Annotated in this window: 38 protein-coding genes (2 of these 38 cut by a window edge); 5 read left to right on the top strand and 33 right to left on the bottom strand. The window is 45.6% G+C overall.

Annotation, left to right across the window (positions count from 1 at the left end; genetic code table 11):
* From ASL11_RS21980 to ASL11_RS21910, 15 genes are all read right to left on the bottom strand, one after another.
* Positions 1-46 carry the start of an ABC transporter substrate-binding protein gene (locus tag ASL11_RS21980; protein ID WP_056619691.1) on the bottom strand. Its footprint begins 1,607 nt before the window's first position, so only the first 46 of its 1,653 coding nucleotides appear in the window; it begins with the start codon at positions 44-46; the stop codon falls past the left edge of the window.
* 32 nt (positions 47-78) lie between these two features.
* Positions 79-1,413 carry an LLM class flavin-dependent oxidoreductase gene (locus ASL11_RS21975; RefSeq protein WP_056619690.1) on the bottom strand — a complete coding sequence of 445 codons (1,335 nt, stop codon included), beginning with the start codon at positions 1,411-1,413 and terminating at the stop codon, positions 79-81.
* Positions 1,414-1,547: 134 nt separating this feature from the next.
* Positions 1,548-2,441: a LysR family transcriptional regulator gene (locus ASL11_RS21970; protein ID WP_056619688.1), complete on the bottom strand. Its 894-nt coding sequence runs from the start codon at positions 2,439-2,441 to the stop codon at positions 1,548-1,550.
* Between the two features lie 33 nt (positions 2,442-2,474).
* Complete coding sequence (locus tag ASL11_RS21965) at positions 2,475-2,768, bottom strand: HPr family phosphocarrier protein (protein ID WP_056619685.1); 294 nt, start codon at positions 2,766-2,768, stop codon at positions 2,475-2,477.
* A gap of 195 nt (positions 2,769-2,963) precedes the next feature.
* Positions 2,964-4,163 (bottom strand): MFS transporter, encoded by a 1,200-nt coding sequence (locus ASL11_RS21960; RefSeq protein WP_056619681.1) that lies wholly within the window; start codon positions 4,161-4,163, stop codon positions 2,964-2,966.
* 85 nt (positions 4,164-4,248) lie between these two features.
* Complete coding sequence (locus tag ASL11_RS21955) at positions 4,249-4,869, bottom strand: thioredoxin family protein (protein WP_056619677.1); 621 nt, start codon at positions 4,867-4,869, stop codon at positions 4,249-4,251.
* 25 nt (positions 4,870-4,894) lie between these two features.
* Positions 4,895-5,953: an LLM class flavin-dependent oxidoreductase gene (locus ASL11_RS21950; protein WP_056619674.1), complete on the bottom strand. Its 1,059-nt coding sequence runs from the start codon at positions 5,951-5,953 to the stop codon at positions 4,895-4,897.
* A gap of 28 nt (positions 5,954-5,981) precedes the next feature.
* On the bottom strand, positions 5,982-6,260 hold the full coding sequence (locus ASL11_RS21945) for a hypothetical protein (protein ID WP_235550537.1): 279 nt from the start codon (positions 6,258-6,260) through the stop codon (positions 5,982-5,984).
* Positions 6,261-6,472: 212 nt separating this feature from the next.
* Entirely contained in the window at positions 6,473-7,903 is a 1,431-nt protein-coding gene (locus ASL11_RS21940; protein ID WP_056619671.1) for a PAS domain-containing sensor histidine kinase, read from the bottom strand.
* 210 nt (positions 7,904-8,113) lie between these two features.
* Entirely contained in the window at positions 8,114-13,114 is a 5,001-nt protein-coding gene (locus tag ASL11_RS21935; RefSeq protein ID WP_056619663.1) for a polysaccharide lyase family 8 super-sandwich domain-containing protein, read from the bottom strand.
* 149 nt (positions 13,115-13,263) lie between these two features.
* Positions 13,264-14,394 carry a glycoside hydrolase family 88 protein gene (locus ASL11_RS21930; RefSeq protein ID WP_056619661.1) on the bottom strand — a complete coding sequence of 377 codons (1,131 nt, stop codon included), beginning with the start codon at positions 14,392-14,394 and terminating at the stop codon, positions 13,264-13,266.
* Positions 14,395-14,442: 48 nt separating this feature from the next.
* The gene (locus tag ASL11_RS21925) at positions 14,443-15,852 is read right to left on the bottom strand and encodes a sulfatase family protein (protein WP_056619658.1); all 1,410 of its coding nucleotides are present in this window, start codon (positions 15,850-15,852) and stop codon (positions 14,443-14,445) included.
* Positions 15,853-15,859: 7 nt separating this feature from the next.
* Positions 15,860-16,738, bottom strand: coding sequence for a carbohydrate ABC transporter permease (locus ASL11_RS21920; protein ID WP_082595679.1), 879 nt, complete (start codon positions 16,736-16,738; stop codon positions 15,860-15,862).
* Between the two features lie 34 nt (positions 16,739-16,772).
* On the bottom strand, positions 16,773-17,663 hold the full coding sequence (locus tag ASL11_RS21915) for a carbohydrate ABC transporter permease (RefSeq protein ID WP_056619655.1): 891 nt from the start codon (positions 17,661-17,663) through the stop codon (positions 16,773-16,775).
* A gap of 72 nt (positions 17,664-17,735) precedes the next feature.
* Positions 17,736-19,055 (bottom strand): ABC transporter substrate-binding protein, encoded by a 1,320-nt coding sequence (locus ASL11_RS21910; protein ID WP_235550536.1) that lies wholly within the window; start codon positions 19,053-19,055, stop codon positions 17,736-17,738.
* Between the two features lie 128 nt (positions 19,056-19,183).
* Here ASL11_RS21910 and ASL11_RS21905 point away from each other — a divergent pair, with 128 nt between their 5' ends.
* Both ASL11_RS21905 and ASL11_RS21900 read left to right on the top strand, forming a co-directional pair.
* The gene (locus ASL11_RS21905) at positions 19,184-20,659 is read left to right on the top strand and encodes a sensor histidine kinase (protein ID WP_056619652.1); all 1,476 of its coding nucleotides are present in this window, start codon (positions 19,184-19,186) and stop codon (positions 20,657-20,659) included.
* 36 nt (positions 20,660-20,695) lie between these two features.
* A complete protein-coding gene (locus tag ASL11_RS21900) occupies positions 20,696-21,382 on the top strand; it encodes a response regulator transcription factor (RefSeq protein WP_063795652.1) in 687 nt (228 codons plus the stop codon).
* Positions 21,383-21,699: 317 nt separating this feature from the next.
* Here ASL11_RS21900 and ASL11_RS21895 read toward each other — a convergent pair whose 3' ends face one another.
* Both ASL11_RS21895 and ASL11_RS21890 read right to left on the bottom strand, forming a co-directional pair.
* Positions 21,700-22,863 (bottom strand): serine hydrolase domain-containing protein, encoded by a 1,164-nt coding sequence (locus tag ASL11_RS21895; protein ID WP_056619647.1) that lies wholly within the window; start codon positions 22,861-22,863, stop codon positions 21,700-21,702.
* A 158-nt stretch (positions 22,864-23,021) separates the two neighbouring features.
* Positions 23,022-23,846: a phytanoyl-CoA dioxygenase family protein gene (locus tag ASL11_RS21890; RefSeq protein WP_056619645.1), complete on the bottom strand. Its 825-nt coding sequence runs from the start codon at positions 23,844-23,846 to the stop codon at positions 23,022-23,024.
* A 136-nt stretch (positions 23,847-23,982) separates the two neighbouring features.
* Between ASL11_RS21890 and ASL11_RS21885 the strand changes: the two genes are divergently transcribed.
* Positions 23,983-24,807 carry an AraC family transcriptional regulator gene (locus ASL11_RS21885; protein WP_056619642.1) on the top strand — a complete coding sequence of 275 codons (825 nt, stop codon included), beginning with the start codon at positions 23,983-23,985 and terminating at the stop codon, positions 24,805-24,807.
* 5 nt (positions 24,808-24,812) lie between these two features.
* Here ASL11_RS21885 and ASL11_RS21880 read toward each other — a convergent pair whose 3' ends face one another.
* From ASL11_RS21880 to ASL11_RS21840, 9 genes are all read right to left on the bottom strand, one after another.
* Positions 24,813-31,049 carry an endo-alpha-N-acetylgalactosaminidase family protein gene (locus ASL11_RS21880; RefSeq protein ID WP_056619639.1) on the bottom strand — a complete coding sequence of 2,079 codons (6,237 nt, stop codon included), beginning with the start codon at positions 31,047-31,049 and terminating at the stop codon, positions 24,813-24,815.
* A gap of 89 nt (positions 31,050-31,138) precedes the next feature.
* A complete protein-coding gene (locus ASL11_RS21875) occupies positions 31,139-35,884 on the bottom strand; it encodes a DUF4073 domain-containing protein (RefSeq protein WP_162261663.1) in 4,746 nt (1,581 codons plus the stop codon).
* A 137-nt stretch (positions 35,885-36,021) separates the two neighbouring features.
* The gene (locus ASL11_RS21870; RefSeq protein ID WP_235550552.1) at positions 36,022-37,683 is read right to left on the bottom strand and encodes a helix-turn-helix domain-containing protein; all 1,662 of its coding nucleotides are present in this window, start codon (positions 37,681-37,683) and stop codon (positions 36,022-36,024) included.
* 47 nt (positions 37,684-37,730) lie between these two features.
* The gene (locus tag ASL11_RS21865; RefSeq protein WP_235550534.1) at positions 37,731-38,627 is read right to left on the bottom strand and encodes a carbohydrate ABC transporter permease; all 897 of its coding nucleotides are present in this window, start codon (positions 38,625-38,627) and stop codon (positions 37,731-37,733) included.
* 1 nt (position 38,628) lies between these two features.
* Entirely contained in the window at positions 38,629-39,510 is an 882-nt protein-coding gene (locus tag ASL11_RS21860; RefSeq protein WP_056619631.1) for a carbohydrate ABC transporter permease, read from the bottom strand.
* Between the two features lie 68 nt (positions 39,511-39,578).
* Positions 39,579-40,895, bottom strand: a complete 1,317-nt coding sequence (locus tag ASL11_RS21855) for an ABC transporter substrate-binding protein (RefSeq protein ID WP_056619628.1) — start codon at positions 40,893-40,895, stop codon at positions 39,579-39,581.
* Positions 40,896-41,022: 127 nt separating this feature from the next.
* Positions 41,023-42,816: a sensor histidine kinase gene (locus ASL11_RS21850; protein WP_056619625.1), complete on the bottom strand. Its 1,794-nt coding sequence runs from the start codon at positions 42,814-42,816 to the stop codon at positions 41,023-41,025.
* A gap of 75 nt (positions 42,817-42,891) precedes the next feature.
* A complete protein-coding gene (locus ASL11_RS21845; protein ID WP_056619623.1) occupies positions 42,892-43,905 on the bottom strand; it encodes an S-layer homology domain-containing protein in 1,014 nt (337 codons plus the stop codon).
* A 335-nt stretch (positions 43,906-44,240) separates the two neighbouring features.
* Entirely contained in the window at positions 44,241-44,450 is a 210-nt protein-coding gene (locus tag ASL11_RS21840) for a hypothetical protein (RefSeq protein ID WP_056619620.1), read from the bottom strand.
* Between the two features lie 224 nt (positions 44,451-44,674).
* Between ASL11_RS21840 and katG the strand changes: the two genes are divergently transcribed.
* Positions 44,675-46,864, top strand: a complete 2,190-nt coding sequence (katG, locus tag ASL11_RS21835) for a catalase/peroxidase HPI (protein ID WP_056619617.1) — start codon at positions 44,675-44,677, stop codon at positions 46,862-46,864.
* Between the two features lie 227 nt (positions 46,865-47,091).
* Here katG and ASL11_RS21830 read toward each other — a convergent pair whose 3' ends face one another.
* The 5 genes from ASL11_RS21830 to ASL11_RS21810 all read right to left on the bottom strand — a co-directional run bounded on the left by ASL11_RS21830 (position 47,092) and on the right by ASL11_RS21810 (position 52,885).
* Positions 47,092-48,048 carry an NAD-dependent epimerase/dehydratase family protein gene (locus ASL11_RS21830; RefSeq protein WP_200962472.1) on the bottom strand — a complete coding sequence of 319 codons (957 nt, stop codon included), beginning with the start codon at positions 48,046-48,048 and terminating at the stop codon, positions 47,092-47,094.
* A 121-nt stretch (positions 48,049-48,169) separates the two neighbouring features.
* Entirely contained in the window at positions 48,170-49,654 is a 1,485-nt protein-coding gene (locus ASL11_RS21825; RefSeq protein ID WP_056619611.1) for a multicopper oxidase family protein, read from the bottom strand.
* 65 nt (positions 49,655-49,719) lie between these two features.
* Entirely contained in the window at positions 49,720-50,601 is an 882-nt protein-coding gene (locus tag ASL11_RS21820; protein WP_056619608.1) for an NAD-dependent epimerase/dehydratase family protein, read from the bottom strand.
* 90 nt (positions 50,602-50,691) lie between these two features.
* Positions 50,692-52,137 (bottom strand): MFS transporter, encoded by a 1,446-nt coding sequence (locus ASL11_RS21815; RefSeq protein WP_056619606.1) that lies wholly within the window; start codon positions 52,135-52,137, stop codon positions 50,692-50,694.
* 226 nt (positions 52,138-52,363) lie between these two features.
* On the bottom strand, positions 52,364-52,885 hold the full coding sequence (locus ASL11_RS21810; RefSeq protein WP_056619603.1) for a TetR/AcrR family transcriptional regulator: 522 nt from the start codon (positions 52,883-52,885) through the stop codon (positions 52,364-52,366).
* Positions 52,886-53,090: 205 nt separating this feature from the next.
* Between ASL11_RS21810 and ASL11_RS21805 the strand changes: the two genes are divergently transcribed.
* Positions 53,091-53,735, top strand: coding sequence for a 50S ribosomal protein L25 (locus ASL11_RS21805; protein ID WP_056619601.1), 645 nt, complete (start codon positions 53,091-53,093; stop codon positions 53,733-53,735).
* Between the two features lie 310 nt (positions 53,736-54,045).
* Here the strand turns inward: ASL11_RS21805 and ASL11_RS21800 are convergent, their stop codons facing one another.
* Together ASL11_RS21800 and ASL11_RS21795 are read right to left on the bottom strand one after the other, a co-directional pair.
* A complete protein-coding gene (locus tag ASL11_RS21800; RefSeq protein ID WP_056619598.1) occupies positions 54,046-57,291 on the bottom strand; it encodes a PQQ-binding-like beta-propeller repeat protein in 3,246 nt (1,081 codons plus the stop codon).
* A gap of 123 nt (positions 57,292-57,414) precedes the next feature.
* Positions 57,415-57,671 carry the 3' end of a zinc-dependent alcohol dehydrogenase gene (locus tag ASL11_RS21795; protein WP_056619595.1) on the bottom strand. 745 nt of this gene lie beyond the right edge of the window, so 257 of the gene's 1,002 nt are visible here — the last part of the coding sequence; its start codon lies off the right edge, out of view; it ends in the stop codon at positions 57,415-57,417.

Genomic DNA, 57,671 nt, shown 5'->3' with positions numbered 1-57,671 from the left:
CTAACGACAGCGCACTAAACTTAATCCAACCTTTAGTTCTATTCATATTCTACTCTCCCCCTTAATTTATATATCAGATTAGTTACTTACAGTCTCTTTCACATAGCGATTAGTTGGAAAAGGTAGACCCAAATTCCCTCTGAGCGTATCCGACTCATATTCGGTTCGATAAATGCCACGTTCCTGTAGAATAGGAATGACCAGATCTACAAAATCGCTCAAACCATTCGGAACGCCCAATCCAACTATAAATCCGTCTGCTGCGCCGCTCTCGTACCATTCTTGTATGCGATCTGCTACTTGTATCGGAGTACCAATAAAAAGTGGTCTTGGAGTTGCGGATTGCAAGGCAACTTGGCGAAGGGTTAACCCTTGTTCTTGCGCATTTTGTTTGATGCGATCCGTCGTACTTTGGAAGCTATTTTTACCCAACTCGCCCAATTCTGGGAAAGGAGCATCCAGATCATATTGCGTGAAATCGTGATGTTCAAAGAAACGACCTAGATACGCAAGTGCTTCGCCAATCGTCACCAAGTTGGCGACTTCCTGGTATTTACGCTCTGCCTCTTCTTCTGTAACGCCAATGATCGGACCAATACCAGGCATAACGACAATCTCATCGGGATTTCTACCGAAGTTAGCGGCTCTGCCTTTCACATCTTCATAAAAGCGTTTCGCATCCTCCACAGTCGGTTGACCCGTAAAGATCGCATCCGCCTCTTTGGCCGCTAAATTCTTACCATCCTCCGATGAGCCTGCTTGGAAAATAACAGGTCTGCCTTGCTTTGATCTACCGATATTAAGCGGTCCCTGTACGGAGAAAAATTCGCCTTTATGATCTAAACGGTGCAGCTTCTCTGGATCGAAGAATACCCCCGATTGTTTATCCCTTGTAAAAGCATCATCCTCCCATGAATCCCATAATCCTTTGGATACCTGTAGATATTCAGATGCAATTCGATAGCGCTTAGGATGATCTGGATGTTCCTCCAGCTTCTTATTGTAGTTCAGCGCTGAGCCCTCCAGCGGGGAAGTGACCACATTCCAACCTGCTCTGCCATCGCTGATATGATCAAGTGAGGAGAATTGTCTCGACACTGTGAAGGGTTCACTATAAGACGTAGATAGCGTACCTACCAGACCGATCTTAGAAGTTACGGAAGCCAGTGCGGATAAGATCGTAATCGGCTCAAACCGATTTAAGAAATGGGGAATCGACTTCTCATTGATGAACAATCCGTCAGCGATAAACAGTAAATCAAATTTGCCAGCTTCCGCTTTCTGTGCTTGTTCTTTGTAATACTTGAAATTCACACTGGCATCCACAATCGCTTCCGGATGTTTCCATGACGACATATTGCCACCAACTCCATGAATAATAGCCCCAAGTTTTAGTTGTTTTTGTTTCGGCATCCTAATTCCTCCCTTTTTCAATTAACAATAATTCCTATTGGTTTAATTGGTTTTAAACTTTGTACTTACTGTATCACTGCCAAATACGACGGTCAATCTTAGATAAAGATGTTCTATTGATGAATAGAATTGTTCTATGTAGCGGTTATTTTCCAATCGAATTCTTTCAATACGTCCAGAAACAAGTGGGAAACATCGAGGCTGGATTCTTTCAATGTAATGAGGATTGTACGCAAAGAGAGACCTCCCAACGCCTGAATATCAATAGGTACAAGCAGCCCTTCTTTCACTTCTTGACGTACACACAGTTCCGGCAGAAAGGAAATCCCCAAGCCTTTGGCCACAAGCTTCTTGGCTGTTTCCAGGTTATCGATTTGGTACTCAATTTGTGGAGGATGATCCAGTGTTGCAAAAAGCCGATGGATCTTCACCCAATCGAGTGATCCACACTCAAAGAAGACCAGCGATTCGCGACCTACATCATTAATCGTCAAAGGTTTCTTTTTCACAAAAGGATGGCTAGGATGAACGAAAAGACGGATAGGATCCTCGTAAAAACCCAGAATGTCTACATGGGGATGAGTCACATTTCGAACAAAACCAATATCAATTTCTTTATTGAGAAGCATCTCCAGAATAGCCTCTGTTGGTGCTGTCGTTACCTTAATCTGAAGATGAGCATGTTTGTTTTTAATCCATGGAAGAATTTCGGGGATCATATAATTGGAAACAGAAACGGTACAGCCGACTCTGAGTTCATTGTAATCCTTACTGACATGTTGGAGCAGTTGCTTCCCCTTCTTATAGGATTGGAGGATTTGCCCCGCAAAGGGAAGAAACTGCTTTCCTTTATCTGTCAGTGTGAAGTTTCTTCCTTCTCTCTCGAAGAGTAACGTGTTCAAATCACGTTCCAATGATTGAATTCGGGCTGTTACGGAAGGCTGCGATAAGAACAACGCATCCGCTGCCTTGTTGAAACTGTTATAATGAATGACATAGACGAATGCTTCGATATTTTCAATATTCATTTACCCATGACTTCCTCTCCGACTTACCCATCATCAAGAACTACGAGAGTACGTTGTATGTAAAACATCATCCTGATTTTGTAGATAGGTAGATACACCCTCGAACGCTTCCTGTGCATCGATTCCTTCAAGTTGAAGAGCAATGGTAGATTGTTCACGAAGTGACATACTCCAGGATACGATGCCTAGTAAGCCTTTCGCATTCACCTTTTCTCCGTGCGCACCTAAATAAATCTGACTCGTATATTGATTAGCCATGGTCACAAAATTCAACACGCGATCCAGCGTCCAAGGTTGATCCAACGTAAATGTCCAATCTATTTTCATAAGAACTCCTCCTCTAAGCTATTATCGAAAAAAAAGAGACACAAACATCCTAACAAGGATGAAGCATCTCCAGTTATCTGGTCGATTCCGATAATTCCGATTAATTTACTTGTATTTAAATTATAGTAAGTCAGACAACCTTTTGTCAACGATCGTTTTCATAAATTTCCATTTTTTCTTAAATGTAAATGCCCCTCATCCAAGCAGCTTCTGGTCCGTACGCTTAGTATTGACCACCTTCCTCTTCCATGCAGCTCCAAGAAGAGTTAAACCTGTCAGGAGAAATACATATTGAATGCTCAGCCAGCTCCCCATGAACCCACCTAGTAAGGGGCCAACCACAATGCCGAATTGACTGGATGATTGGTTCAAGCTCACGGCTCTACCGCGGAAATCAGCTTCTGTATATTTGACGATAAGCGCATTCAGCGCTGGAAACACAGCAGCAAAAAACAAACCATAACTAAATCGAAGAATGCCAAAGCCAATAAGATGATGAACGCCGAGCTGCAGCAGATTGCCAATACCACCGCCTAGCAACCCAATAAACAAAACCTTCTCATAACCGATTCGCCCTCCGATGATTCCCCACCGAGGACCCATAATAACAGTGGCTACGCCCACTGCTGAGAATACAATCCCCGAGCTCAGAGTCGCTTTATCAACACTTCCGCCGATTTGCACGACATAGAGTGTCAGCAGCGGCTCCATAATCATAACTGAAGTAGAGACGAGTAAAGTTAACCCAAATATCCCCATTAGTTTGGAGTTACTAGCCGCATGTTTAAGATCCTTGAAGACACTTATACGAGCTTCATCTTGTCGCTTATGAACTTCTTTCACACCAACAAGTACGATAAGAGCAGAAATTAGCGTAATTAGGCCCGAGGCAACGAAGCACACTCGCAGTCCCATCCAATGACTCAGTACACCCCCAACAAGAGGTCCAATAATTCCTCCAGCTGCTGTTGATGTTGAAATTACACCCAGTGCGTATCCGACGTGTTTCTCCGGTGTATTCGTGCCAACCAAAGCGATGGAAGCAGGGCCAAAGCCTGCCATTAATCCTTGAAATATCCGAACAAGAATGAAACTGAACAAATCATACACAAAATAATTGGCGAAATGAGCCAAGGCTAAGCCAATACCTGAACGAATTAACATGGGTTTCTTCCCAAACTTATCGGCTAGCGACCCCCAAAAGGGCGCACACAACCCACTTATCAGGAAACTAATGGAAATGGAAATCCCTGACCACATTTCAAGCCTATGCTGAATACCTAGATCATTTTGCAAGAAAATTGGAAAGAACGGTACAGATAGGGTATATGCGATATGGCTAATAAATAAACCCAGCCATAATATATGCAGATTGCGTTTCCAATAGCGTTCCATTTGTCACTCCTTTTGTAACCTCCAAGCATGAAAAGAACCTCACAGGCGATGCTGTAAGGCGCATAACGGGGCTATGGTTCTCTCACTAGCCTAGAATGGAGCGGATGATTTGGATGATGGCCGTCTTTTCCAGCTCACGCGCTTGTGGGCGCTGTTCCTTTAAATAATCAAATAACGCTTTCCTTACATCTTCATCGACCTCGGAAAGTGCTTTGCCTTCGCCCTCCCATTCGGGGTGGGATTCCCAAAACTCATCGATCCAATCTCGGTTTAAATACGTAATCTGGTCGGGGCGTTCTGAGAAAAATCCTAATTCCTCGCCCGCTCCATTGAAAAATACATAGGTTGGAATATGATTACGCCCATCTGCTTGCAGATAAGCGGCAGCAATATCTTGATTGTCTGGGTCACGTGGTAAAATATGCAATTTCAATTTATCCGTCACTTGTTCGATTTTGCCAAATAGCGGTAAATTCGCAACCACATCTCCACACCAGTCATGCGCAAGTACCAGTACATCTATGTGCTCGGTAAGCCCTTCAAAGTAAGCCAATTCCTGCTCGGTCAATTCATAACGTTCGAAATTCTCATGCAACCTCTCCACATTTACTTTGGCGCCGCTAACAAATTGCTCATACGTTAAGGCTTCTTGGAAGGCCTTCGCCCTTCTCTCCTTCGAAATCCCTTCTGCTTTCTGAATGCTCATCGTGACATCCCTCCAGAAATGGTTTTCAAACCGTTATACCCACCGGTGAATGATTCCATATTGTACTTGGAATCTCTCGTCGCAAAACAGGTGCAACCTCGGTGGCAAATCGCTCAATCTGTTCGCGCTGCTCCGTTTCGGTCAAGCCATCTACACTGATACTGACTACTTGGTGACCATAGGCATCATAATAGTTCAGAATCTTCTCGATCACTTGATCTGGACTTCCAATTAAGACAGGCCCATTCCTCACGTTGTCCTCAAGGTCTTTGAAAGGTGAATTGTTGACCTGTGATGCCGCCGTTGCATGGAAAGCTTCATAATAAGGACGAAAGCGCCCAATAGCTTCTTCTGTGGTGTTAGCCAAATACAAACTTCCAAATCCTGAGCCTACAACAGCCTGTTGCGGATCATGGCCATAATGAGCCAATCGTTCACGATAGTGATCAATTAACGCTTTGTATTTGGCCTGAGGATGGAACGTATTCGAAGAGAAAATCGGTTCACCATATTTCGCAGCCAACTCCGTTGACAGTGTACTTGATGCGCTGCCATGCCATACAGGGATAGCAGGCTGAAAAGGTCTCGGCTGTGTCGTCACATTATCCAAAGGTGAACGATACCTGCCCTGCCAAGTAACGTTCTCTTCCTTCCACAAGCGTTTCAGAAGTGCATACCTCTCCGCAAGGGATTCCCACTGTTCCTCTTCCGTAATGCCGAAAAGCGGATAGTGGCGAGGGTCATTGCCTTTACCAATAATCATCTCAATTCTCCCGCCTGAGAGATGATCGAGCGTAGCATAATCCTCAGCAACACGGATCGGATCAAGCACACTTAGTACAGTAACCGTTGTTAACAATCGTATACGGGAAGTTCTAGCAGCAATTGCGGTTAGAACGACGGGTGGCGAAGATGAGATAAATGGTGCGCCATGCCGCTCCCCCACACCATAAGCATCAAAGCCCAGTTCTTCAGCAAGGACGGCCTGTTTCAGCACGTTCTCGAATTTCTGATTAGTTGTCAGGGTTTCTCCGCTTACCGCATTCGGTATATTCATCATTAGGCTAAATAAGGCAAACTTCAAGGTCTACATTCTCCTCTCTACCGCAGGATCAAAACAACGGTACTCTGTATTTATCCCCTTTTTCTGAATAGAGAATAGCTTCTGTGTTGTACAAATCAACTTCCTTAAGAGGAGTTTGAATGTTTCCTAGCGTTAGTTTATTCGTCTTCAGTGCATGTAGCAACGAAGGGATTTGTTTATGATCCGTACCGATTAAATTTACGTTTACCGTATCTTGATTGAATAGGATATTGGTTTTATTAAAATCAACCCAACGATCCTCTTTATTTAAGCTTGTAAGTTTTAAAGAATCCAATAATACGCCCATTTCATATCCACTCCTCTTTTTAAAATAAAAAAATAGCATGGATTCAATGATCCATGCTTCCGGGTGACCAGTCAGCTTTCAATTCCGATTAATTCAATGTGTTTTATAAGTTTTAAATTATCATTGTTTTACTGGAATGTCAACCCACGCATAATGATTCCCACACAAAATCTAATTTCAAATTATACCTAGTGAGTTTTAAAAATATTTGTTCATATACGATATCTTGAATTAATTATAGGTAGGGCAATTTCAACGGTAGTCCCTTGACTAATTTGGCTCTGAATGGACAATTTACCACCATGACCTTCCACAATCCGCTTGCAAACCATGAGCCCTAAACCAGTTCCATTCGCCTTTGTTGTGAAAAATGGCTCACCTATCTGGGCTAACATTTCTTCAGAAATACCTACGCCTTGATCTTTAACACAAATAATTAAGTCTTGATTCATTCGATTTCTACAGGATATTTGTATTAATCCCCCACTGTCCATCGACTCTATCGCATTCTTCAACACATTAATTAATACTTGTTTGATTTGGTCAGGTATGCAAGTTATGACAGGTATGTCTGGGTCCATTTCCAATTGTATTTGAACATTATACAGAAGTGCATGCGGTTGTAAGAAACTAATGACACTTTGAACTAGCTCTATAGCCCTACTCTCTATGTAATGACTTAGATGTGGCTTTGCTAGCATCATAAATTCATTGACAACATAATTGATATGTTCAAGTTCTTCCATCATAACGTCAACATAGTCTGTATTTTTATATTTAAGTAATTGTACAAACCCTTTTAAAGAAGTCAATGGGTTACGTATATCATGTGCGATACCAGCGGCCAGTTGACCAATTAAAGCTAATTTTTCAGACCTAATCATCGTTTCTTCGGACTTTTTACGTTCAGTGAGATCACGAATCACACTCTGTACAACAGGAAATCCCAAATTTTTATAAACATAAATAGAAGAAATTTCTACATCAAATAAAGTGCCATCTAACTTTCGCATCTTTCGCTCAATAAATTCACTGTAGTTATCCATATCCGAATGCATGACCTGCTGTAGTCGCGCTACAATGAAGTTCCTATCATTTGGGCAAAAAAATTCATAGATGGATTTTCCTTTGAACTCGTCTGAAGAAGCACCGCCAAAAAGTTTACAACAAGCATCATTGACAAACTGAATGATTCCATCCATATGTAGCGCGATGGGTTCAGGGTTGAGTTTGAGTAACTTTCTAAACTGTTTTTCTCTTTCTAAAAGCTCTTCTTCCGCTTTTTTCTTTTCGCTAATATCCCTTTCCACACCAACAAATCCAATAACCAACCCTTCTGTATTTTTCACAGGAGACACTGTTACATTTGCGTAAAATGAAGACCCATCTTTTCTAAGTTTCATCGTTTCGAAATTCTTGATTGGCTCGCCGTTTATTAATGATTGATATAGTCTAAGCGCATCTTCTTTGTACTCGTCAGGAGTCATCGGCAATACTTGCCCAATAACCTCTTCCCTCGTCCACCCATGTAACTCTTCAAATTTCGTATTTACCTCCAACACTACGCCATTTAAATCAACGATTACTATCCCATCCGAAGTTGCGTTCATTAAGGAATTGATTACATATTCTTTTAGACTCACAAGTAATCGTCCCCCATTTATTCAATCGATTTTGGTTGTATTCTTCTTAAATTGATAAAATCCTCTATTAATCGCCCTTAAATTTAAGAGTTTCTACGAATCGACAAAAACAGACAGCCAATCTACATCACTTGACTGTTCAAAGATACAAATACATTCTGCGAACAAAGAAAAAGGCAGCCGCTCTCACGGCTACCTCTTACTTGGTTTCTATTTTTTCCTGAGGAAATTGTACAATGCTTCAGCCGTTTCCATTCGTAAAGCTGCGGAAGAAGGAGAGAATCGTTCGTTCGAGATGCCTGAAAGAATGCCGAGTTCGACCGCCTTATTCACATCTTCTAATGCCCAGGTAGAAATTTCGCTTTGATCTGCATAGTCATCAAGTTTACTCTTGATAGACGTATAGCTGCCATTCAAATACTCATAAGCTCTGACTAATAGGATCGCCATCTGTTCACGTGTCATTACTGCATTCGGATCGAATGTCTGTTCCGTTACACCTGAGACCAATCCGGCTCGTCTTGCTGCAGCAACATCTTGGGCATACCAGTCATCTGCCTGAACATCTTCAAATTCCGAAGTCCATGTTGCCTGCTTCTTCAAATGTAAAGAGCGAACCAACAACGTAGTAAATTGTGCCCTCGTCGTTTTCCCATTAGGATTAAATTCACCCGAAGTAATACCTTCAACGATATGTTTCGCAGACAATACCTGCACAGCTCGTGAGGCCCAATGTGATTCAGGCATATCATCAAACTTCTTATCATACGCCAGTGCAGCGTAAATGCCCGGTTGGTCCGGCGTGAATATGGCTGCTTTAGCCGATAGATCGATTGTTCCACGTACGTATTGCCATTTCCCGCTCGCTTTATCATATCTATATACACCAAGCAACGCTGAATCCTTACCTGCAGGATCAAATGGTAGAACAATTTCAACTCCAGATTGGAGCTCAGTTGCTGACCACGTTTCACCATCCTCAGAACGTATGCGTAGTGCAAATTCAATAGCTTGACTTGCTAGATTTACACGAACGGTAGGATCAGTTGCACCTGCCTGCAAAATGGAAGGCTCTGAGATGGAGCGTACCGTAATATCTAGTGTTGTTTGACTACCATCGCCAACTACTTTCTCCTTCAGTGCTTTGACTACTTCAGGCTGAACAGTAATCTGAGCTGTCTCTCCGTTAATTTCAAGAGGAACATTCGGAATCTGTGCTGTTGGCACGGAGATCGTTTCCTTGTCATGTCCCATTTCTACAGTAGCTTTATCATCTTTCACGATGATAATATCTGGCTTTTCCATTAGTTCAGGTTTTGTTTCTTCAGGCTCTGTCGCGTCAGGAGCTGTTGGATCAGGATCGGTTGTGCCAGGTCCCGTTTCTTCTTCAGGTTCAGGTTCAAATTGCAATGAGATATGCTGCGATTTCCCCATCGTATTCTGTACATTTACTTTGAATTTCAACTTAGGGCTTAGCGTTTGAATCTCTATTCGATCATCCTTGTTAATCACGCGTTGAGCAGGCTTATCTAACTCAATTTCGATGAACCCATTATTCTCCAGCGTTGGATCAGCAACAGCAATCTCATATACCCCTGTATGTGTACTCCCTTTCATCATGACGGATGCTTGGCTATTTGACGTTAAGCCGTCGACGGAAGTTACTTTATCCTTCCAGAAATTGAAGCCCGTCATGCCCAGCTTATTCTCACGGACCGCTTGAACGTCCTGTGAATTGGCCAGAACCGTATAATCGGGAGATAAGGCATACGCAGAGGTTTCGGTTTTGCTAGCATTAGGCAGGATCGCATATTCATAGCTGTCATTGGTTGGATTTGAACCATGATCAAACCACATGGTCAAATAATTATTTTTTAACAACTCCGTAGGTACCGTTGCTTCAGGCGGATTGCTCAGGCTTGTATCCGAATATCGGCCTTCTTGCTCTGCACGCATCAATTTAAGTGATTGTGTACCCGGGAAGACGTAGCCAATATCGGCACCAGCCACATTTCCTTGCAAATGAACCCATTCAGGATGCTCCAGAGTTTCCTCTCCAAAGAATCCGTTCTTTCGCTCCCCATTCACATAAAGGTCATTCGTATTAGTTCCTGTAAGCTTGCGCTGTTCTACGATCGTCTCTACGATCTTATTATCTGTACTTGTAATATCCGAACCTAAGGCAATAATTTCATTGTCAAAAGTAAACCACGACTTATTCGCTTTCAGCTGTGTGCCATTCTGCATTAAATTCATGCCCGTAACACCATATTTACCTAAAACCGCGCCACCAGCCCAGGCGTTCGCAGGAGATGATTCCCCATCGCCATATTGGTACTGGTCTGACGTCCTAGGTCTCACAACGACAGTTGTACCTGGCAAGCGATACCAATTAAGGGTAGCCCAATAATGATTCGTATACTGTGATAAATCGTTATTGTACAGATAGGTCATGCCATCACCGGTGTACCAGCCTTTCGCATTTTCACCATTCGTTAACTCGTAGGTTGCGATTCGCTTAGAACTCTTACTTACGCCAAAAAGATAGCCATCACCTACATGTATGCTGCGAGCCATCGCGTTCATTTCAACATGTTCTGGTACTTCAGCTATAGGTTGTATAGCTGAGTCTTCCATCCATTCTTTCATCGTATCCGCCAAATCAAAAGGTAGTTGACTGTAGGTCAATCCTCTAGCCAAAAGAAACTGGAAGTGATATTTTATGAAGCTTTTTAAATACGCAGCCCTCTCATCTGAAGCCGTTTGCGCGATACGGGACATTCCGATTAAAATATTTAGGCCTGATCCATAGGCATCTAAACCTTTCCTAACGATTGCACGGCCACGTGTCATATCTAGGATCTGCCCTTTGTACATGACCGGAGCATATCCTTCTCTGATCCATCGATACACATGCTCTACTTCAGGAACGACAGGCTGCCAAGTGCTCCCATTCAATAACAGCAGCAAGTTGCCCATCCCGCTAATTAGCACTTCACCATAACTACCTGTATAAGCAATCTTACTATGCTGAATAAATGAACCATCCTCATAGAAGCCATCGCCGGTTGTCACATAATCAAAAAGAGGCGTCAATCCATCACGTGCATGAATAAGACGATCATAGTTTTTCTCAACAAGACCCATTCGCGTTTCAATCAACATAATATCCGAACGATTGGCCCCTACCTGGGTAAACGTAGGTAAACTAATATCTCCAATATAATGATCGATGCTTGCTGTATTTCTTGCAATTTGCTCTGGTGTCAAATCATCATACATAAGGATGAGAATATCCGCTAAGCGAGTTGGGGTACCGATATCCCAGTTCCACCAATTACCATATTCCACCCCAGTGTTCTTGTATAGATGATCTAACATCCAATCCATAGCCCCAAGAATGTCTGTTTTTAACGCAGGGTTGTTGTAGAGAATTGTCCCCTTTGTTGCGTATGACAATGCCATAACTTTCAAGCGTGTATAGTGATCAAGTACAAAGGTTGAATCCGAAGCGGAAGGTACTAAATCTGACCATAGCGTCGTACTGGCACCATTTATTTGCAGGCTATCCCAATACAATTGCGCTTTCGCTGCATTATCTTCAATTCTGCTTTTTATCTCACTATTCGTAATGTCCAAATAGTCTCTGCCCGTTAGTGTTTCTTTCCAACGAATTCTAAGTTTATCGTATTCTTGCGGATCTTTAAGCACAGGAGCCTTAACTTCAATCGTAGCCGATGCTTGCTTACCATTGGACGAAGTTGCTGTTATGATTGCCGTGCCTACTTTCAATGCCCTTACAAGTCCATTCTCATCAACACGAATAATACTTGGATGACTCGATTGCCATGTCAGCAATTTATCGGTTGCGTTGGCTGGCTCAACGACAGTTTCCAATTGAAAAGTATCATAGTTGGTCATTTGTAATGGCGCATTCGTAAAACTTACACTTGTAAGGGGAATAAACGGTGTTACGGTCACCGCTGTATGGCTTGTAATCGCATTGTTTGATTCAGATGTAGCCGTAATTGTTGCATGGCCTTCACCAATTCCGGTTACGATCCCATTCGTATCTACGTTTGCAACACTCGGATCGGATGATTGCCAAATCAACTTTTTGTTCGTTGCGTTATCAGGTTGGAATGTGACCTGTAACGGAAGGGATTTCCCTTCTACCAAGGAAGCCTGGTTGGGTAAGGTAACGTTGGTCAATTGGACTGGTTTGATGACGGTTATCGGAATCGATTTCGTGAATACACCTCCATATGTGCTTACCGTAACGGTCGTGTTGCCCTCCTTTACTGCGCTAACTAAGCCATACGTGACGGTAGCAACTGTTGGATCGTCCACGTGCCATAAGAAGCGTTGATCGGATGCATCTACTGGTAGAGTAATTGCCGTGATGGTGGAGCTGGTTGTCTCAGCTAATTCGAGTGCATCAAGCGAGGTAGTTAGACCTGTCACGGGTACATAATCCGAGAGTTTTAAATCGTCCACATACCACTCACCCAGAACGCCACTTTTAAAATATTGATACAAATAGATATGTCGGATATTCAACCATGCCACTGGAAGGGGGGCTTCTCCTAGAAATTGACCATTGGCAAAGTAACTAATTTTTCTGGAAGCGTTATCAACAAATAGTTTTAAATGATACCAAGTATTTGCTGCATAGTTGGCCAACGCTAGATTATTCGCATCCCTTATTTTCCCTGTGTTATCAAATGAAAGGACAGAGACATTCGTTGTTGCCGAGGCAGGAACTGGCGCGTTTAAGCTTCTGAATTGAATATCCCTGCGATGCTGGGTACTATTCATATAAACGGAAGCTTCGAACACAAGATTACCCGAAATCCCGGTATTTCCTGCTACGGAACCGCCTAAGTTGTTTCTTCCCGTATTGATGTTTGTTGTATTGGAAACCATCTTGAGGCTGTAATCATCACGCAAAGGAGCTTGTGTCATCATGACATAATCTGTATTAGCAGCAGAATTATAAGTCCCCCAGGCGCCTCCAATCGTACCATTGTAGGTTGTCCCATTGTAAATCTTCGTGTTTTTAGCCGTTGCACTTTCATCATAATTCACACTAACATGCACGGTAGCAGCAGCCTTAGACCTTGGCAACCCACCGCCCCCTGGAAACCCAATTGAGAAACATATCGCAAAAACCATGACACCAGCTAACCATTTCTTAAACGATAGGCTCATACCTTACCTCCAGCATCCATCAATTTTTTTAATCATTCTTATGACAGTTCGCCTATGAATTGGAACGCTCTACACAACCTCCTTGATCAAAAAGAAGAACGTACATTGTAAACTGTGCGCTCTTCTTCTGCCTAGTTACCTTCGTAAAATTACTTTGTCTTCCGTTCATACCAATAACCCGGAATTCCGCGTTCCATACGCATTAACGCTTCCAAATAGTAATAATCGCCCCAAATCATATAGTCATCCAAGCCGCTATTGCCTCTTACATGGTAGGAACCGTGCTTTAGCAAGCCTTCCGCTTCTTCGCCAATGGTTGCATACTGGTTCACAAGGGAATTCATGGTTTGATTCAGTCCCTGCTGGATCCAACTGCGATCTGCATCTTCTTCCGGAATAAGGTCTAGCAGCTCCAGCATTCCGCAAGCCGTGATGGCTGATGCCGAGCTGTCGCGACTCGTATTCGCTTCAATCGGCACGTTGAAATCCCAATAAGCAACATGATCTTCTGGTAAATGATCAAGGAAATAGCTTAACAACCGTTTAGCCGTTTGCAGGAAGGCAGGATCTTTGGTATAACGGTAAGAAAGTGCGAAGCCGTAGATACCCCACGCCTGACCTCGCGTCCAAGTCGAGCCATCCGTGTAGCCTTGATGGGTGCCTCCGCCAAGCGGATCTCCTGTCTCCTTATTAAAATAAAACGTATGATACGAAGAATCATCGCCCCGTACCAGATACCGTCTAGAAAGTTCGGCCTGCTTGTAGGCAACTTCTGCATATTTCGGTAGACCCGTCACTTCGGAAGCCCAATATAACAAAGGCAAATTCAGTAAGCAATCAATAATGATTCGTCCGCCATTTTTCTCATCGTTTTCTGGACCCCATGCTTGCAAAAATCCGCCTGGCTCACGCCATCTTCCTAACAAATGATCCGCCGCTTGCAGAGCAAGATCACGAGCACGCTCGTCCTTCTCTACGATCCATCCGGCTAACGCCGATAGTCCGTACAGGAAACCGATATCGTGATGCTCTAAACATACTTTCGCTCCCAGCCGCTGTTTAAAGTCTGCAATCTGCTGCTTCGCTTGATCTAGGAAGAATGTATCTTGACTGTACTCATAGCTCAGCCAAGTAAGCCCAGTATGAAAACCTTCAATCCAATCTTCATTCGCAGACCATGCATACCGCTTTTCATTGGTGATATGCGGAAAAGTGCCTGGATGCTGCTCCAAGTTCCGGCGAATTTTGCCGATTGCATCTTCAATTGCTTCACGCCACATCGCTGTCATCCTCTCTGTTTGCCTGTTTCCTATTCGTTATTTCAACTCTCATGCCAATTCAAACTTATCATGAGTACGATCTAACCAGTTTTGCAGTTCTTCCTCTAATGACAACAGTAGCTCCGTCTGTGGCCGTTCTTTTAACATAACAGGATTGAGTTGATAAGGGTCCTTCTCATGTTCATACAATAGACGCTGCACTTCGGCGCCAGGCGCATAACCTTTATGCACGACATAGGTATACTGGCTTGTGCGGATTCCCCGCCAGCCAAATCTCCGATTGTCTAAACCAGCGGAAGCGAAGAGTTCAATCGCATCCTTCCTTCCGGGGAATGCACAGATAAAAGCAGAAGAAACGTCGGTATGGCTCGTTCCAAGAAGATCACCGGACAGATCAAGTCCTTCAACTGTCGTAGGAACGGGGACCCCAGCAAGACCGAGTAACGTAGGCATAATATCCACACTATTAAAAAGCATATCCGTGCTGCCCTGCCCAATCATGCCTTTCCAGCTCATCAAACAAGGGATCGCAATGGATTCCTCATGCCAGGAATGCTTTGCCATGAGGCCGTGAGAGCCCATTAGCTCACCGTGATCTGACGAGAGCACGATCAGCGTGTTCTCGGCAAGGCCAAGATCTTGAATTTCCCGGTAAATTCGGCCGAACTGCTCATCCATCCCAGACACAGCAGCGAAATAATCACGGGTGTACCTGTGCAAGGCCTCATCCCCACTTTGAAAAGGCTCACCTGTATGCGCTGCTAGATGCTCCGAGCTCGCATTCGGACGTAAGTTCAGCTCTCGACCCTTGTATAGCTCCTTGTAGCGTTCAGGTACAAGTTCGAAGGGACTATGCGGCGGATTCCAAGAGACAAATAAAGCAAACGGATCCGTTTGTTCTTTTCCTCGGGCCCGAATAAAGTCCAACGCCACATCGGTCTCATGCTCCAATGACCATTGGTCGACTTGAATCATCTCCGGCGTATCTTTCCAATAATGCGGTTTCAGATGATGATCATACGCACCGTACGAATACCAGAAATCGAAGCCGTGCCGTTTGGGACCTGGCGGTGTATACGCATCCCACTCGCGCGCGCCAGATTCAGGATCTGGACACTCATTCTGCTCAGGTAAATCCAGATGCCATTTACCGATATAACCCGTTTGATACCCCGCAGCCTTCAGCGCATCTCCGATACCTACCTCTTCGGGACTCAGCATAACGTCCGCACCGATTTTACAGTTCGTATAGACCCCCGTCGATTGCGGATACTTACCCGTCATGAGCGCTGCCCTGTGCGGCGAGCACAGTGGCGTACAAGAGAGCGCATGGTTAAATACCAGACTCTCCTGAGCAAAGCTGTCGATATTCGGCGTAATCACCGGATCTTCGCCAGTAAACCCTACTGCTTGCTTTCGCCATTGATCTGCAAAAATATAAATGATATTGGGCTTCATGTCGGGCTCACCCTTTAACCGCGCCTGCGGAAATCCCTTCAACGAAATGGTCTTGGGCCATAAAGTAAATCAGAATGGTTGGAATAATGGCGCATACCGCAGCTGCCATCAACGGCCCATACTCCGTCGCATGCTCGGATTGGAAATGCTGCATGCCAAGTTGGAGCGTAAACAAGCTATCCGAATTCAAGTAGATTAATGGACCGAGGAAATCGTTCCACGCATGCATGAAGGTAAAAATCGTTAAGCTGGCAATCGCTGGCCGAATTAACGGTAGAATGACCCGCGAATAGATGCCGAACTCGCTCAGTCCGTCAATTCTTGCCGCTTCGGAGAGCTCCTCCGGAATCGCCATAAAGAACTGTCTGAATAAGAACACGCCGAAAGGACTAAAAGCTCCAAGAAGAATCAATGCCCAATGCGAATCAATGAGTCCAATTTTCTTCATTAACATGAACTGAGGAATCATCATGACTTGGTAAGGTACCATCATCGTCGCCACATATAGGAAGAACAATTTATCCCGTTCAGGAAATTTCACTTTGGCAAACGCATACGCAGCCGTGGAACATGTAACAATTTGCAGCAGCGTTGTAAGCACGGCAATTTTGATTGTATTCAAGTAGTAGGTGAAAAAAGGAAGCTCCGTCCATACCTTGCTATAATTCGACCAGTAAAAGTGGCTCGGTATCCACTGAATCGGGAAGCTGAATATTTCTGCCTCAGATTTCACGGATGCCGAGAGCATCCAAAGGAAAGGAACAACCATGGACAAGGCAACAGCAGTAACAACGAGATATAACACGGTTTTTCTAACTACTGCGCCAAGCTGTGGACGCCTCGACAGCCTCATGGTGATCTGACTTGATTCTAATTGCATACTCATGCTGGCTTCTCCTTTCTACAAACCAATCCGCTCATTAGGAATAGTTCACCCAACGTTTTTGTCCTCTAAATTGAATCAACGTAATAATGAGAATAATCGTGAATAGCACGTAAGCCATCGCCGAGGCATAGCCATATTCAAAACGTTGGAAAGCCGTGTAATAAATGTCGTAAACCAACATGTGCGTTGAACGACCTGGTCCTCCTTTGGTCAAGACGAACACAAGATCGAATACTTTGAATGAATTGATGATGCCCATAATTACCGTAAAGAAAATAACAGGCGACAGCATGGGCACCGTAATTTTACGGAATTGTGCGACTTTACCTGCACCATCGATTTCAGCTGCTTCATACAGATCCTTAGGAATCCCCTGTAAGCCTGCTAAGTAAAGTACCATGTAGTAACCGATGGAATGCCAGATACTGACGATAATCACCGAGGCCAGTGCCCATTGTGTCGAAGCCAGCCACATAGGCGGATTATCGATTCCGATGCTTCTGAGTATCCCGTTAATGGGACCCATGGTCGGGTTATAGAGCAGCTGCCACACGACGGCTACGGCAATCGTTGCTGTAATGTGCGGAAGGAAAATCGCCGTTCGGAATATTTTAACGCCTCTCAAGCCTTTATTGAGGGCGACTGCTGCCAAAATTGCAAGGAACAATGTCACCGGTACAGACACAGCTGTCATAATTAAACTGTTGAACAGTGAGATACGAAACGTTTCATCCTGCCATAAGTGCGTATAATTCGAAATTCCAGCCCATTTAATTTCGCCAAACCCGTTCCATTCTGTAAAGCTCATAAGGAAGGAAGCACACACTGGCAAGCAAATAAAAATTAAAAATCCAAGTATATTGGGAAGCAAAAATGTATACCCTGTCAACCGATTACGTCGTAATGCTTTGCTTGTAACCTTCATATACTTCACCCCTATTGAAGCAATCGAGCCCCACCTTCATTCGGCGAAGCCCGACTGTTTCTGTTCTATGACTTATTTCTTGCCTGCTTTGTAATCCTTGGCATATTTATCTGCCCATTCAGAAGCAACACGCTGACCGATCTTTTGAATCGCTTGATCGACGGTTTGAGCGCCTGTTAATGCCATTTCGCCTTCTTGTTTGTAGACGCTGTTCACCAGAATGTTTTTCACACCAGGTAGCAAAGGATATTCTGGATATTCCTTTTGTTCCACGAAATAGTGAATGTTCTTAGGCTTCAAGCTACCGTCGCCAATATACGTCTTACGAATATCATCATTGATATAGCCTGTGAGGAAGCCTTTGGCTGCGAATTGCTTCGCGCCTTTCACACCGGTCATGAATTGAACCACTTTGAACGCTTCTTCTTTGTGCTTGGAGTTTTTACTGACCATCAAAGATACCGGAGTCGCCAAGCTTGTATTAGCAGCTACGCCTTCTGGATGTGGAACTGGCACAACGTCCCAATCAAAGCTAATTTTCTTCTCTGTTTCTGCTTGTCTAAGCTGTGCCACATGCCAATCCCCGATTAAGTTCATCGCGATATTTCCTTTTTGGAAAGCAGCGTTGTAATGCGCGGACGTTGTAATTTGTTCTGCCCAGCCCATGATTGAGCCGTCTTTCTCCATGTCCATTCGGAATTGAAGTCCCTTCTTGAACGCGGATAAGTCTTTATCGATGATCGAAGCGCCAGTTTGAACGCCTTGCATATACCATGTTTGTGCCCATGGATGTACGAATGCTCCATACACTTTGTTAGAGCCCTCGCCTTTCGTCATCTTCTTCGCTAGTTCACGGAAATCGTTCCATGTCATATCCGCTTTCGGATAAGCAACGCCGGCTTGATCGAACAATGTTTTGTTGTAGAACAGCATCCAGTTGGATTTCCGATACGGAAGTCCGAACACTTTATCGTTTACTTTTAACGCATCGTACAACGGGCCAAATCCGGATACATCTACATTTGCTTTTTTGACATAATCATCTAAAGGCTCTAGAATGCCAGTATCCAAGAACACGTCCATCGTCCCGCCGAATAAATCCATATCCTCACCCGAGGACAGCTGCATGCGAAGCTTCTCATAATACTGCGCTTGTGGAATCGTTTCGAATTGTACTTGAATATTCGGGTTCTCTTTGTTAAATTCGGCATAAGCCGTTTTAAACGTTTCCAAATCATCCGGAAGTACAGTAGCTTTCAATTTGACTTGTGCCGCTTTGGCATCCGGAGAAGTTGTATTCTTATCTCCCGCCGTTGTCCCAGCGGAGCCGCATCCTGCCAGCAATCCCATCAGCAATGTGCCAGTCACACCAAGCTTCAAACTTTTTTTCATTGGACACTCACCCTTTTTTTGATATGATTTGTTTGCGTTTTCTTAATTTGAATTATACGTAGATGCCAAGGAGTCTGACAGATGAATGTTTTATTCCCCCATTTGGCTGCTGAGAAGGAAGTGATCCGATGCTGTTCGTTACGTTAGTCCTGCTTATTTTCACCATTTTATTCACATATAAAAAGCTAAATCATGCGTCAACCCGCTTCATGTACGGCATTATTATCGGTTGGGTGCTTTCTTTCGTATCCTTTACGTTATACCTGAGTAAATTCAATTACTATTTCAATGTCATTCACAGCTTCTTTGATTTCAGCCCTGGCACATGGAATTACTTGGTTTTGACCAAGTTTAACCCCAATTGGCTCATTCGTATGCTGAACGTCGGCGTTGGACTGTTTTACTGCTCACTGCTTGGCTTTGCCATCGCCTTCACCCGCAGTCTTAGCCTATCAAAGCAACGGTTCGTTTATGGCGGCATCTCGCTCTTTTTTATTATCGAGACGGCTTACTATGATCCCGCTTTTCATATTGCACTAAGCCATTGGATCGACAGCCTGCTATTCTTGAACACGATCGAAATTACCTTAATGAGCCTTCGCTACCTCATACTTATAGTTGCTTTTGGTGTGCTCATCAACTATTATTTGAATTATCCGAAAATTAGGTTTATCAAAAATTTAACACTGTATCATGTTTTGCTCTTTATTCCGCTCGTCGTCATCCATCTATTTATTTTCTCATGGGCCCCGAAAGTATTGGTTAAGGAAACGTACTTGAAAGGATATTTCAACTATCTGCAGCCACCCCTTGGCTATCAGTCGATCTTACTACCTGTATTTCCTTTTGCCATTTATTTAACACTAATCTTGATGATTTACCTGGTTTACAAATTTAACTCGATAGAGAATTACCGCAAAAACCGCGATATACAAATCAATAAAAGCATCGACACGGCGACGCTCGGAACACGCGCTTTTACACATGCCCTCAAAAATCATTTGATCGGCATACAGTCCGAAGCGACCTATCTGAAAGAGCGCCATCAGGCGGACAGCGAATCCTTATACAGTCTTGACCTCATCTTACAATCGTCGCAGTCGGCACTCACCAGCATCAATGAAGCCGCAGATAAGTTGAAAAATATGAACTTGAATCTCCAGCCGATGTCTATTGATATTCCGGTTGAGCAGGCTATTGCTCGGTTAAGTGAACAAGCTATTGGCTGCCAAGTCGACTATTCGCCTGGCACACTCCTTGCTACTAGCTATATTGATCCCGGTCATTTGACCGAAGCCATTTATAACCTACTTCTTAATGCCAGCGAATCCCTGCAGTTCCACGAGGATGGCCGCATTGTGGTTGAACGCAGCCAGCAGAACGGCTGGGCGCTTATCCGGATTTCCGATAATGGCCCTGGTGTTGCTGAGGAGCATTTGGAGGCGATTTTCGATCCTTTTTTCACCACGAAAGCATCGGTAAACAACTGGGGGATCGGCTTGTCCTACTGTCATAAAATCATCTTAGGCCACGATGGCAAGATTGTCGTAGAAAGCAAGAAAGACGTTGGAACGACCTTTACGGTGTTCCTGCCGATTATCTAAAGAATGGGACAGCTGACGAAAGGGGAGGACTGCACAATGACACAACAACCTATCCGTATTCTCATCGCCGATGACATGGAAGCCCACCTCAGAAGGCTGGAAAGGACATTCGCCAAACACGATGATTTTGCCTGTGTGGCGCGTGCTTCATCGGGACATGATGCGGTTATTCAGGCAGCCCTGCATCAACCGGATGTCATTCTCATGGATATCGAGATGGAATCCCAGTTTGCAGGTATTCAAGCGGCGAAATTAATTCATGAGAAATACCCTCGGATGAAAATCATCGTACTCACCGTTCACAAGGATGAGAACTTCATTTTCGCGGCCTTCCAGACGGGCATCACGGACTATTTGCTCAAAAATGCAGCTGACGGCGAGATCATGGAAGCCGTGCGCTCCGCATTCATGAATGCTTCGCCGATCCGCCCGATGATCGCCGAGAAGATACGCGAAGAATTTGCACGTGTGAAGCGAGCTGAGAGCTCCCTGCTGAATATTATTCAGATTATTTCGGAGCTTACCCCCAGCGAATTACAGGTACTAAGACTGTTATGTGAAGGCAAGAAGCGAAAGCAAATCGCCGAAGAACGGTGCGTCGAGTATGAAACGATCAAGAAGCAGATCAATTCTATTCTGAAGAAATTTCAAATGCCAGATTCAACGATGGTTATCCAAACAATTAATGATTTGCGTATTTTCGAGGTCATGAAGAAGCTTTAGGGATACCGCGCGCACTTCTGGATCGCGATATCTCTTATATCTCCGGACCTTGCCAAAAGATACGGAACGTGGTTCCCTTTCACAGTACCATGGTCCTCGCTGGAGCAAAAAAAAGAGGATGTCTCGAAAGTCGATTTAGACCTTGAGACATTCTCTTTTTCGTTAACTGGAAACCTCCAGTTAGATTCCTGATTTAATTTGGAATTTGTTGATTAACTGGAAAATAGGTAGGTAATTTATGAACTTCTGCTGTTTTCGGGGTGATTACTTAAAATTAGATGTAAATTTTCCATTTATTATATAAAAAATCCTTCCCCTTAGTCCAATGCCCCGTAAATCGCAGCACGCAGTCGCGGATGTATGAAGGGCTCCTGGCTCGGCAGCATCTGCTGCATGTACACAACGGACAGCTCTTCTTTCGGATCAATTAACATGTACGACCCAGCTAGACCAGCCCAACCGAATTCACCGATGGAGCTGTTACTGCCACCAACAGCCGGATCCATCATGACACGAACACCTAAACCGTAGCCATAACCACGCAATTGCTGCCAATTGAAATCCTTGAGCTGTTGCGGATTTAAGTGATTAGTCGCCATCAATTGAATCGTTTTCGAACTAAGAAGACGCACCCCTTCATGCTCCCCGCCTTTGGCAAGCAGCTGTGCAAACTGGCTGTAATCCCCAATGGTCGAAAGCAGGCCACCTCCTCCACTTTCATAGCGGCTTCCAGGTTGATAGCTGGCATCTGTCTTTGTATTAGGTGTAAGCGCGCCGCCTTCTGGACGATCGTAGATGGTGCATAGACGATTTCGCTTGTCTTCCGTTATCCGGAATGAGGTGTCGATCATCCCTAACGGATCGAAAATTTCCTTCTTGAGAAACTCGCCAACCGTTTGCCCCGTCAGCACTTCAATCAATGCGGTCAGAACATCGTGACTGAAACCATACTTCCAGCGCGTGCCGGGATCGAATTCCAGCGGAATGGTTGCCAATCCTTTGGATAACGTCTGCATGTCCATCGTCTCTTTTTTAACGTTCTCCAACATAGTACGAGTTTGTCTTTCGGTTTCCGTGTCTTCTCCAGGATAGGTAAGCCCTGAAGTCATCGTGAACAGGTCCTTGATAAGGATTGGATTGGTCACAGGAGACAAAGATTTCGTACCATTGTTATCTCGGAATGTCTGTTGATTTTTGAAGGCGGGTAAGTATTCCTCCAATGGATCGTTAAGCAAATAGAGCCCTTTCTCATAGAGCATCAGTGCCGCAACGCATGTAATTACTTTCGTCATTGAATAGATCCGGTAGATCGTATCTGGCGTTAGCTCCTGCTTCTTCTCCAAATCCGCATATCCTAGGGTTTCCTTATAGAGTACTTCTCCTCGTTGCACAACGGTACAGGCACAGCCCGCCGGTCCTTTTTCCGTGATACTTTTAAGAAGTGGCGTCAATCGTTCTTTAAGTCGTTTACTTGTGTTCATTTTGCTATTCCCTCCTAGGAACGTTTTTTCACCTAAATCTGCTCAGCTTTATTAGACATTCGATAGTTACCATATTTTTATTCTAACTTTTATTGGTACTTGCTACAATAAAAAAACCAGCTAACATCCGAATTTACGGAGGTTAACTGGCAATCGACTTATTTAACATGGCCCTTCGGTTTCTTACCGCTCCATCTTTCATCTACTTTCTCGTTCATCGACTGATACCTTGCATCTACACTAATCCGATACTGGTTTGTCGTATTTTCAAGGGAACAGTGCATCAAGAACATGCCGAATATAAGCACATCCCCTGCCTGGAATTCGGTTGTTGCCCACTTACCGCCAAATTTCTCCGTAATGAATAACGGATCATCTGTATAATGATTCACGCCATCACGATCAGCATCCTTAGAGCCGTAGGACGCTTTCAATTTTTCGAAAAGGTGTGAGCCAAGACAGATAGCTAGACCTCCCATCTCATAGGAAATATCACCCAGCGGGGACCATACCGTATACACATTATGCGTTCCTCTCCCCATGTAAACGATATCATAATGCGCCCCTGTGAAATCACCTTTCCCAACGGCTCTCAGCCATTTGTAATGATAGGTTAACGATTTGTCACCCAGAAATTCATCAAAGAAGCGCATAATATGATCGCCATTCAAGACATTTAAGAGCGCTGGCAAATCTTCATTCGTCCCGCCCATGAAAATGGTTTTGCTGCCATCGGCCATCACGCCATCTTCAAGCTGAGTGTCACGATCTAGCTTCCCCATCTGGGCCATTTTTTCCAAAATGCTTGTACGAGCTTCCAACACCTTGTCCCGATTATGAAATCCGCGAATGAGTAAGTACCCATCCTCTTCCATTCGTTCACGCAATGCTCCAATATCATGAAAAATATCATTAGAGCTTCTAAGCTCCTCTAAATGCTGCCCATGCATCTCTAACTCGCGGTTGCCGACTTTCACCATCATCTTCATCCACTCCTCCGTGTTTTCTTCCTTGCTTATAGATTAAGTATAGGGTGCATAGCTGATTTCAACCATGGATTAGCGTTATCATTTCATGTATAATCGTACAATAATGAAGCGTGAAGCGAGGGAGCCTACCATGACCTTTATCAACATTCCTTATGAGTTAGAAAAGAGAGATGTCCCTCTCCCCGTCTTTCACTCGATCTGGAGGGTGCATGCCGATAATAGCTATGAAGTATCGAAAAAGGAAGGCTTTGATATTCCAGGACTATTCCTTACATTTGATGGAAAAGGCAGCATTACACTGGCTAATCAGACGTATGAGCTGGAGAAAAACACCTTTTTCTTCGTGGAGGATTGCATCCCTGCCATGTACAAATGTCTGAATAACGATTGGAAGTTTTATTTCTTACACTTCAACCAACTGGATATGGCCCGCCAGCTACAGCTTCCAGTAAGGGAAGTGATCTCATCTGGCAAAATAGCAGAAGCCACGCAATTGTGCGAACGGATGATTGACGGCTTAATTGCTCAGCCTATTGGTTACGAATATGCGTCAAACATCTTGCTGCAAGAAATGTTACTCCTCTTTGCAAGAGAACATTCCTTGGTTGCCCTCTCTCATCACACTGAGCTCAACCAAATCCTCATCTATATCCATCGAAATTTAGACAAGCAAATTCGCATTGAAGACCTGCTCCAGCTAAGCGGCTGGTCGCGTACGACCTTTTTCACCCAGTTCCGTGCACTAACAGGCTTGTCTCCAACCGATTATCTCCTAAAACTAAAGCTAGCGGCTGCGAGAGTTGCTCTCGAAACCACTAGCTTATCGTTGAAAGAAATTGCAGCTAAGCTGCATTTTTATGATGAATTTCATTTTTCCAAGTTATTTAAGAAAGCATTCGATCAATCCCCTTCTACGTACCGCAAACTGAAATTAATGGGTACTGAGAAGTCATAGTAAGACTAGTTTAAAATCTTAGTAGCAATCCAAGCAAGATCAGCAATATCGATCATACCGTCCTGATTAACGTCTGCTGTTTTAATGGAATTCCAGTCTGCATCCGCCGAAGTTGCGCCATAGTGCTTCGCAACAATAGCCAAGTCACCAATACTTACTTTCGTATCGTTGTTTAGATCGCCTGCTGTTCCCGTAATGATTAAAGCTTTGAAGGTTGCAAGGGCAGCATTCAATGCACTCGCAGCTTGTGCAACGTCATCTTGGCTTGCAGATGCATTATTAATGACCACAATCGTCGAACTAATAACCGCAAATAGATTCGCTTTGGAGCCAACTGGATATTGACCAACTAGAATGCCCTCCGCTGCTCCATCATGCCATTGCTGAGCCTCCGATATAAGGGCTTGCAACGACGCTTTATCCACATAAGCAATAGCTATACCATGTGAAGTGACTGCGAGACTTGATTCCTCTCCAATGGCATTCGCGATCAACAGCTTTGAAATCGTAATCGTGGTACTCGACGATTCATGAAGTGACTTCGATTTCCAATGAAGCTGCAACAGATCGTTGTTAGCAACCGCTTCTGCATGGCCTCCAATTTTGACAACAAGAATTCGAACCTGACCTTCTGTTAGTTTCTTGTCTACAATAGTCAAACCATCACTGACAGATTCCACACCAAGGAATTCTACTTTTGCTGGATCATAGGTGAACGTCAAATCCTGAGCTAGGATGTTATCCGCTGTATTGGCCAATCCGTAGGTCAAATCAAATGTGCCTCCCGTCATGACCGTGTTCACACCATCGAGAAGAACTTTATTAGGTTGTTCCGACTTCGCTGGTACGACAACAGGCAAGCTCACAGTCACCGCTTTCGTACCATCGGATGTCCGCGTCACTTCCAAAACGAGATTCACTGTGCGCACAACACCAGATGGTACGATAGTTCCATCCAGTTGAATGACAGCAGGTTGATCCGTACTTTTAATTGCAACGCTGTAACCAGCTGGCACATTAGGCAGTGTCAAGCTGCCAGCATCCTGTGCAGGAGCTGTGATACTCGTAATTCCAGCAGCAATTTGTGCAGCTGTGGGCGCTTGCGGATTTGTTAAATCATCGACAACTAAATCATCCACAATCAAGACAACATCAATCGCTGATAATTGGGGCTGTGCCGTTTGTTTAACAGACTCAATAGCAATGTAATAATCGTCCTTAGCACCTGTTTCAAAATCTAATACCGCGTTCGCAGTACCTGTAGATTTGATAATTGGCAGCGTAAAACCAGGAATTAGGGACTTACCTGTACCAGTTGCAGAAGACAACGGCACGCTATAAGTCTGACCATTCGATCTTGATTTAGCCGAGAGCTGATACAGCCCGGCTTTATTCGCCTCATAATTCATGCTGACTTTATAATGGGTATTCGGCAATAGTTTCAGCGTTGATGGGACGGTTGCTAGCAGCTCTGCCACTAACGGTGTATTTGCATTTGAAATAAAATCCTGTTCATTGGATTTCAAAGAGTAATTGCCATCAATGACATAGGTCATCGGCTGCGAAATGTAAGGATCAGCTGCTTTCTGTGCATCGCTCACCTTCTCAGCCAAATGCGTTTGACCTCCGCTTGATGCCGCTTGGAACATAAAGGGTCCATAGCCTTCCGAAACATTTTCGAAGTCTTCGTAGAAGTAATGACTGCCAAAATCAGTCTTGCCTGGATTCTCCCACAGCTTCACATCATCCCACCACACGTTGGAATTGGCAACGCTCGTGGCATCAGCCTTCAAATAAATCGTTGCTTTCCCCGTGGCATCTGCCGTAAAATCAACCTTCATTCGTTGATAGTACGTATTTTTAAATTTGCTAGGCTCTTCAAGATTCTTAATCTTTGATGAAGTGATGAAATTCGTTACTTCCGGTCCGCCGTAGTTTTTCACACCAATCGTAACGGTTCTGTCGGAAGTACTGCGCGACTTATTTTCGTTACCAGTTGATGTAGAAGCATTATTAATGTCTACCCAAACCGAAGCCGTGTACGTTTTCCCCGCTTCAAGTCCATAGACGTTCTGTGTAATCGTAGCATCGTCTTTCCCTGCTATTTTTAGGAAGTTATTTTTCAGAGAATCATGCTCAACGGTTACATTCGCAGCTGTCGCATTCGCAGTAGAGGTTTTCTCCCAGGATGCAAATGCTCCGCTATCAAAACCTGGATCCTTCACAGGTCCGCCGAATCCGAAATCGCCCGCTTGCTGCGTATCTGCACCTTGCTCATCAGCTTTGGATTTGTAGATCACATACGGAACACCGATTGTCGTATTACTGATCGTTACGGAACCGCCCGTAACTGGCAGCGTACGCTCCCAAACACGTCCTGTATCCGTAAGCTTATACATTTCAATTGACGATAAACCGCTCCAGCTGTTAGGCAATTCCCACGTTGTTGAACCACCTTTTGGATTCCAGTAGTAGATTTTAGATTCATTTTGTGGATCCCACGGTAGGAACAATTGGCTCTTCTGATTACTCACATCTAATTGACCAACGCCGGTATCTCCCCAGTCTTTATGGTTCAGCACATCATATTTGGCAATTGTTTTGCCTTCTTTCTTGAGCGAAGCTGTACCAATGATATAGTTGGAATCTGCGCTATCTGCATGGTATTCATCCAAGGAAGCGACGACTCCGCCCCCGAAAACGACCGTTTTATCCATACCAGAAGCATCATGCGTCATATTGAGAATAGGGAAATGCTGCATATATTTCGTTAACAAATTGTTATTGTAAAATAAATCAATCCCGTTCTGAATATCCGTTCTGCCTTGCCAAGTACCAACTCCAGCCTGCAGCATACCTCTCAATAAAACACTGGTATACGGGCTTGGTGCCTGGAATGTGTCTTGATATTGGTTTTTAATAAAACGGATAATCTGACTGCCCGGCGTTTTACTTGGATAATAAGGATCGGTTCCCCAGTGGGTCCAAATCACATTTTCCTCTAATGGCCCAGAGAACTCTGTGGCAAACCAGAAGCCTAATTTGTTCTGAATCACATTCGCAAATTGATTGGCGTGCCAACCTGCTCCGCTATATACATCATCGTAAATCATCGCAAGATTGGGCACTTCTTGTTTTAGCTGAGTATACCTTTTCTCCAAATCTCCGCCTGCTAAATCTTTAGCACGATCAGACGGATATGTAGGGTCAACCCAGTCATAGTTCGAGCTTGTGCTGCCCCAATTTTCTGGTTTTGCATAATAAGCATCAGGATCTTGACCGTCAATGTTGGTATGAACGCCGACTTTCACATTGTATTTTAACCCTTCATCGACAAGCGTGTTAAAATCTTTCAGCCCACCTTCACGAATGCCGAAGTGACCAGCGAGGTCTGGATGACTGTCGTCATGCCCTTCTGCTTGATATCCTTTTTCCAAAATGAGCTGTCCGAAGCCATCGTACAAATTGTAAAGCTTCTTGGCGTTATCCAATGTACGTAAGAATGGGTTTTGCGCTAAGCTGTTGAAGTTCATGGCGATATAGGAGACATAATTATTGATTTCGCTAGCGCCTGGGTGAAGATTTTCCGACCATATACTGCGGAAATCAATCGCTGCATCTTTCCAATCCGCGGTGTGATCATCGTTCCTATCCGGAGAAATGATGATTTTCGATGAAAAATCAAATTTTGGCGGGAATTTGCTATCGTCGATAATATCTCCTCTTGCCTTCCAAACCCCGTTCCACATCGAAAGCTGCTTATTGGTACCATCCTGTTCCGCTGCAAAGTTCATGACAATTTTGGCTGGCGTATCTACAACGTCATTCATAATCGCTGCCGCCAATTTACCATCACTAACAAAACCATACGTTCTTAGCTTACTGTCTACGGTTTGATCTTTTAATTTCGTTCCATAAGTGATGTCATTTGTATAGAACTCATCATTCATCTGATTCCATTCCCCAGTTACCCAAGAGGACGCCCCTTGTGCTTCGGGATTGCTGCTCGACACCGTAACTAACTTATGATTAGGGAATTCCACGGTTCGTACTTTATAACCGGAAGGCTCACTATTGATATGCGTTCCCATATTAACGATATTGCCTGTGACTTTATACGTGACGGTCATATTCACAGTGCCGACTGCAGCTTCTGAGTTATCATCTACGACGGGAACGTCTAGTTGATAAACAACCGTATCCCCTGCCGTTTTCGTTGCACTTCGTACCGTTGCAAAGCCGTCATTGCCATTTATTTTCACATTGTATAGAAAATCACTTTGACCTTGCAGGGTTGCATTCGAAGCCTCGTTGCTCAGCCACGTATAATTGCGTACGGTCGGGAAGCGGTTATCCATCGTCACACTTAATTGATCTGATGAAATCGTAATCGGGTGCAACTCCGTTGGTTGCGGAGGTGTTGGTGGGATATAAGCTTCTTGTGAGATTTGACTTACTGTTATATTTTTCGATGTAAACCAGCTTCTTAAGCCTACTTTTCCTTCGGCAACCGGGAAATCTGCACTTCCACTGACAACCAAAGCATCATTCAACCAGACTTTAATGTTTTTGCCAATATATTTAATTTTCAGCGTATAGTCCGTATTGGCTGCTAGATTAGGCCCGCTGGTTGTCAAATCGCCGTAATGCGATGCATCCGTTTGCCAGCCCCAATTTCCGTTTGTATTATAATAAATCATCGCGTAAGGCTGTGATGGTGAGATATATCTGAAAATAAATCCGATACGCCCCGTATCGATATTCGTTCTGAACTTGATGGTGTACGTACCATCTTGAATCGGCAGCGAATCGTTATCATAGATTTCCCCAAACAGATTGGTAATGTTCAGTTGATTATTCACGATAGCTGGCGTCGGCGAATAGGTCGTTCCATCTATTTTATTCCAAGTACCCGTTAAGCCATCGTTATAATTCCTAATGTACGTCGTTGGTTTCGGCGGCGTGTAGACGTCACCTTCTTTATACGTAACTTGCATATCATCCATATAGGTCGTTAATGTTCCCGTGGAGCTTGCGGTGTAACCCTGACTGCCATTCACAACAGCCATCCCCACTTGTGTACCCGTATAAATCTCCGTGCCATCTACGGTGAGTGTATAGGTATCCCCTTCATAACCCACACCCACATTGTGTACCGCACCAGGACTTAGAGGTTGAGGCGTACTCGTTAAATTATACGAGACATCTGCACCGTCTTTTTTACCCGTCAACGTCCAATTCCCAGCGCTATCCGTTCTAACTGAACTCCAGTTGCTCTCATCGACATATCGGAACAACAGTCCTGCAGAGCTATAAGTTCCGCCCAGTTGCAGCTTGGTACTGTAGGTTCCGTTAATCGCTAATGGCGATTTACTATCAACAACCTGACTTGTGCCATTCGTTGTCGTTATCTGTGCAACTTTTCCAGTGAAGCCTTGTAATGGCGTTTTAAAAGAATACGTAGGAACTACTGCACTTGCAGCTGCCATTTGTAAGCCTGGTGTGGCGTCATCTGTAAAATTCCTTGTATAAACGACCGCATTACCCTTATCGCTATCCGTCACTTTCACATCATCGATATTCAATGTCTTTGCAGCGAAGTAAGAGCGAAAGCCAACTTTACCACCTGCTGTGGGCAGCTTGCCCCCTGAGGTTGACGTGTACACAAGCGCACCATCGATATAGACCTCGTACATATCCCCGCTGAATGTCATTTTGAAGGCATACGTTTTGCCTGGATCCAGTTTAATGGTCTTGTTCAGATAGGAACCCCACACTTCACTGCCCCCATTATACCCATCCCATAACCAACCGTTCCCATCACGGGAAACCATGGCATAATGCGTTGGATCTTTATATCTAGCGATGAATCCGAACTGCTCGGAAGCCCCTCCATCAATGTTCAGCTTCGCTTCAAACGTCCCATTAGCCACATCAGGCATATCGTTAAAATAAAAGATTTCATTGCCGCCATTCGGATTTTTCGCAGCTAGAAATTGTCCATTCATTTCCGAGTATGTAGCCCTTGCGCTTACCGCTGTGTCGGACGTTACTGTCCCTTTATCCGAGAGATTTCCTTCTGTTCCATCTTCAAAATTGTTCGTGTAGGTCACACTCTGACCACTCGCTGCCAATGCTGTAGCATTGCCAAACATCTGTAACGCACCTGGTAATGGTAATACACTTGTAGCTATGAGTGTAGTTGAAAGAATAACGCTTAATTTACGTCCAGTTGCCCTCATCTAATAACCTCCTGCTAATTTTTTGAAAAGACCCGAAAGTTATATGTCATTCGCGTATCTTTCGGGTCATCTTTTTTAAAAAATACGTGTTATTCCAAAATCTTGGATGCTACCCATGCAAGGTCATCAATGTCTACATCATTGTCATTGTCGATATCAGCCTTTTTATATTGATTCCAGTCCAAATCAGCGGATGTTTTGCCATAAGCCGATGCCACAATCGCTAAGTCGCCAATGGTAAATTTGCCGTCTACATTTAAATCTCCTGAGATCGATCTGATTTGAACGCTGAGCGGGCTTCCAACGACGTGTGTTTCTACCCCGTTACCATTCGCTATCTTTACGTCGGCTAATGTGAGCGCAGCGGATTGCGTGATGGTTTTGGCCTGCCACTGTAAGGCTAGCAAAGCGCCATTCACGTTAGCGGCATCTGCGGTCGTACTGGCTAGAAGAAGTCGCATACGGCCCAGTTGCTCTGTTTTATTAACGATAATCAAATTTGGATAGAGAGACTGCACCGAAAAGAAGGCCAATTGATCTGGGTTATAGGTAATGGTTATATCTTGTGCATACACACTCTGCATTGGCGTCAACGCATACTGCACGGTAAAATTAGTCCCCGTTGTAACGAATGCTGGTCCAGTCAGCGATGCTGTCGGTTCAATTGGGACTACAACCGCTACAGTGACATCTTGTGCTGCCTGCTTGCCTCCGCATGTCGCAGTAATGGTTGCTTGACCTGGGCTTAAAGCGTGGAGGGTGCCCGTGCTGTCGATGGAAAGAACCTCTGGATGACTACTTACATATATTACGCCCTCTGTAACAAGTGAAAGATCGTTCACACCGTATGTCGCATAAACGACTGCACTAACGGTATCTCCGACATTCATCGCTGCCGGAATATTCGCCAAAGCGATCGATTGGAACGGATTTGCCGTGAACGTCACCGTTGTAGTCAAACTTGCTGCGTTCACATCCGTTGCAGCTAGGCGTACGAGAACAGTTTGATCTCCTTTGAATACAGGGATGGGCGTTTCATGATAGGTTGTATAGGTGACCCCACCATCCACCGAGTATTCCATGTCCGAATTCGCGCCAACGATTATATTGTTCGTGTCGTCCGCCGTTACATTCGGCGCTGCAATGGCTGGTGTATACGCGAAAGCATCGATTTCTCCATACGTATTGCTGGAGGCGGCATTTTTCGTTCCTTTCACAACAACCTTGATCGTATGCGTTCCGCTCTCTAATCCGCTGCGACTAAACAGGACGACTTGTTTGTTCGTCGATGTAGCATAGCAATCCATATCTGCCTGTGCCAATACGCCGTCGAGATACACATCGATTTTACCCAGATTCGTTTGCTTCATACTGATGAAGTCAATCGAGGTGCCCGTAAAAGTAAACTCAGCAGAAGCACCAGCCGTACCGCTATACTTCTCCGTACCGTTATAATCTCCGCCATCGTTATAAGTACTCCATGTCCCCGTGTACACAACGGAAGGATCACGGTCGTCAACCTTGATTTTCTGTACGGCTGGAACAGCATTGGGTCTTGTATTGATATAATTCACATCGTCGATCACCAATACTTTGTTATCAAACCAGGTTCTCAGCCCTATTTTTCCAGGTGCATTCAGGAAATCTGCCACTGTCGTGGAACCGACCAACTGACCATCAATCCACAACTGAATATTCGAGTCAACGAAACTCGCTTTCACATCATAGGTTTGACCATTTGTAAGCATCATGGACGTTAGATCACCATAGTGTTCAGTACCGTCCTTCACGTAGTACCATAGCCATTTCCCATAGTCATAAATGACACCGGCATAGTTGTTCACGTCTGTATAGCGGAAGAGCAGCCCAACTCTCCCCGTTCCTGTTTGAATTTTAAGTTTCATCGCCACGTCAGCATCTTTGTACGCAGGTGAACTATCGTCAACCATGATGGCTACTGGATTGGCAACGACTTTCAAGGCATTATTCTCCACACTGAATGCTGCGCTTCCCGTTGTTGAAGTCTTTTTCCAGCCACCGGCTACACCATTGTTAAAATTTTGCTGATACGCATTTCCTACAAACGTAAATGCGGTTGTTTCATTGCTGGTCGTAGAGAGCGTGCCTTCGGCATCCTTGGACCAGACCACGAAGCGGTACAACTGCTTTTCGTTTAGACCTGTTACCTTGAGGCTTGTGCTTGCAGCCGGCACATCGATACTTCGGATTTTCGTTGATCCTTGGTGAACGTCCAACACATAGCCTGCAACCGTTGCACCGCTTGTAGGAGCTGTCCACTGCAAATCCACCGTTGTCGCTGTATGTGTAGGTGACTGCACTTGGGTCGGCGGAAGTGGTGGTGGTGTCACACTGGAGGTAATCGTATAGGATTGGCCCGCCTCGGTAGCAAAAGTAATCGTGTCACCACTTCGCGTGTAGCTCACTGGAGATTCGTCAGCCGTCTTCACCACTTGGAATTGGCCAGCATGCGTGAACGTCTTCTCCTTGACTTTCGCCACATTGCCTTGCAAAGAAGTAATTTCCGCATTCGTCAGTATCGTGCCATTCCAACTCATATCCACTTCAAAATCGCCTCTTGCCTTCAAACCTTTTACATCACCTTTAGGCCATGTCGAAGGAAGCGCTGGTAACAAGTCGATACTTCCTGTATGACTTTGCAAAAGCATCTCTGCAATCCCGGATGTGCCGCCGAAGTTGCCGTCAATCTGAAATGGTGGACCTGAATTGAATAAATTCGAATAAGTACTCACGTCAAGCTGTCCTTGGAGAATCTTCTCGGCATGGTCGCCATCGAGCATGCGAGCCCACATATTCAGTTTGTTCGCTCTGCTCCACCCCTCTGCTTCATCACCACGCTGTGTAAGGGTTACTCTCGCCGCATTGAACAGGTCGGGCGTTGTTACTTTATTGATTAAGTTGCCAGGATATAAACCAACTAAATGAGAAATGTGGCGATGTTGATCATTGGGATCATCTATATCCTGTTTCCACTCCTGCACTTGCCCGAACTTCCCAATTTTCGGCATAGAGAGCTTGCTGCGTTTATCTATCAACTCATTACGGAAAGCTTCATCGATGCCAAGTACAGTACTCGCGTCGATGCAATTCGTGAACAATTGCCAAACTAACTCTTGGTCATAAGAGTCACCGATACTTAAGGAGCCATGTTCAGGCGAGACACCCGGCGTCGAGACTAAAGTCCCGTCTGTATCCGTTACAAGTGTTTCCGTCCAAAATTCAGCGGCTTCTTTCATGATCGGATACAGCTTCGTTCGCAAATAGGCAGTATCACCTGTAAATAAATACTTCTCCCAAAGCTGCTGGGAAAGGAATGCGCCAGCGGCTGGTTGCCAACCCCAATTACTAATGTCCCAACCCGGTGCCGTATAGCCAAAAATACTAGTAAACGTATGGATCGTCCAACCAGAACCCGTTACACCATGATGTTTCTGGGCTGTGACTCGTCCTGGCGCCCGCAATGAATCAATAAAATCAACATACGGAATGGCGGTTTCACTCAAATTCGTCACTTCAGAAGGCCAATAATTCATTTCTAGATTAATGTTGGTATGGTAGTCGGCTCCCCATGGCGGTGTCGTTGAGTTATTCCAAACCCCTTGTAAATTGGCGGGGAGTGAACCTTCTCGCGAAGAAGCAATGAGCATATACCGACCATATTGGAAAAAGAGAGATTCCAATGCACTGTTGCGTGTACTTTTATAACTAGTCAGCAGTTGGTCTGTCGGTATCGTGGCAATCTGATCATTCAAATTAAGCGATACTCGCTGAAAGAGTTCTTGATAGTCCGCTAGATGGCGTGCACGCAGCGTCTCATACGACTTGGCAGAAGCTGCTGCCAGTCTGTCATTCACGGTTACATGTGGATCCGTTCCCACGTAGTCCGGATAATGATTAGCATAATCCGTAGCTGCCGACATCAGAATCGTAACTGAGCTGGCTCCAGCTACCGTCAGTTTTCCATTACCAGCCGTTACCGTTCCATCCTCGGTTTGGACACGGAACTGTGACTCGTACGCCATGTTATTGTCAGCCAGCTTACCCCTCAAGGTCAGCATATTACCACTAGCCACGATGGAAGGCGTTGTCTGCGGGCTTGTGACCCTGATATCCAAATTCATTTGATTCGGTTGACTGCTCGTAAGTCGCATAGCCATCACATTATCCGGGTAGCTCATGAAATATTCGCGTGTATACGTGACACCATTCTGCTTGTAGGTCACTCTCGCAATGCCATCCTCCAGATCAAGCTCGCGCCGATAGTCAGTGACGGTCACCGCAGCTGGGAGTGCGAAATCGAAGTATATATCGCCGAAATTTTGATAATTTCCAAATTGCGGATAATCGTTTAATGTGCCTGTCAAATATTGCTCGGCAATGGAGCTTGCACCGGCTACATCGCCACTCGCCAGCTTCTGACGTACATCCGCTAAGTGGTCCGCAGCCCCATCTCGGTTACCGTCTCTTCCCCCTCCAGCTATAGATCTCGGGCCTCCTGTCCAGAGTGTCTTCTCATTGAACTGGATATGCTCCTGATCGACACCGCCAAACACCATGCCACCCATGAAACCGTTACCAATCGGCAGCGCCTGTGTTTCCCAATCTGTTGCCGGTTGGCGATACCATAGCGCAAGATTGTGCGCTGGAGGCGCCGCAGTTCCTGTGTAAGTAATGGTAGATGCCGCATGTGCGTTTTCAATAGGAACAACAACAGTAAATCCCGTAGATATACAGGCGGCTACCAGGAGACTTACAATCGATTTCTTCTTAAAGGTTAATTTCAGCAGCTTGCGCAAAACAATCACCCTTTCTGGCTATCCAAAAATGGTCTTGCATGTTGCGACAACACTCGACATGATACGACATGTATCATTGAAGACATAACGAATCAAGTGTATCTTCAGCGAAAATACACTTTTTTCATCCAATATCACTACCCGTTCATCAAACTTTCCCGATACAGCTTCGGGCTGTATCCCGTTGTTTTCTTGAACATTCTGCTGAAATGCTCGACATTCAGATACCCGACCGTTTCAGCAATATCCGTAATTTTATTGCCCTTCTTTTTCATTAACCTTTTCGATTCCTCAATACGTAAATTCGTTAAATATTGGATAAAGTTACAACCGACCTCTTTAGTAAACTGCTTACTTAAATACCCTTCGCTAACGCCAACCATTTCGCTGATCAACGTGAGGTTGACGTCCTCCGTATAATGGAGATCCAGGAATTGCTTCGCTAGTGTAACGACACCGCTATAATTAGCCTTTGTCGTCATTCCGTGAATGTGTTGAAATAACTGGCTACACATGCGATGCAGCCAGGTTTTCGTTTCATCCAATGTCTCCAAACTCTTCATATATTCAAAAGGATGCTGGAGTTCTTCGTCGAGGTCATCCCAACGAATTCCTTTGCGATACAGCAGCCCGCCAAGCTCCCAAAGCAAATCCTCAAACGCGGTGTGGACATCTTGCGGTCTCCAGCCCCATGTTTGCCCAAGCAGCAGCTCCATCTGCTCAAATTCCTTAGACCATAACTGGGCGTTACTTTGCTCTAGCAGCTGTGCAATCCCTGCTCCCGTTGATTTCAAAGTAACCTGCAGCTTACGGGCATGCTCAATTCCGCTATCAGCACCGTACTTCCCCAGCTCCATACAACTTTCAGGATAGAAAACCTTATTAAATCCGGCAAAATAACTCATGGAGGCCAAATGGGCTGCTTGCTGATACAACCGGTACCATACCTTCATACCGCTTGCTAGATCGCTAATCCCAATCGAGACGGACACATTGACATATTGATTAAGTCGCGTTTGAATCATAGAGAAGGCAGCCTGCACTTTTTCTCGAATCATACTTTCACTTCGTAACGCTGCGAACGAACAGAATAGAACATATTCGGACTGGCTCTTCCCATATAAGAGATGCTTTATTGACGTGGCGTCCAGAACGGTTTGCACGGACTGCATGATAAAGCGCTGCGTCTGACTATCTTTTAAGCTTCTCCCCGTACTTGCGCCCTCAGATGAGCCTTGCGAGATGGTAATCACGGCAACCAACTGATTCGATTCTTCAAGCCACTCCGTGATACCAGCCCCTGCAGCAGCATAGGCTGATTCATCCTGCTGTGGATTGATGGATATGAGCTGTCGAATGGTTTCACTTTTCCGATCGATCTCTTCATCCGTCCGTTCGACAACAGACGTTAACGTCTCCTGCGTTCGAAGTTCATTGAGTGCCTTCAAAACAACTGGAACTAAGTGTTCCTCATCCATATCTGACTTCACTATGAAATCAATTGCGCCAAGCACAAAGGCTTCTCTGACATAACTATACTCGCTATAGGCACTCAGCATGATGGCGACAGGTCTTCGCTTCTGTACAATTGCCGTATGCGCTCGCAGCAGCTCAATGCCGCCCAGTCTGGGCATCTCAATATCTAGCAGCATCAGATCGATATCGCCTTGCTGCTCCAGAATAGCAAGGGCTTCCATGCCATCGCCAGCTTCAATAACCACCTGGATGCCCATACTATCCCAGTCGATCATATGTTGAAGCGCTAGACGAACGAGCGGTTCATCGTCGACAATCATCATTTTAAACAACCTGTCCATCTCCCATCTGTGAAGTTGATTGCTTCTATTTATCCTTTCACCGCTCCATCCATAAGTCCTTTAAAAATATACCTTTGAAATACGATATAGAAGATGGCACTTGGCAATAAAACGATAATAATACCTGCACAGAGCATAGACAAGTCTGAACTGCGCGTACTCACGAATGAAGTTAAGGAAGTAGCCAGTGTGGCCAATTTCTTGTCCGGCATATATAACTGCTGAACAAAGATATCATTCATGATCGTGACACTTTTTAAGATCGCCAGTGTTGCCGTTGCAGGTAACAGCAGCGGGAAAATGATCGAACGGAAGATACGAACATAAGAAGCGCCATCCAGCATAGCACTCTCATCAAGCTGTATCGAAATCTTTTCGAGAAATTGCATGTAAATGTAAATCTGCATAATATCCGTTCCAATATAAATAAGTAGCGGTGCCCCGAGCGTATTATAAACGCCGAGTGTATGCAGGAGTTGAAAGCGAGCAATTTCTGTCGTGTAAGCCGGAATGATCATCGCCATCATAAAAAGAAGGAGAATCCACTTTTTCATTCGGAACTGAAAACGATTGAGCACAAACGCGGTCATCGTCCCGAGCAGCATATTGCCGAGCATACTCAACACGACAAGCAGGATCGAGTTACCAAGCCCGCGTATCATATTGCCTTCTTTCAAAGCACTCACGTAATTATCGATATGAAGAAAGCTCTTCGGAAGCGAAAACGGCGACGTTTCGGCAAGTTCCAAATTCGTTTTAAATGAACCAAATACAACAAGCAAAATAGGGACGAAAATCAGGATAGCCATGAGCGTAAAAAGCACATAGTACACAATATTAGCAGCTGCACGCTGTTTGCTCATCGATCGCGTACGGCTCGGGAGCGGCTGCTTTCTCATTTGTTCAAGTGATAGTGCACGTTCCATGCTAAGCCTCACTCCTGTCTTTCACGATCCATGCTTGCAACGATGAGAAAATAATAATCATAAGTAAGAGAATAACTGCCATCGCTGAGGCCAGACCGTAATTGTTGTAAGTAAATGCCGTTTGGAGTGAAAAGAGTCCAAATGTACTGCTTGCACTGCCTGGACCGCCATTCGTCATAACAAGCGGAATGTCATACTGCAGAAGGGCTCCAGATACATTCATGAACAAAATAATTTCGATTACACGTCGAATACCTGGAAGCGTTACATACCTTTGTTGCTGCCAAAAGTTCGCTCCATCAATTTCTGCCGCTTCATACAGGTCTTTCGGAATGGATTGCAGTCCAGCTAGAAACAACACGATATGCACGCCGCTGTAACGCCATAAAGAAACAACGACCAAGGAATAATTCACAATCTTCGCATCGCTTAGCCAGCTTTGAATCCATGATTCAAGTCCTATTGCTTTCAATAGCTCATTCAATGGACCATTGATCGGGTTATAAATGTAGCTGAACATATAAGCCACCGCGATACCATTAATAATGTAAGGCATCAACACCGAGAAGCGGAAAAACGCGCTCCCTCGCAGTGCTCTTGTTAAGAGTACAGCCATGACGATTTCAAGTGGTATGGCAATCGCATGTAAAACAAAATAGATGACATTGTTTCGAATGGCATGCCAAGCTTCTGGGAAATCAAACAGCATTTGCTTATAATTGTTCAAGCCAATGTATTTAAAACTTGGGCTATACCCATCCCAGCTCGTAAAGCTGTAGCGAAACAACTGCAAAGTCGGATAGATCAAAAACAAAAGTAAGAGCGCAACGGGTACGAATAGAAATGAAACGATGATGACTTTCTGCTGCATGCGATAATTCATGTAATCACTCCTGTATACAAGAGAGGGCACTATTCTAATCGCTCAGATAGCACCCTCTATTTAATTACCTATTTGTTCGATTCAACCGCTTTCTTCCACTTATTGTTCAGTTCTTTCTCCAAGGTGTCGATTGGTTTACCAGAGTATATTTCCTGTGCAGCTTTTTTGAAATCAAATTGTGCCGCACCACTCACTTTAGCAAAGCCTTCATCCGTTGCTGAGTAGATAAATGGTTTAAACGGATATTTTTCTGTCCATTTGTTAAAGAAAGGAAGGTCTGTACTCACACCATTAATTGTTGAGAACTGTTGCGCCATATTAATGAAGGATTGGTACACATCTTTACTGAACATCCAGTCGAAGAATGCTTTCGCCTCTTCTACATTTTTACTGTTTTTGTTAATCCCGATATTCATATCGGATACAGTCATGGATGTTAACGGCTCGCTTTCTGTGCTGCGGAAAGGAAGAGGGAATACGCCAAGATCTTCATCCGTTTTTACTTTCGTCGCGTAGTCCCCGTAGTACCATTGACCCGCTGCGATCATTGCCGCTTTTTTAGATTCAAATAACTGTGTGGATTGATCAAAGGATATGGATAGGGCATCCGGTCCTGCCAACTTCTTCGTTGACATTTCTTTGATGATTTTCCCAGCTTTATCAAATGTACTTCCCTCTCCGAAAGGCTCTGGCGTCTTGGCCAAATTCGCTAAGTAATTCTCATCCCCAGACAGAATGTGAGGGCCGAACTCCATGAATGGATAGAACGTCCAGTCTTCCTTACCGCCGATTGCGATTGGTGTATATTTACCATTCGTTTTAATTTTCTCCATCGTGGACAAGAACTCAGGCATCGTTTTCGGCACGTCCAAGTTCAACTCTTTGAAGATACTTGGGTGGAAGTAGACAAATTCCGAGAAAGAAACGAGCGGTGCGCCTAGTATTTTCCCATCTATTTTGGCTGGAAACTTATTATTCTTGGCTCCTGCCAAGTCATCGAGTGGAAGGAGAGATTGTTTGTAAATTTGCATATGTGCAGGCTTGAGGTAGAACAGATCAGGCAAATCATTGGCAGCTAATCGTACCTTTAAGTATTGACCGCCATTATCCGGCACCATCTCAATATCTACGGTCACGTTCGGCTTAAGCTTCGTGTATTCCTTCACTTTGTCTGTCCAGAATTTAAGATCCCCTTTGGCATCCCACATCGCAAGTTTTAACTTAACGGGATCCGCTGGTTTTGGCGTCGCTGCTGCTGCTTTGCTTTCGGCTGGTTTGACGGAAGCTGCTGCAGGTGCTGCCGTATCCTTGGAGCATCCTGTCAATGCACTCAGCATAACAAGTCCCCCCACTAGCACTGTGCTTACGAGTTTACTTTTTCCCATTCTTGAAACCCCTCCAATGAATGTTTCTTTAATTCGGTTGATTGTTTAACCTGTCTTTATCATACACGGGGTGAAAACGCATCCAAATGATCTTTTCGGCTATGAAGTTGATCTTTTATGAACTGCTTTAAGCTTCCAACCGAAGTGGTCGCTCTTCTTCCTGATCACGATGAATAATCGGAATTTTCATCGACACCTTCGTTCCTTTGGGCTCATTCACAGTCAAAATAATACCGTAATCCTCGCCATGGTGCAGCTGAATCCGGTGATGGACATTCGCAACGCCCATGCCTGTAAACGTATGCGGACTGCGCCTAGTACGGAACTCCTCGAGTTGCTCTTCTGTCATCCCCTCGCCATTATCAGAGATTACAATATGTAGACTTCCTTCATAAATGCGTGCTTGAATGACGATTTTCCCACTTGTTTCTTTGCCAGCCATACCGTGTACGATGCTATTTTCCAAAATCGGTTGAAGCAACAGCTTGAGCAAATACTTCGATTCTGCCTGTGGATCAATATGCCATTCAACTTCAAATTTGTTTCCGTAACGAATTTCCATGATGTATAAGTAATGCTTTAAATTAGCGATTTCATCGGAGAAACGGATAAGTACGCCACCTCGGTTAAATGAGGAGGATACAAGACGCATCAGAGCATTGGTCATGTTACGGATGTTGTCCGTCCTACTGATCAGTGCCATTAACTTGATGGCATTTAATGTATTTATAAGAAAGTGCGGATTAATTTGCGACTGCAAGGCAGCAAACTCTGCTTTCCGCTTCGCTTGCTCTTGTTCCTCTCGCTGCCGTAGAAGCAGCTTAATTTGATCAAGCATATGATTGAACGTTCTACCCAGCGCTGCCATTTCCGCAATTTTAGAAGTCCCAATCTTTGCGTTCAGCTCCCCTTCCATCACAAGGGACATTTTCCGGACTAATACGTGAATAGGTCTAGTTAAACTGTGAACTAAATAAAAGGAGATCAGCAAAAATACAACGATAACCGCGATGGTTGCGAATAGGACGAACTTAAAAATACGTTCATAATTGGCCGTTACCTTACTGTAAGGTATCTCTTGTATAGCTTTCCAGCCTGTATCTCCAACACTTGCATAGGTAACCATCATCTGACGACCACTCACCTGATCGATAAAATGGCCCTCGCGCGTACCTCTGATCTGCTCAAGTTTGGCCGGTGTTAAGCTCGATTGATCCCAATTGTAGCTGGCTGTGACAACTTGACCATCCTTGCTGACAATGACATAGGAGGAATCATCGTTGGGCTGTTGTCGCAAGATTTTATCAAACGCTTCTTCATTCAATGAAAAATAAATCATTTCGACATTACTTAGCGTATGGTAGTCACTGGGTGCAATCGCAGCTGTCACGGCTAACGGCTCCCTCACACCGTATAAAAGCGTTTCTTGAAGGCTAAGAAACTGTACACTATCTTTGTGCTGAAGCATGTTCTGATACCATGACGCTGAACGCAGCTCCTGCTCATCTTTGATCAAGTTCTGCTTAAACGAATACACGCCGCCATCTTTATAAAAAAAATGGATCGCCAGAAGCTGGCTGGACATTGAGTACGTGTATCTGCTCAGCGCAAGAGTTAGGTCGTTGATATACTTAAATCTGTTGCTTTCATCCGCTTGATTCAAGGATGTTACCGTTGATAGCACATCGCGATCGACACCGACGGCTGCTGCAGCGTATTCGATTTTACTGATCTCCTGCTGGGCTGAATAGGTGACCGCATGGAGTGTTTGCAGAGTTCGCTCCGTTGTTTGTTGTAGCAAATCGCGTTTGTATACTTGAAGAATCATAGTACTGATCGTCACAATCGGAAAGACAACCATGACGACTAACAAGATATGGAGAGTCACTGAAAATGACCATGGTTTAGCAAATAGCTTCAATACCTTCACCCCGTAATTTCAAATACGAAATATGACTTCGTTGACATAGATTCGGTCTAAACAGGGTGATGTCCTTTAATTGTATGTAAGTCGTTTTAGAACAACAACTGCTTCGGCTCGGCTTGCAGATGCCAATGGCGCAAAGTCTGTAGCGGTTCTCCCCTCCATGAGTTTAACTCCAACTGCAAGCTTTACGAAGGCTCCTGCCCAGTCACTTACTGTATCTTCATCTTCAAAATGGATCGTTTCGTCCATTTTCAAATCCTCCACTTTAATTCCATCCGCATAACCCTTAGCTCTTATCAACATCGCTGCCATTTCTTCACGTGTTATGTTTCTCTCAGGAGCAAATTCTGTTGCAGAAACCCCATTAATGAGTCCAGCCGAGTACGCCTTCTTCACTTCCCCTTGATACCAACTGCCTGCTGCTACATCGTTGAATGGCAACTGTCCGCCAACATTATCTTTCAAATTTAATGCTTTAGCTAGCAGGGTCGCGAATTGTGCCCTAGTAACTTTCTTATCCGGCGCAAAATGATCATCATCCATTCCCTCTACGATACCTTTATTCACCATCTGCATCACGTCTGTCTTGGCCCAGTGTCCTACAAGATCACTGAATATTTTACTGAAATCCGCAGCATCATCCCGAGTAAACGATTGACTTTTCAAATTGTGATCTACGATTTTCAGAGTGGTCCATTTGATGTTCGATACCCCCGCTTTCTTGGCCCGGAAGGTGATTGTCCCGATATCCAGATTCCCTTTCTCCCCATCAACCTTGCCAACTTTGGTATGTGCAATGGTAACTTCATTATTTCGAATAACTGGCGAGACGGAGAATCCATCTATTTTCGTATCTGATTTAACCACTTCGAGCTTATTTGCATCGAAACTGAATTTGGCCTCATACGCATATAAATCCTGGATATTATTTCCTTTCAAACTAATTGTAAATTCACCTGTCGATTCGGTATCTGATGTGATCATAGAAAATTGGGAAGTATTCTCCGCATAAGCAGAAGCTGTCCAAACCAATGCCACACAAAGATGACAGATTGCGGTAGCTAGGATTTTTTTCCGTTTCATCCTCACTCATCCTCTCCTATAAAACGACAATATTTGCAAGCGTTTACAAGTATATGATCACCAAATAGCACCGGTTACTCAGAAAATTATAGCTTCTGTTATGGCACACTTTCATGATCTTTTTTGTCCTAAACATGATTATTTCGGATCATTCGACATTCAAACGATCTACGAACAACATAGATCATCCATAATCCTCGCACCCGTTTTTAAGTTTACAAATGAAAAGAAAGGACATGCCGATTATAAGTCGACTGTCCTCACTGTTGTATAACGCCTTAATAAGTTAGCCGGTGCACCAGTGCCCGATTACACGAATCTTCTTGCCACAAAGGTTAGATCGTACAATCAATAACGCCATTCTTATCGATATCCGCTTTACTTACCTCTGCCCAGCTGGCGTTTGTCGAAGTTGTTCCAAAATGATATGACACAAATCCCAAATCAGCGTCGCTGATTTGGCCGGCGGGAAGTCCGCCTAAGAGTAAAACTATCATGTGTGTATAATGGGCGACGCGGCGACGCTTGAATGGACACGACTCCACATTCTCGTACCTCCTCTCTACAACTGGAGTTCGAAATTCGAATAGTTTAATAATAAGGAATTCATTTTCAACTAGAGCAATATAATTAAGTAAGACAACCATTATTAATACATAAATGGCTTTGGTTTGTACAAAAAATCGTTGATTTTTTCCCAAAGTTCATTGTATATTAATTATAATAATTATTATTTAGAAATTAATTTAATTTGATTGGAGAGGTAGAAATGAATCCAATGGATACTGCTAACTCAGGAAAATGCCCATTCTCTCATGGAAATGGAAGCGCTACAAGTCACAAATCTAGTGGTACGACGAATAAAAACTGGTGGCCAAATCAGTTGAATTTGAACATTCTCCATCAACATGACCGCAAATCAAACCCTCTTGGCGACGATTTTGATTATGCCGAGGAATTCGGAAAATTAGACTACCCAGCGCTCAAACAAGATCTTCGTGATCTCATGACGAACAGCCAAGATTGGTGGCCAGCCGACTTCGGACATTATGGTCCCTTCTTTATTCGAATGGCTTGGCACTCCGCAGGGACTTATCGTACAGGTGATGGGCGTGGGGGTGCTGGAACCGGCACACAGCGATTTGCTCCACTGAACAGCTGGCCTGATAACGGCAACCTTGATAAAGCTCGTCGACTCCTGTGGCCGATTAAGCAAAAGTATGGCAACAAAATCTCTTGGGCGGACTTGTTCATTCTAACCGGCAATGTGGCTATTGAATCCATGGGCGGCAAAACATTTGGCTTCGGCGGTGGCCGTGCGGACGTGTGGCACCCAGAAGAAGACATCTACTGGGGTGTAGAAACCGAGTGGCTGGGAGATAAGCGTTATACAGGCGATCGCGAACTTGAGAATCCACTTGCCGCCGTTCAGATGGGACTTATCTATGTGAACCCAGAAGGTCCGAACGGCAAGCCAGATCCACTTGCCAGTGCTCGCGACATACGCGATACATTTAAACGGATGGGCATGAATGATGAAGAAACCGTTGCTCTCGTAGCTGGCGGACATACCTTCGGCAAAGCACACGGTGCAGGGGATGCTGCGCATGTAGGTGCAGAGCCGGAAGCCGCTGCTATCGAAGCTTTAGGCTTAGGTTGGATCAGCACACACGGCTCCGGTAAAGGTCGCGATACCATCACAAGCGGTATCGAAGGAGCTTGGACAGCAAATCCGACTCAGTGGGATAACGGTTTCTTCGAACTACTATTTGGATATGAATGGACACTTACGAAGAGCCCTGCAGGTGCACATCAGTGGACGCCAATCAATCCTGCTGAAGAGCATCTCGCACCAGACGCGGAAGATGCATCTATTCGTGTGAAGACAATCATGACTACGGCAGATATGGCCTTGCGTGTGGATCCAGCATATGAAGCAATTTCTCGTCGTTATTATGAGAATCCAGAAGAATTTGCAGATGCGTTTGCTCGTGCATGGTTTAAACTCACGCACCGGGATATGGGGCCTCTTCCCAGATATCTGGGACCGGAAGTTCCAGAAGAAGTTCTGATCTGGCAAGACGCTGTACCGGCTGTTACATACACATTAACAGACGCAGACGTTGAGGATATTAAAACAAAGATTCTAGCTTCTGGTCTTTCAGTCAGTGAGCTCGTAACAACAGCTTGGGCTTCTGCCAGCACATTCCGTGGTACGGACATGCGTGGCGGCGCCAACGGTGCTCGCATTCGGCTTGCCCCACAGAATGAATGGGAAGTGAATCAACCAAATCAACTAACCAGAGTACTTACCATTCTTGAAGGCATTCAAGAAGACCTGGATGTCGAAGTGAGCCTCGCTGATTTGATCGTACTTGGTGGCAGCGCCGCGGTAGAAAAAGCTGCACGTGATGCAGGCTTTCAAGTAACAGTTCCCTTCACTCCTGGACGCGGTGATGCAACAGAAGAACAAACCGATGCAGAAAGCTTCGCTGTGCTAGAGCCAATCGCTGATGGTTTCCGCAACTATCAGAAGAAGCAATATCGTGTAAGCTCAGCGGAGCTTCTAGTCGATAAGGCACATCTGCTTAACCTGACTGCACCAGAAATGACAGCCCTTATTGGAGGCATGCGTGTACTAGGTACGAACTTCGGCGGCACCAAACATGGCGTTTTCACCGACCGTGTAGGTACACTCACAAACGACTTCTTTGTTAACTTGCTCGATATGGGCGTACAGTGGAATCCTATCGGTGATGACGTATTTGAAGGACGCGATCGTAAGACAGGTAAAATCGTTCGTTCAGCAACGACAGTTGATCTCGTCTTCGGTTCAAACTCCGTTCTGCGTGCCATTGCAGAAGTTTATGCGCAAGATGATAATAAAGAAAAGTTCGTGCGCGACTTCATAGCTAGCTGGGTCAAGGTAATGAATGCTGATCGATACGACTTGAAATAGTAACTTATTTTATCCATGTAAAGCAGAGAGTGTCCGCAGAAAATAAAGTAATAGACTAATCTTAGAATTTGAAACAGCGACAGCCAAGGACGAGAAAATAAAGTCCTAGGCTGTCGCTGTTTCATTGAACTAAAGTTTTTCGTTAGTTGAATCTACCATCGAAAATATTGCAATATGGACAATTAAGCAAACTCCACACCTCACAGATCCCGCTGTGGGATAAATATTTATTTCTTCAACTGAAGTGCTTTTATCGTTGAGGAAATACCCTCTTGGAACGATGTTGCCACAATCGGGCCTATATAACGTTCGTACTTATTGCGGCTTAGCGTCAGCGGTTCTTCAGTTAAGTAAAGCATCTCCACGACTTCTTTCATGACGGGTAGGCCGAGTCCAAGCAAAGATAAGCCTATTTTCTTCAACGGAATAACCGGTTTGACGCTGCCACTTGACGCTTGCGCAATCTTCACAATATCTCGTCCGCTAATCACCCCGGCTCCTGGGATATTCCAATTCTGCTGGTAAGCGAAGTCCCTGCTGGCCAGCTCAACAATCATGGCCGCCGCGTCTGGTAAATAGATAAATTCCCGGGGAGTTTGCATGTTGCCGATATAGAACGCCATCTTGCCGGCAGCAATGGCTTCCAGAGTTGAGCCTAAATACGAGGCCTCGTTGGCCGTAGGCCCATAATAATCGGGCAACCGGGCAATCAGAACCTTGGCCTTGTTCCACCGCTTGCTGAACAGCATTCGTTCATAGTCCAAACGAACTTTTCCTTTACGAGTATGCGGTTGCTTGGGATGCTCCTCGGTCACCAGGTCGGCCCGTCGCCTGCCGTAAGGATAAATACCATCAATTGCGACGACTCGGGCGGCCATACGCTCCGCCGCCTCCATCACCGACTCGCCCAGCGGAATCAGCTTGCTCGCCATCTCGTGGTAAGGAACATTCGCGCAATGGAACCATACGTCCGCTCCACTTGCTTGGGAAACAATATCGTCGGGTCGCATAGCGTCCCCTACGCCAAGTGTTAGATTCGCGGGGTTGCCTAGCCGATTGGCGAGTTGAACTAATTTCTGGTGCGAACGCCCAAATGCAATCGTGTCAATCCCTCGTTTCACCAGTTCTTCCGTAATCGCGGTTCCTGTTCCGCCGGTTGCTCCAATTACCATTACCTTCATCATCGTCATTACAATATGCCTCCTTCAATTTTTTCAGCTCTGGCAAGTGGATGGCTTCTTTTTGAATCGTCATCGCCTGCACCTGGTCTTTCGTCACAATTTTGAGCTCCATTATGATCTATTTCTATAGGTCAGGAAGATTACCTGACTTGGTTCCCACCCGGTACGGCGTCGTGATGCCTTGGTAATTAATCATCATGCTCATGCCCATCGAGGCATGCTTGAGATCGTGGCAGTGCGCCATCCAGAGGCCCGGATTATTGGCTTCTAACATCAGCTCATAGGTCTCACCTTTTTTTGTTAGGAGTGTATCCAGATACACCGGGCTACCTTGCAAGGCAACACCATCCCTGCTTAGGACACGGAACACATGCCCATGAATGTGGAAAGGATGATCTCCTCCGCCTTCGTTGGAGACTGTGATGAGAATATGATCTCCTTTCTTTACGTCCATCGGAGGAATCTCGTGGAAGGACTTTCCGTTAATGGACTTGGTGAAAAGGGTTTGGCCTAGCTTGAGCTCGAAACGCCGGTCGGGCTCGATATGCAGGGCGGAATCGTTAGGTAATGGCGTACCGTAATTGACGAATAAGAATAACTGCCCGCCTTCCGAATGCTGCGGTTGGATTCCATTACCTATCGTAATCGGTGAACTCTCAGGGCTATTAACGACGACTTGGCCAGACTCCGGAACTTTGATGAGCAAATCATAACGCTGTCCTGCGCCTACCGGAACAATCGTTCCGTCCAGCTGCCCAGGGTTGTGCAAATCATGTCCATCCATAGCCATGACCCGAAAGGGGGCCCCATCGACGTCGAATTCCATCGTTTCATTACCCGCATTGATCAACCTAAGTCTGACTTGTTCGCCCGGTTTGCCCGGAACCGACAGCCCATTCGTGCTTCCGTTCACCAGCATGGTAGAGCCCAGTTGTTGGTAGAAGGCTGTCGCTTCTGATGTCGAAGGATTAGATTCAGGTTGTTGTTTAGGCTCCATGATCAGCGCGCCCAGAAGCCCTTTGCTAGCCTGAATTGAGCTCATCTGGTGGGAATGGTACCAGTAGGTGCCTGGTGTCGTTGCGATAAATGTATACGTAAACTGTCCTCCCGGTGCCACGGCATCCTGCGTGACTCCCGCAATACCATCCTGTGAGCATGGAACCGCGATCCCGTGCCAATGAATCGTAACACCATCCTCGATGTCCTTGTTATGGAGCGTAACGACAACTCGATCACCCTCCGTAACGCGAAGCTCGGGACCCGGGGACGAGCCGTTGAAGGTCCAGGCGTCGGCCGTCTTTCCGTTATCCAACTTCAGTGTCGTCCTTGCCGCTGTCATATCGAACTTGCGTGTTGGACCCGATGATTCCGGCGCCATGATCGCGGCACAGGACACCATGCCTTCTTCGGGATCAGAAACCGCCATGCTCGCCATATGCTCCATGTGCGTCATTCCCGCCATATCAGCCATATTCGCCATGTTGACCTCATCCGGCTTCTGAAGCCGCATCTGCCAAAAATAAGTAGTCACCGCCGCTACGACTATAAGAACCACGATCAAAGATAAGCCGATATTGATCAGTCGTTTTACGCTTTTTCTTCTAGCCAAAAGTATCCCCCCATCAAATAATTAAGCAATCACTAACTTATAATTGGTTACCCCATGCATTACTGTTAACTACCTGTGGACTCTTTTGCTATATACTTTTCCAACATGTGCTTAACCGTTAAGACTATCCCCTCTTCATACGAGGTTGGTGATACTCCGTCATACGCCTTGCTAGAGGTTCCATAACTCTTGCCGTATCGCTCATAGCTATCCAATTTGATCCTCATCTCCGGCTCATACCACTGCAGCAATCGCTGCTGCCACTTTCCGATGGTCTCGAACCGCGGCGCTATCTGAATAACTGAACCCGCAAAGCCAAGGAGCTCCGCTTGCGAGATCGAGCCATTGCCACAGAGATGCCATTTGCCCCCATACGCGGATTCCGTCATAGCCAGCTCATGTACATACCTGGCGGCATCATCTATGAACAGATAATCTCGTCTGATGGATGGATCAATGGGCAGCTTGACGGGCTTCCCTTGAACAATTTTGCGAAGCGCGTAATGAATAAGCGTGTTGGAAGCGGCCTCGCCATATAACTCCGGACTGAAGATTCGCATCGAATTTGGACAGGGGACGTCCGCCGATTCCTTCATGTCGACAGATCGATAGACCCCTTCTACGATTACCAATTTAGCTCCGATTGCTGCGGAGACGCTTCGAGCGGCTTCGAGCATCTGGTGCACCTTCTCTGGCTTGTCATCGTAGGTTAAGTAGACTCCGCAGAAAATAACATTCACACCGTTCGCAGCATCTAGCAGTTCGTCTGGGTTACCGACATCTCCTCTCACTATTCGCAGAAGAGGGGAAAAGATGTTCATCTGCAAGGTTTCCAGCTTCCGTTGCGAGCCGGAATAGGCGATGACTTCGACATTCTCTTCGACCAATCGTTTGACAAGCACCCTTTCCCAACCACTGCCTGCTCTTACTACCATTGCTTTTAACATTCTGATCACTCCTATTATGATTTTTTAGGCTCTATTGCCTTTGCCATATTTGGTTACTAGTCTATACGGTGTTGGAATTTTATCAATTGATCAATCACTAACTTTGAAAGAGGGTGATTGTCGCACAACCACGAGAACCGCTATTGCCCCGATGAGCGCGAATGCTGCAGCTCCGAGGAACACCCAGGAGAACCCGCCAGTTAACGCTTGCGCTTCGGCTACCCCACCGCCAAGCAAGCGATCAATGCGAGCCGAGGCTACCGTCGTAAGTACCGCGAGTCCGATGGCTCCACCGATCTGCTGACTTGTATTGACTAAGCCGCTTGCTAGCCCCGCTTCATCGTCCGCCACGCCGTGGACTGCTAGCTCCGTTCCAGAGATGAAAGCTCCTCCCAATCCAATTCCCATCAAGATGGATGGGCCTAGCAGATTGACAGCGAACGAAGCGTTGCTAGGTGAAAAGGAGAGCCAAATCAGGCCTACGCCCAGTAGAAACAATGACGCCGCCAGCGTCTTGCGCGTTCCAATATCCTTGACCACAGCCGGAACGACTCCGGCAATCACGACTAGCGAGCCAGCCAGCGGGAGCTGGGTAAGGCCTGCTTTTAACGCATCATAATGAAGCACTTGCTGCATGTAAACCGAGAGTGCGAAGAACAGTCCTGTCGTTGCTCCTCCGATAAGGAACATGGCCAGATTACCGCCCGTAACGGACTTGTTGCGGAAGATGCCTAGCGGCATAAGCGGATTCGAAGCGCGCTTCTCGATGAAGATGAACGATCCAAGCAACACAACCGCCAAGCTTGCGAGAATCAGCGTCTGCGGGGACATCCAGCCAACCCGATCCGTACCGGAGAGCGCAGCGACTAGTGCTACGATTCCAGTCGTTACCATGGCAGACCCTGACGCATCCAGACTTACGCGTTCGACTTGCGCATCCTTGGGAATAAGATAAGGAACCGCCACCAGAACCAAAGCTACTACAGGGACATTCACAAAGAACACTGAAGACCAACCAAGCGAATCTGTCAGTACACCGCCCAACAAGACACCCGCCGCACTACCAATGCCCGCAACCGCACCCCAGATGCCGAGTGCCTTGGCCCGATCACGCGGATTCGTGAATAGCTTCGTAACGAGAGCCAGAGCTGCTGGGGCAAGTAGGGCAGCCGATGCGCCTTGAACCGCTCTCGCGGTAAGCAGCCAAATTCCCGAAGTAGCCAGACCAGCCGTTGCCGACGCAAGTGCGAATCCAGAGACCCCGATCATGAATAACCTGCGATGCCCGAAGCGATCCGACAGCCTTCCGCCGAGAAGCAGCAAGCCCCCGAAGGGCAATACATAAGCCGTAATGACCCAGCTCAGTGTACTAGTGCTCAGATGAAGCTCCGAGCCGAGAGCGGGAAGCGCGATATTGACGATGGACGCATCCAGCACTACCAAGAATTGCGCGAGGGCCAGCGCGATCAGAGCCCACCACCGATACTTCAACGTGTCAGAACGATTCGCGATTACCAACTGAACCATGGAATTCATAACAATCTCCTCCTGTTATTGATTGATTAATTAATTTCTTTTAAAATTTTTATACAGTCTAACCGTTTGTAAGTAGGACATTTATATTCATCAACTTCGATTACAGCATGCCTTGATCTCCTCGCCATTTTATAATTGTAATTGATCAATCACTAACTTCTTGAACTCACTATAATAGATTGTTAGTGATTGGTCAATAACTATTTTTCAGAGAAAAAATCTCCCCTTATCCTTCCATCAATTCGGGCAGATTAATCGCGACGGCAACATTGCACAGCACTCCGCGTGCGAGGAACAGCATTGCCCGCTCTTCAGCATTTTCCATACCGGCATCACGGAACGCCACCAAAATCATATTGCGGATATCCTTATAGGCGTTGCACATCGTCTGTTGGATGGCGTCCTCCCGAATGGTCTGTGCCTGCATCTGCAAAAGCATCTCGTTCTGGTACATCGACTGAATTTTAACATACTCCTGAATAAGCTTCGTCTCAAGTAATTCCGTAGAAGTCGTCTCCACCACCTGGCGGAACGATTCAATTACCCGATTCCAAGATGCCTCCAGCGCGGCTAAAAGCAAAGTTTCCTTGGTCGCGAAGAATCGAAATACGTAGGGCTGGGAGATTTTTGCCCGTTCGGCCACCTGTGCCGTCGTAGCACGAAAATAACCAACTTCCGCGAACACTTCGATCGCCGCGGAGATGATATCGGATTTGCGATTCACCGATGTTGCTTCGGATTTAGCCATATTTATTCTCCTCCTATCTGATAGTGATTGATCAATTATACAAAGGCTGCCGCGGCAATGCAACCTTCCAAGAAAGCGCAGCTGTTTATTTTGGGGATGGAACCTCGAAAGTTGGGGTATGTTATGAACTAGCTGTTAATCACCCGGCTGTGCGAGCTTTGGCTCCATTGGATGCCGGGCTAAATTTTAGGGGGTTCTTTTTCATATGGCTGTCTCTTTACAAGCAGAAGTCCGCAAAGAAGCAACAAAATCAGAAATTAAGCAACTGCGTTCCAAAGGGAAAATTCCCGCTGTCGTGTATGGCAAGAACATGGCGAATACGGTCCTAAGCATCGATTTGAAAGAATTGCAGGTCGTTCTTCGGCAAAATCCTCATGCCATTATTGATTTGGCTATCTCTGGCAGTACAAAAACTCAACCGGTCATGATTAATGAAATTCAGCGCAATCCGCTGAACCGCGAGTTGTCCCACATCGACTTCCATCAAATTAATATGGATGAGCCGATCAAAACGGTCGTAGCGCTGGAATTTATCGGTGATGCAGTGGGTGTGCATGAAGGCGGGATTTTTCAAATTCAGATGCACAATATCGAGATTCGCTGCATGCCGAACCAAGTTCCGACTTCCATTCAAGTGGAAGTATCTAGCTTGGGGCTAGGTGACAACCTGCATGTCAGTCAAATTGTAGTGCCCGCCGGCATTGAAATGAAATCCGACCCGAATGATATCGTCGTGACAATTCTGGTGCCTCAGAAGGAAACGGAGACACCAGTGGCTGCGAACCATGAGGAGCGCGTGGGTGAAGCTGAGACGTCCAGTGAGGCTGCAACAGTAGGTCAGCCAAGCTAAAGCCAAGTTAGTCATAGTGCAAAGAAGCCCTGCGCCAACCGTAAAGGCTTCTTTCGCTATGCCTAAATATGTAAACGGTTAATATTTTACCATCAATACTTTTTAGAAGATAGCTGCTTCCTTTCGACTTCAATTTATTCCTGCATTATATAAGAACTTACGTTCGTAATATATCTAAAAGATGAAGTAGGCAACCGATCCACTAGGGTTGGCTGCCTATTTTTGTTGATATTGAGCTATTGTTCTGCGTTTATTTAAACGAAAACCAATTAAGGTTCCGCTTTCTATAAGCTCGAACGATAATACCTTCTTACAAATACCCTGTCAGTTTTTTCAGGATTTGCGCCTGCTCGACCGTCAACTTCCTGCCGCTCAGAACGTTTATCTCAATAGCGAAAGCATGAAGAATGCCTTCCTTTATTTTCATTTTGCCACGCTTCTCCGCTTCTTGCGCCAGCATCAATTGCTTGCAGAGACCTTCCGCTATCAGCCGGTCAGAGCCCAGGAATTGACGGATGAGTGCGCACATGCCTTCATAGGTGACATCGATCCGGTACGTAAAGACCGCCGCAGATGTATTGCCAGCCCGGTCCGCAGCTGCAGCAACGATTTCATGATTGCCTGGCTCCAACGTGTAGGCAGGTACCCCTAAGAGCGGTTCCGAGCATGGATTCACAGTCAATCCGGATAAAACATCCGAAGCCATGCAGCTGATATAAACCGCTTGCTGGACGGTATACACAGGTTGGCCGGAGAATTGAACAACGGGTGCCGTCTTGTCGACCCTAACGTCAAAGGTCCTGGTTGCTTCCGATAAACCTGAAAAGTTAGAGGCGGCATACGTAACTGAAGTGACCCCCTCTGTCGTGATAGGGAAATGAACCGTATTTCCCTGTACGGTCGTTTTGACGATTGGCTGCGCGCCCTCGGCAGCATACGTGATGTTATACGCGCCGCTTGCCTGAACCATTACCTCAGCATCCTGGTTAACCCAACCGTATTCATTCGGCTGAGGATTCATGCTGACGGTTGAAACCGGCATGTATTTATCTTTCACACTCACAGCGAAGTCATCGTAGTAGGCCGACGAAATGTTATAACGACTCGTCACGGCGATGAGACTTGCGCTGACCGCACCCACCGGCGCTTTGCCTTGAAGCGTCACCTTCTGCCATTGCGCTAACCGGGATTCGTCGAGATGGATCTCAAGGGTTGAGATTATTGCGTTGTTTTTGTCAAAGAAGCGGAACATGAAGCCTGGTTGGCCCGATTCAATGTAAAGGTTCATGCTCGCTTTGTATTCCTCGCCCTGGTTTACTGGAATCTTCGCGCTCTGCAAGGCAACGGATGCCGTTCTTAAATTGTCGGTAATTTTCAAGCTCTTCGTGCCGGAGAAGCGCTGAGCATCACTAATTTCATAGCGGTAATCGGCAGCGGTTGCGAACAGCGAGGTCCATCCGGGAATTGTGCTGCCGCTCACTTGCTCCTCAAATCCAGCATTGCGAACAGCAATAGGAAGGCCTGGCGGCGGCTCCACATATTCACCGTCTACCTCCATCCGGTACAGAATCGTATTCGTCGCTTGATCCGTGAAGTACAAGTTGCCGTCCATACCCAAATCGAACCTAGATGTGTCTGCAAGTGTACGAAATTCCAGTGTCTCCGGGTCGATCACCGTCAGCTTATTATTAAACAGGACATAGAGCAGACCGTCTTCAGACCAGCGAAGCGGATGATGAGCCCATTGGCTGAAATTGAGGCTTGGATAAATTTTCTTGCTCTTCACAACGTTGTACGTCACCGGATCAATCGCAAATATATACTCATAGGAGGCTCCCCATATGAGGCCATCAGGTCCTGCCGAGAGATCTCCAATAAAAATCGGCTTCGTTAAACCGGGAACTCGCAGTGGAAACTCGGCGATTCTTTGTTCGGAGGCAACATCCCACACGAAAATCTTCGCTTCCTCCGCCGTAGGCTCTGAACCAAGACCTCCGCGAATGGTCGTGGAGCCGAATATTTTGCCGTTCAAGTACGCTGTGCTGAGTAAACTTTGATTCTCAACAACATGGCGGTGTACATCGGTTTCCCCGGTAGCCGGGTCATAGATCGTCAGAGAACCACCCAGCGTTCCGTAACCTGAAATCGTGGATATGAACAGCTTACCCTCTGCGCCCGTCATATTTACCAGACGTTCCTGATCGTTCCCCAGCACGGCTAAGCGCTTGGGATTCTTTTCACTCGGTTCGGCGGTCAAATCATACTCATATAACCCTCCCTCCGGGTAAACCCCCATATACACTTTATTTCCTATGGGGTAAACACTGTCCGCCTGGCCGATGCTGAAGGGCTTCGCAGTGTTATTCGTCAAATTCACAAGCGAAGAACGTGCCTGAGAGCCTGTCGTTATCAGCTGTGTCGGGGAAACCGCCGCTATACGGTTTACGACACCCGGGAGACCTGGAATTACCGGAGGCTTCAGAATGACTTGCTTCGTCTCGATATTCATAAACGTGACACCGCCGTCGTACCGTACGGTGACCAATGTTTTGCCTGGCAGCTCAGGGTTCGGGAATTCAGCCCAATCCGCGCCGCGCAAGCCGGTTGTGTACTCCATTCCTGACAGCTCCACTTCGTGGGTGGCGAGATCGAATGTTTTCAGCTTTTTGTCGGACATATAGTAAAGCTTACCGCCTACCGAATCCGTGGCATGCAGCCCTGTCACATTCTCCAGCTCCAGATCCAGCCAGGAGGAGGTTTGCGTATCGTAGATATACGCTTCTCCTGGTATGCCGCTGCCGTCCGTATACCTTGCAAACAAATAGCGGTCGTCGATCGTATCCAAATCATACACGGTATCGTTCTTCACCGTGAGGGATGCGGCAATATCCGTCTTTTCCCCGGTCGCCAAGTTCACACGAACAATCTGCTTATGGGCCGTTCCGGCATAAACATTGCCACCTTGATAGGCGATGGAGCGCACGTACTCCTGATCGGTTGCACCGATGACTCTGCCATAATCTTTCGTCAGCTTCGTACCAGGATCATACTGATACACCTTGCCTCCGGGAAAAGTACCTACATAGACACGGCCTTGCTCATCCGTGGTGATGCTGTTGGGCACGGACTGCCCATCGAACTGGGCCACCTGTACAGGCGTATGGGTCACTGGCGAGTAGCTCCACAATCGGGCTCCACCGCCATCAGCGGCAAGAAACAGGGTGCCGTCAGGAGCGACAGTGTGCGCCCATGAGCTTTCCGAAGGTGCGAGCGGAATGCTTCTAAGCAGCTTATAATCCTCGAGATCAATGACGTTGAGATGACCCGGTTTTCCTTTGCTCGTGGCATACAGCACATAACGCCCCTCTTCCTTCCCGACTGTTCCGTTAAAAACAGCCACTGTATAATTGTTCGGGATGAGCAGCTCCTCTGGGCTCCCGTACGTTTTTTGCGACAAGCGGCTGCCTTCCGCCGAAGCAGCTCCTGCTCCCCAGCTCGCCAATGCGATGAGCCAGCACATCATAAGGATAAGAACTCGAAACCTTGCGTTTATCATGACATGGCCTCCTTAAATTCTTTACATTTTTTTAAACACGCATGGAATTGAAAGCGCTTCCAATCCGAACAAGCATAAATCCGTTTTCCTTCCCTGTCGTTCACCGTAATCAGATTCACACGATTATTTGCCGTAAGTCAAAATTGTCCCCATCCTGTCAGAGTGTTGTGCATATCCCTGATAGGCTTCCGCTGCCCGCTCTATCGGGTACTTGTCTGAGATAAGTCCTTGGAGCGAAATCCTCTTCTCCGCAAGTAATCTCATATATTCGCCAATGTTCCGGCCTTCCGTCCAGCGGACGAAGCCGATCGGGTAGTCTTTATTTTCCAATTCATACTGGACATCGTATCTGCCTGGGCCGCCTGCTCTAGATATCAGCA

Origin of the sequence: Paenibacillus sp. Soil750, assembly GCF_001428045.1 — a bacterium.
Classification (GTDB): Bacteria; Bacillota; Bacilli; order Paenibacillales; family NBRC-103111; genus Paenibacillus_E; species Paenibacillus_E allorhizoplanae.
This window is presented reverse-complemented; position numbering and strand designations above follow the sequence as displayed.

What these genes read in the sequence shown, in the direction of transcription:
- ASL11_RS21870 (WP_235550552.1), bottom strand. Translation starts at nt 37,683, where the DNA reads ATGATGATTGTCGACGATGAACCGCTCGTTCGTCTAGCGCTTCAACAT.
- ASL11_RS21805 (WP_056619601.1), top strand. Translation starts at nt 53,091, where the DNA reads ATGGCTGTCTCTTTACAAGCAGAAGTCCGCAAAGAAGCAACAAAATCA.
- ASL11_RS21900 (WP_063795652.1), top strand. Translation starts at nt 20,696, where the DNA reads ATGACACAACAACCTATCCGTATTCTCATCGCCGATGACATGGAAGCC.
- ASL11_RS21965 (WP_056619685.1), bottom strand. Translation starts at nt 2,768, where the DNA reads ATGAAAATAGATTGGACATTTACGTTGGATCAACCTTGGACGCTGGAT.
- ASL11_RS21865 (WP_235550534.1), bottom strand. Translation starts at nt 38,627, where the DNA reads ATGGAACGTGCACTATCACTTGAACAAATGAGAAAGCAGCCGCTCCCG.
- ASL11_RS21960 (WP_056619681.1), bottom strand. Translation starts at nt 4,163, where the DNA reads ATGGAACGCTATTGGAAACGCAATCTGCATATATTATGGCTGGGTTTA.
- ASL11_RS21855 (WP_056619628.1), bottom strand. Translation starts at nt 40,895, where the DNA reads ATGGGAAAAAGTAAACTCGTAAGCACAGTGCTAGTGGGGGGACTTGTT.
- ASL11_RS21975 (WP_056619690.1), bottom strand. Translation starts at nt 1,413, where the DNA reads ATGCCGAAACAAAAACAACTAAAACTTGGGGCTATTATTCATGGAGTT.
- ASL11_RS21800 (WP_056619598.1), bottom strand. Translation starts at nt 57,291, where the DNA reads ATGATAAACGCAAGGTTTCGAGTTCTTATCCTTATGATGTGCTGGCTC.
- ASL11_RS21925 (WP_056619658.1), bottom strand. Translation starts at nt 15,852, where the DNA reads ATGAAGCCCAATATCATTTATATTTTTGCAGATCAATGGCGAAAGCAA.
- ASL11_RS21920 (WP_082595679.1), bottom strand. Translation starts at nt 16,738, where the DNA reads ATGAGTATGCAATTAGAATCAAGTCAGATCACCATGAGGCTGTCGAGG.
- ASL11_RS21935 (WP_056619663.1), bottom strand. Translation starts at nt 13,114, where the DNA reads ATGAGCCTATCGTTTAAGAAATGGTTAGCTGGTGTCATGGTTTTTGCG.
- ASL11_RS21880 (WP_056619639.1), bottom strand. Translation starts at nt 31,049, where the DNA reads ATGAGGGCAACTGGACGTAAATTAAGCGTTATTCTTTCAACTACACTC.
- ASL11_RS21815 (WP_056619606.1), bottom strand. Translation starts at nt 52,137, where the DNA reads ATGAATTCCATGGTTCAGTTGGTAATCGCGAATCGTTCTGACACGTTG.
- ASL11_RS21895 (WP_056619647.1), bottom strand. Translation starts at nt 22,863, where the DNA reads ATGAACACAAGTAAACGACTTAAAGAACGATTGACGCCACTTCTTAAA.
- ASL11_RS21845 (WP_056619623.1), bottom strand. Translation starts at nt 43,905, where the DNA reads ATGAAACGGAAAAAAATCCTAGCTACCGCAATCTGTCATCTTTGTGTG.
- katG (WP_056619617.1), top strand. Translation starts at nt 44,675, where the DNA reads ATGAATCCAATGGATACTGCTAACTCAGGAAAATGCCCATTCTCTCAT.
- ASL11_RS21915 (WP_056619655.1), bottom strand. Translation starts at nt 17,663, where the DNA reads ATGAAGGTTACAAGCAAAGCATTACGACGTAATCGGTTGACAGGGTAT.
- ASL11_RS21910 (WP_235550536.1), bottom strand. Translation starts at nt 19,055, where the DNA reads ATGAAAAAAAGTTTGAAGCTTGGTGTGACTGGCACATTGCTGATGGGA.
- ASL11_RS21955 (WP_056619677.1), bottom strand. Translation starts at nt 4,869, where the DNA reads ATGAGCATTCAGAAAGCAGAAGGGATTTCGAAGGAGAGAAGGGCGAAG.
- ASL11_RS21970 (WP_056619688.1), bottom strand. Translation starts at nt 2,441, where the DNA reads ATGAATATTGAAAATATCGAAGCATTCGTCTATGTCATTCATTATAAC.
- ASL11_RS21860 (WP_056619631.1), bottom strand. Translation starts at nt 39,510, where the DNA reads ATGAATTATCGCATGCAGCAGAAAGTCATCATCGTTTCATTTCTATTC.
- ASL11_RS21830 (WP_200962472.1), bottom strand. Translation starts at nt 48,048, where the DNA reads ATGATGAAGGTAATGGTAATTGGAGCAACCGGCGGAACAGGAACCGCG.
- ASL11_RS21890 (WP_056619645.1), bottom strand. Translation starts at nt 23,846, where the DNA reads ATGATGGTGAAAGTCGGCAACCGCGAGTTAGAGATGCATGGGCAGCAT.
- ASL11_RS21930 (WP_056619661.1), bottom strand. Translation starts at nt 14,394, where the DNA reads ATGTGGCGTGAAGCAATTGAAGATGCAATCGGCAAAATTCGCCGGAAC.
- ASL11_RS21885 (WP_056619642.1), top strand. Translation starts at nt 23,983, where the DNA reads ATGACCTTTATCAACATTCCTTATGAGTTAGAAAAGAGAGATGTCCCT.
- ASL11_RS21810 (WP_056619603.1), bottom strand. Translation starts at nt 52,885, where the DNA reads ATGGCTAAATCCGAAGCAACATCGGTGAATCGCAAATCCGATATCATC.
- ASL11_RS21905 (WP_056619652.1), top strand. Translation starts at nt 19,184, where the DNA reads ATGCTGTTCGTTACGTTAGTCCTGCTTATTTTCACCATTTTATTCACA.
- ASL11_RS21945 (WP_235550537.1), bottom strand. Translation starts at nt 6,260, where the DNA reads ATGGGCGTATTATTGGATTCTTTAAAACTTACAAGCTTAAATAAAGAG.
- ASL11_RS21820 (WP_056619608.1), bottom strand. Translation starts at nt 50,601, where the DNA reads ATGTTAAAAGCAATGGTAGTAAGAGCAGGCAGTGGTTGGGAAAGGGTG.